Origin of the sequence: Brevibacillus brevis, assembly GCF_022026395.1 — a bacterium.
In the GTDB taxonomy this organism is placed as follows: domain Bacteria; phylum Bacillota; class Bacilli; order Brevibacillales; family Brevibacillaceae; genus Brevibacillus.
Window position 1 is genome coordinate 2,105,358 of record NZ_CP041767.1, and the last position, 57,671, is coordinate 2,163,028.

The window sequence follows — 57,671 nt, forward strand, 5'->3', positions numbered from 1 at the left end:
TACGATATCGGTGTCGTACCAACCAAGGAACCATTCCAAAAGCTGTTTAACCAAGGGATGATCTTGGGTGAAAACAACGAGAAAATGAGTAAATCCAAAGGCAACGTCGTAAATCCTGACGATATCATCAACAGCCATGGTGCCGACACACTGCGCATGTACGAAATGTTCATGGGACCATTGGATGCTTCGATCGCTTGGTCGACAAAAGGCTTGGATGGCGCACGCCGCTTCTTGGATCGCGTATATCGTCTGTTTGTGGGCGACAACGGTGAACTGAACGAAAAAATCGTGGAAACCTCCAACGTGGCTGGCATGGAGCGCGTGTACCACCAAACTGTGAAAAAAGTAACAGAAGACTACGAGGGCCTGCGATTCAATACAGGTATCTCTCAGTTGATGGTATTCGTCAACGAAGCATACAAAGCGGAAGTTCTGCCGAAGAAATTCATGGAGGACTTTGTGAAAATGCTGTCTCCTATCGCTCCGCACTTGGGTGAAGAGCTGTGGGAAAAACTCGGTCACAGCGAGAGTCTGGCTTACGCAGCATGGCCTACGTATGACGAAGCGAAGCTGGTTGAAGACGAGGTAGAAATCGTCCTGCAAATTAACGGCAAAAACAAAGAGAAGCTACTCATCGCTTCTGATTCGACCAAAGAACAGATGGAAGAGATGGCGAAAAACAACGAGATGATTAAAGAGCTGATTGAAGGAAAAACGATCGTCAAAGTCATCGCTGTTCCAGGCAAACTGGTGAATATCGTCGTTCGTTAAGAAAAGGACGGCACGGAAATAAGAAGAGGAGTGGGGCCTGCGAGTGACAGGTATCCACTCCTTTTTTGTAAATATCGCTTCTTCGTTTTGCGCTAATGCGGCTGATTGTTTAAATTTCGTGCAACCAGTTCCTGATCCTCGGCAAACTTCGCTTGTGTGCGGCGAAACACTTGGGCGAAAAGCCCGGGAATCCCGTCTTGCAAAGGAATCAGACCTTCCCCCGTAATTCCACCGGGCACGCAGACCCTCTTTTGCAAAGTAGGGAGGGTGAATGCTTCTTCGCGTAAAAGATCTGCCATTCCAATTAGCATTTGCGTGGTCATGTAAGTAGCAGCTTCTGCGGAAATGCCAGTTTCTTCAACAGCTTCTTGAATCATTTGCTGCAAAATATAGCTGATAAACGCAGGACCACAACTGACAATGTCAGAAGTAATTCGTAAAAATGGCTCCGAAATCTCTACAGGGGAGCTAATGTGGGCAAACAGACTTCGTATAAAATGACGTTGTTCCTCTTGGATACGTGATCCAAATTCACATAAGCTGACTCCGCTCATTACAGCATTTGTTATTGAAGGAACAACTCTGGCAACGGCACAAGGAACTTGAGACTCCAAATCGGCCAGCTTGATCGGACTGGTGATTGTAATCAACAGGTGTTCCGGCGTTAGTGCGGGAGCAATTTGTTCGAGCATCACGCTATATTCCAGTGGCTTGACGCACAGAACGATTGTAGCAGCTTCTTTGACCAAATCGGCATTACTGTGCGCGACAATGAGCCCGGGATGTTTTTCTGCCAGTTGCTGCGCCTTCGCAGGGGTTCTGTTGCTGATAATGATATGACCAGGACTAAGCGCCTTGGCCGACAGCAATGATTCAATCAAGATACTGCCCATGCTGCCCGTACCAATGAACCCAATTCTATTCATGGGCATACCTCCCTCCAATATTCTTTTCCCATTCTATGTAGGAGTGTCTATGATCATGACCAGATCTCATTGTACCACCAGCCGATCCTTTATCCGTGTAAACATCTTGTCGCCAATTCCTTCAATCTGTTTCAGGTCATCCGCCGAACGAAATGGACCTTGTTTTGACCGGTAATCCACGATTGCCTTGGCACGCGCTTCTCCAATGCCGGGAAGGCTCATGAGCTCTTCTGCAGTTGCCGTGTTGAGATTAATGGCTGAGGAGGCACCAGTGGTGGATACGCTGGCAGCAGATTGTACAAGGCCAATGGATGTAGAGACTGGCTCGCTTGCCCCTTTAGCCGGGATGACAAGAGCTGCTCCATCTGTGAGCGGCGCTGCCAAATTGATCTGGACAAGGTCAGCGTCAGGTAGTGCTCCTCCTGCTTTTTCGATGGCATTTGCGACACGTGTACCTGGTTCAAATTGGTACAAACCGGGATTTTTTACTCGCCCTTTCACATCGACAAAGAGAGGAGGGGAGAGTTGTTTCTTATCCTTATCTATTTCCGGTGTCGTTTTTACAGGCTTGGCAGGTTGAGCAGTTGCTGAATCATCCGTCCCTTCTTTTGTTTCAACATCCGATGCTGCATAAGCAGGAGAATGCAACGGTAGTTCGCCAGTCTTATGCGATTGGTCGCGTTGATATAACCAAAAGCTACAACCGACAAACAGAACAGCCGAAGTCAACAAGATGAAACGACGATAACGCTCCCACCACTCCAGCACCATAACAAAAAACCCTCCCGTCCTTCACATAGCAATACGTGCATAGAGAGAACTTGTTCTCTATTAACGATGCTACGAAAAGTAAGAGAGGGTCTGCAAATTTATTTATTGTGTTTGCGCTGTTTAGCCGATATGCTGCAGCGAATTTTTCTTGCGACGAAGGTCTACATTCGGGCTGACATAAGGCTCAAAATTGTGCTTTTGCTCAATGAAGATTTGATGCCACAGCATGAAGACCAGGATCGTCCAGATTTTGCGGCTGTAATCCGCATTGCCTTCGCGGTGTTCATCGAGCATGTACAGCACATAGGCCTTATTGATCAAATTATCCACCTTGGATTCGAAAATGATCTCTTTTGCCCATTTGTAAAATTCGTTTTTGAGCCAATGACGAGTCGGAACAGGGAAGCCCAGTTTCTTTCTCGTTTGGATCTCAGGTGGCAAGAAGTCTTTCATCGCTTCACGAAGCACGTGCTTGGTCGTGCCGTTGGCAATTTTGTACTTCGTTGGAATGGTAGCGGCGAATTCAAACACCTTCAGATCAATGAAAGGCACTCGCAACTCCAAAGAATTGGCCATGGTCATCTTGTCGGCCTTCATCAAAATGTTGCCTCTGAGCCATGTATGAATGTCCAAGTATTGCATCTTGGTCACATCGTCGTATTCAGAAGCGCGTTTGTAAATCTCTTCAGTAATGGTGAAAGGAGATACATACGATTCCGAACGGGTAATATCTTCCATGACGACACGCTTTTTCATCTCTTCGCTGAAAATCAGTGCGTTTCCGAAGAAGCGTTGTTCAACCGTTTTCGATCCGCGAATGAGGAAGTTTTTCCCTTTTACCTGATCGGGGAGGCGTTCTGCCATGTATCCGATGGATTGACGCATCCAGCCCGGCATCCCGGAAAACATTTTGAGAGAATGAGGCTCTCTGTAAATATTGTATCCGCCAAAAAATTCATCTGCACCTTCACCGGACAATACGACGGTTACGTGTTCACTCGCCATCTGTGCTACGAAATAGAGCAGGATGGCAGATGGGTCCGCTACCGGTTCGTCTTGATGCCAGATCAGTCGTGGCAATTCATCCATGTACTGCTTGGCGTTTATCACGCGCTCGAAATGCTCCGATCCCAAATATGCTGCGGTTCGCTTCGCATAATCGAGCTCGCTATAGCCAGGAATATCTGAGCCGACAGAAAAAGATTTGACTGGCTCGAATGTACGCAGCATCCCAACGATACTGCTAGAGTCAACACCACTAGACAAGAAGGCACCACGAGAAACTTCGCTAATCCGGTGTTTGTCGACAGATTCGAGCATGACACTGCGCGTACCCTCAACAAAATAAGAGAACGGCTTGCTTTCATCAGGCTTGAATTCTACATCCCAGTACCTTTCCAGCTTGATCTGGTCGTTTTCAATTACGAACGAGTGTGCAGGCGGTATACGGTAAATGCCAGCAAACATCGTTTCAGGATCAGGTACATATTGGAACGTCAAATAGTGATAAAAAGCGGTTGGATTCACTTCACGCTTGAATCCTGGCAGCTCCAGCAAACTCTTAATCTCGCTGGCAACCCCGATCGAATCATTCGTCTCGACATAGTAGAGAGGCTTGATTCCAAAATGGTCACGTGCCCCAAACAGACGTTTTTTACGGGAGTCGTAGATTGTAAAGCCAAACATCCCGCGTAAATGCTTAGGTGCATCTGTTCCTACCTCTTCATAAAGGTGGAGGATGGTTTCAATATCAGAATCGGTATGGAAAACGTGACCGATGTCCTTTAACCATTGTTGTAACTCTTTGTAATTGTAGATTTCGCCGTTACCAATAATCCAGATGTCACGTGTTTCGTTAAACAGCGGTTGATGTCCGCCTTCCACGTCAATGATGCTTAAACGACGAAAGCCCAGGGCGATGTTGTCTTCAAGGTGAAAACCATCGTCATCTGGACCACGGTGCAGGATGACACCCGTCATTGCACTAATCGCTTCTTGTTGAACAGGCTTTTGCCGCTTGTTATAGAGTGATACGATTCCGCACATAAGAAATGACTCTTCCTCTCACTGGATTGCTCCTGCTAACTCTATCATGTATCGACCATCAGCGCAATCTCTTATGAGTGCCAGTGATTGACCTCGAAAACGCTGATTCTACAAGGGAATTAGCCTTTCTTCTTTTCTATTTTTGTCCCCATTCGGTTAGATATACTCCCTGAGGAGACCATGAATCGTTCGACAAAACGGTTCATGAAAGAACAGGACGGGGGGATTGCAGTGTCAGTATGGATAGCAAGCCTAGCGATGATGATCGGTCTTATTCTGTCCGCCTATTTGCATCCTGCTTGGCTGCTGTTGGCTGCGGGCGTATCATGGGCACTCGTTGCATGTATCCCGTTACCATACCGCAAATACGTCGCATACTACTCACTGATTTCTATTCTAGCAGGTCTCTTTTTTTATGGGTACGAGAATCTCCACAGCTCTGAAGTGAAACCATTGGCAGAAAGGGAGCAGAGCATCTGGATAGAAGGAGTCATTGATTCGCCTGTGAGACGGGACGGGGATGTAGCACGTTTTTTTGTCACGATAACATCTTGGGGTGAAAACGAGCGTGATCAAAATGAGCATCGGTCTTTCGAAAAAATCGCGCTTCGTGTTAAACTTGCTTCTTTCCAGGAAGCTGTACAAATAGAGCAGTGGAGACGTGGCAGTGTTGTCGTGGCACCGATTCGACTATCCTTACCGGCTCCCGCGCGCAATCCTTATGCGTTCGACTACGCTAGCTACTTGTATTGGCAAGGTGTCCATGTCACAGGGGAAACAAGCTTTCAATCGGTAGCGATGACACCTGCTTTTTCCGTGTGGGCGAGCTTCCAAGAATGGCAGGACTCGGGTGCCAAGCGAATTGAATCATTATTTACAGATACAGAAACGGCGGGATACATGAAGTCGCTCCTGCTTGGTCTTGGACAAGAGGTGAACCCTGAGCTTGCGGCGATGTATTCGAATTTGGGCTTAAGTCATATCCTCGCGATTTCCGGTTTGCATGTGACATTGGTCAGTTCCATGTTTATGTGGTGTTTGGAGCGGATTGGAATCAGACGCAGACTGGCATTTGTCGTAACGATTTTGTTCTTGATCGGGTATGTTCTCCTGGTGGGAGCAAGCGCGTCCGCGATTCGATCTGGATTGATGGGAAGTGTAGGTCTTCTCTGTCAAGTAATTGGAAAGAGGTTGGATGGCAAGGACGTTTGGGCTGGGGCACTTATTCTGATGCTGGTGGTAAATCCGTATCAGCTGTGGCATGTCGGTTTTCAGCTTTCTTTTGCGGTGACACTTGGTCTGATTATTTTTGTTCCATATAGCTTGCATGTGTTTATCCGGGTACCCGTCTGGATTCGTACACTTGTGGCGGTTACTTTGTCAGCCCAGCTCGTTTCTTTTCCGTTTCTCATCTACCATTTTCATCTGTTTTCACCTGTGTCATGGCTGGTCAATTTGGTGGTGACACCGATTCTTTCGGCCATAGCGCTACCATTCGGGTATATCGCGGTTGTCCTCGATTTCGTCCACCCGTTTTTGGCGGTGCTCCCTGTTTGGATATCGACGGCAATGTTGAAATGGATTCATCTCCCGTTGTTTGCTATTGAAAAAATAAGGCTCCCCTTCACTTATTGGCCGCATCCTTCGTGGTGGTGGCTTGCTTTGTATACCTGTTTTTTGGGGGTACTGCCCATTGCATGGAGGTTGGGCTATCATCGAAAGCGTGATATAATGCTTACTTTCGTTATATTTCTCTCGTTCATAGTAGTGGCCAGACAGCCGTTTTCAGGAGTCGAAGAAGTGCGAATTACCTTCCTTGATGTCGGACAAGGGGATTCCATCGTTGTCGAAATTGGTGATAAGAAGGTATACTTAATGGATGCGGGTGGGACAATGCGGTTCCCAGCGGCTGAACCATGGATGGAAAAGCGTGACCCATTTGAGGTGGGGAAAGACGTCGTTCTGCCGTTTTTGATGGCCAGAGGAATCGAGAAAATCGATCGTGTCATCATGACGCATGGCGATCTGGATCACATCGGGGGATTCAAATCGCTTGTTCCTCATTTTTCTTTTGGAGAGGTATTGGTGAATGGAACAGTACCTTCGAAATTGGAGGGCGAGATTGTCCGGCTTTTCCAACAGGAAGGAGTTCCGATACTAACCGGGCTTCCGGGTCAATCATGGTCAGATGGACCGGGAATCGAGTGGAAGTGGCTGCACCCAGGCGAATCGACCTTCTCAGGAAATGATGCATCCGTAGTACTCCAGCTGACTGCTTTCAACAAGTCTGTATTGTTTACGGGTGACATTGAAAAGGATGGAGAAAGTCAGCTTGTTCAAAACGGTTTGACTTCTGTGGATGTTTTGAAAGTAGCTCATCATGGAAGCAATACATCGAGTACCGAAGAGCTCCTTGCAGTCATAGCACCAAAAGCTGCTGTCATCTCTGCCGGGGTGAAAAATCGATACGGGCATCCTTCGTCCGAAGTGCTGCTTCGCTTAAAAAAATCGGGTTCTGCTGTGTACAGAACGGATGCTCATGGAGCGATTACGCTGGTTATTACACCTGCGGGATTGTATTGGCAGACCCAAATAATGGATACATAATCTGTTTGCAACTTTTTCAATGAGCGAACCGTCTGTAGGGGGGAGAAGCGAATATGCATGAGGCAGAGTTGATCAGGATGGCGCAATCCGGGGATCATGACGCGCTAGTCGAACTGCTTCGATCTATTGAGACCTCCGTTTACCGAAGCGCTTATTATATTCTAGGGAACGAACAAGACGCGCTTGATGCCTCCCAGGAAGTCCTCATTCGAATTTATCGAAAGTTGGACACCTATCAGGAAAAAGCAAAGTTCTCTACCTGGGTACAACGCATTGTCAGCAACGTCTGTATGGATAAATTTCGCGCGAAGAAGGAAACGGTCTCAATTGACGAGCACGAGTTGATCATTCCTGATCGTAACAACGTAGAAGAAGAAATCCTTCTCACCGGGCTGTCGAATGACATTCAGGAAGCCATCGGAAGATTGCCAAAGCAATATCGGATGGTTGTAGTACTCCGCTATCTGGAGGATTTGTCCTATCAAGAAATAGCGGAGGCGCTAGATTTGCCGCTTAACACGGTAAAGTCGTACTTATTTCGGGCTAGGCAACAGTTACAGGAGCTGTTGTACGACTACCAGAAAGGGGGGATCGGTTGATGACCAACGAAGAGATTTTTGAACTCATGCAGCGGGATCTGGATGGAGATCTGTCGGAGTCCGAGCAAGAACTGCTCCTACGTTTGATCCAGAAAGATGCTGATCTGCAGCTTATGTACAACCGTTTGAAAGATGTGTCACAACAATTAGAACATCTGCCCCCTGTCGTACCTCCGATCAGCATCGTAGATTCTATCCTGCCCAAGCTGGAGTTAGCCGCTGCAAAGCCTGTTGCGGTGAAATCTACGGTGAACGAGGAAATCCTGCCCACTCTGGAAGTTAAGCGCGAGTCGTCTTCGCTGCCGGAATCAAAAAAGTGGAAGCGGATGAAAGTGTGGATGGCCAGTCTTGGTAGTACGGCCGTCGCTGCTAGCTTATTGGTTGGCGTGCTGTTTTCGGGCGGTGATGGTAAGAAGCATGAAGTCGATTCGTTCCAGAACGGAACGGACATGACGCCAGCGGTCGTGGAACAACCCAAAGTTCCAGTCGATCCTACTCCTCAAAGCAATAATCCAATACCTTCAAATCCAAAAGAGGAAGAGGGCAAGGCCAAAAAGTCTACTGGAGCGGCTACTCAGACAAAGAGTAAAAAGCCACCGGCAAAGAACGTTCAAAAGCAAACACAGCCACCGAAGAAAACGAATCCGACACCACCACCAAAGAAAGCTGTACCTCCAACTCCAGTAGTTACAGAGGATCAACCAACGGGATGGCCGATCGGACTGGACGAGAATCCGGACAGAGAAGACAAAGAACCTGCTAATGACGATAAGGACGACGGCGGGGACAAGCAAGAGGAGAAAGACAAGGGAAAAAATAAAGAGAAGAAAAAAAATAAAGATAATGACTAACTTTTTTCCGCGTATGGACCGGCACCGCTTGCGGGGATTTTGCGTATAGTACATTATCAAGCACCCCCTGCTTACCGTTTGGGGAGGAGGAATCCCGGGGCTTTTCCCTAAACGTTTACATAGAGGTGCCAACGGATGAAAAAACCGCTACTGATTCACTGGTGGCGGTTTTTTTTCGCTTTGCCCTGATCAACATGTGCTATAATAACGCAGGTAAGAAGGAAGGAAAGGGGAGAAAACGTATGCCACTCCTATCGGCTATTCGCGAAATACGGCAAAAACAATTCTCGCCGATCTACGTCTTATACGGTCCAGAGTCTTTTATGGCCGAAGATTTATTGGCGTTGGCTCGCAAAGAAATGATTGATCCAGAATTTACGGATTTGAATTTGAGTGTGTACGATTGTACGGAAACAGGATTGAGTGAAATTTTGCAGGATGCGGAGACCTTGCCGTTTATGGGTGAGCATCGATTGGTGATTGCCAGACAAGCCTACTTTTTAACAGGAAGTAAGCCTTCGACCAAGGTAGAAAGCGATCCGGATGCTCTGCTCGATTATTTGCAAAATCCACCTCCGTATACCACACTTATTCTACATACAGAAGCTGACAAGCTCGATGAAAGAAAAAAGCTGGTCAAAACACTGCAACAAAAGGCGAAAGTGATCCCATTTCCGTTGCTAAAAGACGGAGATTTGTACGGCTGGGTGGAGAGGCAAGCAGGTAAATACCAGGCGAAAATCGATCGTCAGCAAGCCATGAAGCTTGTGGAGCGAGTGGGAGCCGAGCTGCGTCTTCTGGACAAGGAAATCGAAAAGATGGCTCTGTTTGTCGGGGTGGGTGAAAGCATCACGGACGACGTCATCGAGCTGCTCGGGGCACGTACGCTGGAGCAGGATGTATTCGCCCTGATTGAACAGGTCGCTTCGGGGAGATTGGACAAGGCACTCCGGATGATGTACGACTGCATGAAAACAGGAGAGGAGCCGATCAAGCTGCTGGCACTCTTGGCGAGACAGTTCCGCATGCTGTTGCATGTTAAGCAATTGGCTCCACGAGGTTATTCGCAGCAACAAATGGCAGGCATGATTAAAATGCATCCTTACGCGGTGAAAAAAGCAATGGAGCAAGCGCGTCATTTTTCCGAGGAGTCGTTGAAAAAGCTGTTGGGCATTCTGGCAGAAGAAGATTTTCGGATGAAGTCGGGGCAAGTGGACAAGCGTCTCGCCCTCGAATTATTCGTTGCACGTGCACACGACGAACGAACAAAACGGTCGTGATATTTTTACAGTAAAAAACCCCTAGAACTAGATGTTCGCGGGGTTTTTTGCGCTTGGTCTCTTACGCTACAGGAGCGCTCAGAACGTTAAGCTTTTTCATCAAACGAGACTTTTGACGGTTTGCTGCGTTTTTATGAATGAGACCTTTCGAAGCGGCCTTGTCCAGCTTTTTCACAGCCACCAGAAGAGTAGATTTCGCTAATGCTACATCGGAAGCAGCGACAGCTTTCTCAAAGCTCTTGATGGAAGTACGCAGATCAGACTTTTGAGAAGCACGGTGTGCGCGACGCTTTTCGATTGTTTTGGTGCGTTTAATCGCGGATTTAATGTTTGGCATGTGTGTCACCTCCTTAATACGACCATAGACATACAGTCATACAACAAAGTAATTCTAGCATGGGGCGAACCCATTTGCAAGAAAGGATTCGGAATAAAAATGAAGGATTCAAGCAAGCTAGTAGCAGGAACAAAATGGTCAGTACTTTTTTCACTTCGGATCAAAGGAGCTGAAGAACATGGCACATAACATTGACTTGTCTAGTTATTCCATTCGAACGGATCTGGCTTTGGAGGCCCACGAGCTTGCCCAGCAGCAAAACCAGAGTGATATTGAGGGGATTTGGCTGCAAGCTGACGACAGCGAGCCGAATGTGAAAGTAACGAGATTGCATGTGGAAACAGAGGAAGCGGGGAAGGAAATCGGCAAGCTCCCGGGGCATTACCTTACGATTGAAGTGCCCAAGCTGCGGGATAACGATACATCGATCGAGGAGCAGGTGGCCAAACGATTCTCCGTCGAATTTGCAATGTTCCTCAAGCAACTGGGAATCACCCCAGACAAAAAGGCTCTCGTCGTTGGTCTGGGTAACTGGAATGTGACTCCCGATGCGCTTGGACCAATGGTTGTAGAAAATTTGTTGATTACACGCCATCTGTACACGCTGGCGCCTGAAACCGTTGGAGAAGGGTATCGGGAAGTCAGTGCGCTATCACCGGGTGTCCTTGGGATAACAGGTATAGAAACGAGTGAGATTATTTTTGGTGTCGTGGAAAAAAGCAAACCCGATTTTGTCATCTGTATCGATGCTCTTGCGTCCCGCGCCTTGCACCGGGTCAACACGACAGTTCAAATATCGGATACAGGGATTCATCCCGGATCAGGGGTCGGAAACAAGCGCAAAGCGATTGATCAGAAGACACTTGGTGTGCCTGTGATTGCGATAGGAGTCCCTACGGTCGTTTTTGCCTCCACGATTGTAAATGATGCGATTACATATTTGCTGGGGCATTTTGGACAATCGATGGTGGAGAGCAAGCGGGCGTTTAACAAACTGGCATTGAGTACGCTGCCCGAGCGGAAGGAACCGTATACGGAAGAGGATTTGCCTGACTTGGAATCCCGCAAGACATTCATGGGATTGGTAGGTTCACTGCCGGAAGAAGAGAAACGGCAACTGATTCATGAGGTCCTCCGACCGCTGGGACAGGATCTGGTCGTCACCCCAAAAGAAATTGATGATTTTATTGAAGGCGTGGCGAATGTGATCGCAACAGGTCTGAATCGCGCCTTGCACAGTGCTGTAAATGCAGAAAATAGCGGCTCGTATACCCACTAAGCCGTGAAAAGCTAGAGTGAGAGAGAAAAGCTAGAAAAGGGTTCTATCGTCTCTATGAGCCTCATAAGCTAAAGCATAGACAAGCGCGAGGGAAAGTTCTCCCGACGTGCAACCATGCTACAGCTAGAGGAGTGAGACAGATGGCGACTCTCATTCAACGCCAATTCGTTGTTCTTTCATTTATAACCGCCTTCCTGTTTGTCATGACAGGAGTGCTTTCGCTCGGCGGTAACCGAATCGCAATTTCGTCCTCAGCCATTCAACAGGCCGCTTCTCATATTTCCAGTCTGGCGATTTTGGGATGGATGGGGCAGGAGATTCCGGTTTTGTCCGAAACCGTGCAAGCACAGGCCGATGATCGCACGAATAGCGTAACCGGTTTTCTCTTTCGCTTGGCAACCAATATACAGCCGGGAGACTTGCGTAGCCTGTTAGGCAGGGAATTGCCTGGGATGGTGACGACAGAGGATGCCAGATTTGTCGTACAGGGAAAGGGAGCTTCTCTCGCAGATTTTTACTTGGAGTATCCCGCCCATCCGGGACAGGTAGCAGATCAATCGCAAGTAGTTCCAATCGTAGAGCCAAAGCCGGAGGATACCACAAAGTCAGGCGAAGCAAAGCCAGCACCTGTTCCCAATTCAATTACGGATGGCAAGAAAATCGTGTACATCTACAACTCGCACAACCGGGAATCGTGGTTTAGTGAGACAAAGTCAGTGGGAACCTCGGTCGATCATCCTACGAGAAATATATCGTTAATCAGCAAGCATTTATCAGAAGCGTTGAATGACAGAGGAATTGGTTCCGATGTGAGCACCGACGACATCTATCAGCAGCTGTTGAACAAAAAAATGCATTACTCTTTCTCCTACGCGGAATCTTTGCAAGTGGTCAAAGCCGCAACGGAGAAAAACAAGGAACTGTATTACTTCTTTGATTTGCATCGAGACACAGCGCCACGAGAGCGTACGACGGTCACAATCAAAGGAAAAACGTATGGAAGAGTATTGTTTGTCATCGGAAAAAGGAACAAAAGCTACGAGAAAAATGAGGCATTTGCGACTGAACTACATGAGTTGATGGAAAAAATGTACCCAGAGCTTTCGCGTGGCGTAATGGAAAAAGGCGCAAAAACGGATCATGGCGAGTATAATCAGTCCCTCTCCCCGGGAAGCCTGTTAATAGAAATAGGTGGTACGGAAAACAGCGTGCAAGAAAGCAAGAATACGGCAGAGGCACTGGCTGACGTTTTCGCAGCCTATTATCAGCAAGCTGAAAAAGTAGGCAAAACAGTTTCTGACGAGCCTGCAAAGAGGTGACGGGCATGAACGTGACGATGAAGCTGACTGGACTGTTAATCATCTTGCTGGTCGGGGTAGTTTTGGGATTGCAAACGGCTGAGCGCGGAATATCCAAGGTGAGTGGAGTGCCTGAGGGGCAAGCGCAAACCTTTTCCATCAAAAAAGTGGACCAAGGTCAAGTGGAGATTGCGGTAATGGGAAAGCAGGTTCAGACTGCTAATCCGAAGGAAATGGTCAACTACGTCAGTCGGATCGGTTTGACTTTGGGCGGAAGCATTAAAAGTGGGGCGCAGAGTTTTGTCGATTGGGTCGGGAGTTTTTTTGAACCGTGAAAATGGTTTATGCGCAAAAAGAAGGGGTGCAGAAAGCCCCAGTGACAAAAGACCCGTACAGGCGGGTCTTTTGCATGTGACCACAGATACATCATACGATCTGCTAAAACAGTGCAAGTGAGGCTACATCAACAATGAAAGGGCTATCATAAAATTCCCCTAGATCATTTTTTAGTGCAAGCAAAATATTCTTTTTAGTCAGTAAAGAGCTAATAGTTTGAATTTATTGTGTTGCGAAAAAATTGAATAAATGTCATAATGTCTATTGATAGGGCTATTTTGGAAGTATATATCGGTGAGAGAGGTGAGCCACGTGTCACATCCTGTCCTGCAAATCGAAAACCTGCAAACGCACTTTTTCACGGACCGCGGCCAAATCCCTGCCGTTGATGGCGTGACGATCACGGTACAAAAAGGAGAAGTAGTCGGTATCGTAGGCGAATCCGGCTGCGGAAAGAGCGTTACCTCCCTTTCCGTTATGAAGCTAGTACCCAACCCCCCAGGGAGAATCGTGGGAGGCTCGATTAAATTCAAGGGGGAGGACCTCGTATCTGTTGACGAAAAGCGAATGAGAGACATCCGCGGAAATGAAATTGCGATGATCTTCCAGGAGCCGATGACGTCTTTAAATCCGGTGTTTACGATTGGAGACCAGATAGGAGAATCAGTCCGATTACATACGAAGGCGAGCAAAAAGGACGCAAGAGCACGTGCTATTGAGATGTTGAAAAAAGTCGGAATTCCTCGAGCGGAAGCGATTGTCGATGAATACCCGCACCAGCTTTCCGGAGGCATGCGGCAGCGTGTCATGATTGCGATGGCAATGGCCTGCAATCCAGCGCTTCTGATTGCAGACGAGCCTACTACTGCGCTCGACGTGACGATTCAAGCGCAGATTTTGGACCTGATGCGCCAACTCAACCGAGAAGCTGACACAGCCATTCTCCTCATCACCCACGATCTTGGGGTCGTCGCGGAAATGTGTCACCGCGTCGTGGTGATGTACGCAGGGAACGTGATTGAACAAGGAGATGTTCGTACGATTTTAAAAAATCCGAAGCATCCTTATACGATCGGCTTGTTGAATTCGTTGCCGAAGCTGGAAGGATCACAGGAGCGTCTCTATTCGATTCCAGGCAACGTCCCGATTCCGGGTTCTCTTACTGTCGGATGCCGTTTTGCACCAAGATGCGATAAAGTATCAGACCGATGCCGCAGTGAGATGCCAGAATTAAAAGTGGTAGGGGACAATCACCTTTCCCGTTGCTGGCTGACCGAATAACCCGAGAGGAGCATGCAGGTGGCTGAAGATCTTCTGATTGTAAAAAATTTAAAAAAATACTATCCAATCACAGGCGGTGTTCTTGGAGGGGAAATAGGTGTAGTAAAGGCGGTAGATGACGTATCGTTTACCGTTAAGAGTGGCGAAACTTTGGGGCTGGTAGGGGAGAGCGGCTGTGGAAAGTCCACGACGGGGCGTTCCTTGCTGCGACTGATAGAACCGACCTCAGGTGAAATCAACTTTGACGGGACAGATGTCATGTCACTTTCCACAGATGCAATGAGAAAGATGAGACGTGACATGCAAATTGTCTTTCAGGATCCGTTTGCTTCACTTAATCCTAGACATAATATTGAGAAGATATTGGAAGAGCCTCTGATTGTACATGGTTTGGGTTCTTCGGCAGAGCGAAAAAAGCGCGTGCAGGAAATGCTGGAGATCGTTGGTCTGAGCAGCTATCACGCGAGCCGCTATCCGCATCAATTCAGTGGAGGACAGAGGCAGCGGATCGGCATTGCGAGAGCACTGATGCTCAAACCCAAATTGATCGTTGCGGATGAGCCTGTGTCTGCACTGGACGTGTCGATTCAGTCGCAGGTGCTCAATCTCATGCAGGATTTGCAACGCGAATTCGGCCTTACATACTTGTTCATTGCCCACGATTTGAGTGTAGTGCGTCATATCAGTGATCGGGTAGGCGTGATGTACCTCGGCAGAATTGTCGAGCTGACGACGAGCAGCCAATTGTACGCCAATCCGCTCCATCCGTACACGAAAGCATTACTGTCGGCGGTACCTTCGCCAGACCCTGATGCAGTACGTGAAAGAGTTATCCTCCAGGGAGATGTGCCGAGCCCTGCAAAGCCTCCGAGTGGCTGTACATTCCATACGAGGTGTCCCCATGTGACAGAGGAGTGTCGTACTGTCCGACCAGAATTTGCGGATACAGGCGACGGTCACTTTGTTGCTTGTCACTTATACAAGTCCTAATCGACAAAAGGGAGTTTGCCTGCCGAATAGGAAGTCTTGTAAAGGGGGGATGCAAAGCAGGAGGTATTGTATCGACCATCTACCAAAAAGGAACATGCGACCATTCATTAGAAAAAGGGGGATGTTTTCATGAAGAAGAGGGTTCTCTCCGCAACCATGACTAGCCTGGTGGCGCTGGCCATGTTGATTGCTGGATGCTCTAGCACTTCTACGACACAAGCGCCGGCAGAACAACCAAAGACAGAAACTCCGGCACCTGCAACTGAGCCTGCAAAAACTGGACCGAAGCAATTAATCGTCGGTCGCGGTGCAGACACAAAAGGGCTTGACCCAATCACGCAAACAGATGGTGAGACATTTAAGGTAACCGAGAACGTTATGGATACATTGATTGGCTTTGCGGATGGCTCAACAGAGCTCGCTCCATCGTTGGCTGAGAAATGGGAAGTAACTCCTGATGGTCTCGTTTATACGCTGAAACTGAGATCAGGCGTGAAATTCCACGATGGAACTGATTTCAATGCAGAGGCGGTCAAATACAACTTTGAACGCTGGAGCGACAAGAGCCATCCACAGCATTCACCAGAGGGCTTCGAGTACTACGTAAGCCAATTTGGTGGTTACAAGGGTGACGCGACTCATATCATCAAATCCGTGGAAGCAGTCGATCCGACCACTGTAAAATTCACGTTGAATCGTCCACTGGCTCCATTCCTTGCCAACCTGGCAATGTCTCCTTTCGCGATTGGCTCGCCTGAGGCATTGAAAAAGGATGTTAAGAAATTTAATGAGCATCCAATCGGTACAGGACCTTTCAAATTCGTAGAGTGGAAGCGCAACGACACCATCACACTCGAGAAAAACCCTGATTACTGGAACCCAGGATATCCGAAGCTGGATAAATTGGTGTTCAAGGTCATCCCAGAAAACACTGCACGTCTGACTGCATTGGCATCTGGTGAAATTGACTTGATGGATGGTCTAAACACAGACGATATCCCGGCAGTAAAAGACAATAAAGACTTGCAACTCTTCCTTCGTCCTACTAATAACATTGGATACATCGGCTTTAACGTAGAGAAGAAGCCACTCGACAATCCAAAAGTTCGTGAAGCTATTGCTTATGCGATTAACAAACCTGAAATCGTAACTGCCTTCTTCGATGGGGTTGGAGAACCAGCAGTCAACCCAATGCCAAAAACAATGTGGGGACATAACAACGATATTAAAGATCGTGAGTTCAACCTCGATAAAGCAAAACAATTGCTGGCCGAAGCAGGACATCCAAACGGTTTTAAAATCAAGTTTTGGGCAATGCCAGTTCCACGTCCGTACATGCCAGAGGGTGTGAAGATTGCAGAAGCAATCCAGCAAGACCTGAAGAAAATCGGGGTTGATGCTGAGATCGTGACGATGGAATGGGCAACGTATTTGGAAAAGACTCGTTTGGGTGAGCAAGAAATGTTCATGCTTGGTTGGACAGGTGACAATGGCGACCCTGACAACTTCCTGGCTGTCTTGCTCGACAAAAATAACATCGGAAGCAACAACTATACACGCTGGGCAAACGAAGAAGCACATCAATTGATGATGAAAGCACAGTCCACTCCAGACCAAGCAGAGCGCGAAAAAATGTACAAACAAGTACAAGAGATCATCTTCAAAGATGTGCCAATGGTTCCGCTGGCACATTCTACACCAGCATTGGCAGGAAAAGCGAATATCATAGATTACAACCCGCATCCAAAAGGGTCTGAAAGTTTGGAAAAGGTAGATTTCAAGTAAGCTGATTCATCGTAAAAGGGTAAGAGGAGTGCATACCTCTTCTTACCCTTCTTTCATTATTTGGCGATTATTTTATGCAGGAAGGCGAGGAGATGGCATTGCTAGCTTACAGCATTCGAAGAATTTTAATGCTCATTCCTGTCTTAGTGGGCATGTCAATCATCGTTTTTTCCATTATTCGTGCCATCCCTGGTGATCCGGCTTTGACGATTTTGGGAGAAAAGGCAACACCACAAGCGATTGCAGACATACGAGAAGCGTTGGGATTGAATAATCCGTGGTACATACAGTATTTCGATTATATGAAAGATATTTTGAGCGGAAATCTTGGGGAATCGTTACAAACGAATGCGCCGATTTCAGATGAAATCATGCCTTATTTGGCGGCGACGACTGAACTTACGATTGTGAGTATGCTGATTGCGGTGTTTATCGGTGTAAATGCAGGGATTCTTTCTGCGTGGAAGCAAAACTCCTGGTTTGACTACTGTGCGATGTTGATCGCCTTGGTTGGTGTATCCATGCCAATTTTTTGGCTAGGTTTGATGGAGCAGTGGGTGTTTGCCCAAGAGCTGAAATGGCTGCCATCAGTTGGTCGCGACGATTCGCGTAATCCCGTAGAGGCCATTACGCACTTTTATATACTGGATACGATGATGGCTGGTCGCTGGGATCAGCTATGGGAAGTTATCAAGCATTTGATCCTGCCAGGCATTGCATTAGGTACGATCCCGATGGCGATCATTGCACGTATCACTCGTTCGAGCATGCTGGAAGTCATGCGTGCCGACTACGTCAGAACCGCTCGTGCAAAAGGGCTGACACAGTTTTGGGTCGTGTACAAGCATGCGCTGAAAAATGCAATGATCCCTGTTTTGACGGTAATTGGTTTGCAAACAGGGTTGCTGCTGGGTGGAGCTGTTTTGACAGAGACGATCTTCGGATGGCCAGGTGTCGGTCGTTATATTGTGACCGCCATTGGAAACCGTGACTATCCGGTTATCCAATCCGGTATCCTTGTGATCGCGACGATTTTCGTCCTGATCAATCTCTTGGTCGACCTTCTGTATGCCTATATCGATCCTCGCATCAAATATCGCTAAGGAGGGACGAAGAGACATGGCACAACCACAATTACAACCACAAGATCAGGTAGTACCTTTAAAAGTGAAGCAAGAAGAAGTAGTCTCTCCTTGGAAGGATGCATGGAGGACACTACGAAAAAACAAGCTGGCGTTGGTGGGCTTCGGGATTATTTTGTTTTTCATTGTTGTGGCGGTATTAGCTCCATGGATTGCTCCGTATCCGTACGACGAAGGTCAGCTCGTAATGAAAAACAAGCCCCCTTCCGAAGAGCATTGGTTTGGAACAGATTACAATGGTCGTGATGTGTTTAGTCGCGTTATTTATGGGGCACAAATCTCCCTGTGGGTAGGGACGTTCTCTGTCATTGGCTCCGTTCTCGCAGGGACCTTGCTCGGTCTTTTGGCAGGATATTATGGCAGATGGATTGATACGATCATTTCGCGTCTCTTTGATATTATGCTTGCATTTCCAAGTATTCTTTTGGCAATCGCTGTCGTTGCCATCTTGGGGCCTTCTTTGCAAAACGCCTTGATTGCCATTGCGATTATTAACATTCCGACATTTGGACGGCTAGTACGTGCCCGTGTATTGAGTTTGAAGGAAGAAGAATTCGTCATGGCGGCACGGGCAATCGGAATGAAAAATTCCCGGATTATCATGCAGCATATTTTGCCGAACAGTCTCGCACCAATCATTGTGACCGGGACAATGGGGATCGCAACAGCGATTATCGAAGCAGCTGCACTTGGCTTTCTTGGACTGGGAGCACAAGCGCCAGAACCAGAATGGGGAAAAATGCTCGCTGATTCACGTCAGTACATTCAGAAAGCACCATGGACCGTTATTTTTCCGGGGCTCTCTATCATGCTGACCGTTCTCGGCTTTAACTTGATTGGGGACGGCCTGCGCGATGCACTTGACCCGCGGATGAAAAGCTAGTCCAATCGCAAAAAAGACAGAAGGGAATGTGATGCCGTCCTTCTGTCTTTTCTTGTTTATTCTTCTTCCATGAAGGTGCGGCACAACTGATTGAAAGCAGGAGCAGCTTTCGTGATGACTTGATGCTTTACGTTCGGGATCATTTCGAGTCTTGCTTTTGGCAATTTCATGCTAAGCGTCTGCGCATAATGGTGCATCCGTTGATCACGTTCGCCATAGGCAAGTAAAATCGGAAGCTGGATGTTGCTCAGGCGCTCTGTACATTGATATCGATGTCCGGCAGCGTAAAGGTATTTCACGCTAGTAGGATCTGTTTTGGAGGCGTGTGCCGTCCATTTTTCGCGCATTTCTGGGTTATCGACATGTGAGGAAGCAATGGAACGGGCAAGAAGAGGAACTCCGTGAAGCATCGACAACGCCTGGGCCATCCAAAATCGTCCATGTAAATACAGGTCATTCACTTCGGAAAATCCGCTCACGAGTATACCGCCTTGTGCATGATCAGGATAGCGAAGACAATATTCAAGGGCGATAGAGGCACCTTGAGAGTAGCCCAAAATAAAGGGACGCTCAATGCCGAGTGCCGGGATCAGCTTATGGAGCCGTTCTGCCAACTCCCCAATGGAAAAGGGCTTCTCCATCGGAGAACTGTCGCCATGTCCGGGTAAATCAGGGACAATGAGCTGATATGTATCTGCGAGTGTTTGCTGATAAACAAAATTGATAGAGCCGATACATGGCGCATGGATACACAATAACGGCTGGCCTTTTCCTGATATGTGAAAAGCAAACTGTTTGCCATCCTGATGGACGAGTATTTGTTCCATTTTCATTTTCACCCCACTTATAGGTTGTCCGATCCAAGGGAGATTTTTCAATTGAACTCTTCTTTTTTTGATGGGGAAGTGGTATTCTCGCAATAGAATAATTGGTGAAAGCAGGGTGAAGAAGTTGTTTCAAGAGCGCATTTCGAAGCTCCACACGTTTTTGACAGAGCAAGAGCTGAACGCGGTGTTGATTACCTCTCCCAAGCACGTCTACTATTTGACCGGATTTTTTACTGACCCGCATGAACGTTTTATGGGTCTTGTTATTCCTGCTGAGGGAAAGCCTTCCTTGATTGTACCTGCTCTTGATCGTGAAGCAGCGGCAGAAGCTTCGTTCGTTCAAGATATCCATACACATACGGATATCCAAAACCCGTATGAAATTCTCAAGCAAGTGTTGCCAGCGAACTTGGCGAAGCTCGGCATTGAGAAAAGTCATATGACTGTCGAGCGCTATGAAGCACTTGGACAAGTTGTTCTGGCGTCAAGCTATGTGGACGTGGAAGAGCCTCTCCGTGAAATGCGTTTGATCAAATCCGCGGATGAAGTGGATCGTCTGAAACACGCTGTTCAGTTGGTCGAGGATTCCTTGCGGGAGACCCTGAAGAAAGTTCAGAAAGGCATGACCGAGACAGAAATCGTAGCTGAGCTGGAATTCCAGATGAAGCGCTTGGGCGCAGAAGGCCCATCCTTTACGTCCATGGTATTGGCAGGGGAGAAGTCGGCACTTCCACACGGAAAGCCAGGAACCCGCCAGGTGCAAGAAGGCGACTTGCTTTTGTTTGATATCGGAGTAGCTGCAAACGGATATGTATCCGATATTACTCGTACCTTTGCTGTAGGCGAGATCAGTGCCCAGCTGCAAGAGATTTACGAGACGGTATTGGCGGCCAACGAAGCGGCAATTGCTGAGATTCGTCCGGGTGTGACCTTTGCGCATTTGGATAAAACCGCTCGCGATGTCATCACTGCAAAAGGCTACGGTGAATACTTCATGCACCGTCTTGGGCACGGACTTGGGATGGACGTACATGAATATCCATCTGTTCACAGCCAGAACCAAGAAGTGCTTCGACCAGGGATGGTTTTTACGATCGAGCCGGGCATCTATTTGCCAGGTGTAGGCGGCGTGCGGATTGAAGACGATGTATTGGTTACGGAAACGGGCGTTGAAATACTCACGCAGTTCCCGAAAAAACTGACTTCCATCAACTAATGAAGAAATCATAAAAATTGAATACGTATCGAATGGTGCTGGATGGCATATGCCGTCAGCTTAAAAGGGAAGTCCGGTGAGAAACCGGCGCGGTCCCGCCACTGTAACGAGGAGTGCCTAGCAAATAGCCACTGTTTTTTGGAAGACAAAAAATGGGAAGGTAGCTGGGTGTGTTGATCCGTAAGCCAGGAGACCTGCCATGCGATCCTATACAATCGACCCACGAGGATGGGGCAGATGTGGAAGCAGTCTATGAAAGGGCGCCTTTATGCCTGCTTATAGTTATATCTACGTTTGTCATGCACCTCCCGATTGAAATGGGGGGTGCTTTTTTGTGGAGGATTTGGTTCAAGCCATCATTTCCAAACAGAAAAGAGGATTACAGATGATGAAGGCAAACAAAACGCATACAGTAATAAAAGGACTAGCTTTCGGTATTATGACAGCTGCCATGCTTTTGGTTTCGGCATGCGGCTCCACTACGACAACACAGGCTCCAGCCAAAACAGAACAAACAGCTGCTCCAGCAGCAGAAGGCAAGCCAGTAACACTAACCAATAATGGTATCGAAATGACTTATCCAACAGCACCTGAGCGTGCAGTGACTTTGAACCAGCACGTCACCGAAATCATGCTGGCATTGGGCCTTGCTGATAAAATGGTCGGAACTGCTTACCTGGATGATGAAATCCTTCCTGAGTTAAAAGCAGATTACGACAAGATTCCGGTACTGTCTGACAAGTATCCTACGAAAGAAGTGCTGCTGGCAGCGAACCCAGACTTTGTCTACGCCGGATGGAAAAGTGGATTCGGCGAGAAGGGCGTAGGATCGATGCAAGATTTGGAAAAGGTTGGCATCAAATCGTATCTGCAAGCGTCATCTAGCATGCCTGGTCCGACTATCGACGATGTGTTTGCGGACATTACGAACATTGGACGCATTTTCCGTGTGGAGGACAAAGCCAATGATTTGATCCATAAAATGAAGAGTGAAATGGATCAAACCATGAGCAAAATTGGCAAGATTGACGAGCCACTAAAAGTGTTCGTGTACGACAACGGGGAAGATAAACCATTCACAGCAGCCAACAACTACATGACATCCTTAATCAAGAATGCAGGCGGTAAGAACATTTTTGACGATATTCAAAAGGGTTGGGCAGAGGTAAGTTGGGAACAAGTAGTAAGTCGCAATCCAGACGTGATTATTATCGTAGATTACGGGGATAGAACCGTCGAGCAAAAACGCAATTTCCTTTTGAGTAAAAAAGAATTGGCGGATATCCCTGCGATTAAAAATCAACGACTAATGGTATTGCCTTTGTCCGCAGCTTCTGAAGGTGTTCGAGCACCGATTGCGCTGAAAATTTTGGCGGAAGGACTCTACCCGGATAAATTCAAATAGAGTACGCCCCTTTTAAGGGAGGGAATAGCACTGCAACAGATCAAGTTACCTTATATCATCATTACTTTACTGGTCGGACTTTTCCTCTCGATTACGTTCGCAGTTACCCTGGGATCAGTAGAGATTAAGCCGACTACGGTATGGAAAATCGCCTTATCAAAAATTCCGATGTTGACCCAATGGATCGAAGTGGATTGGTCCAAAGGTGAGCAAACGATTATTTGGGATATTCGCTTTCCTCGTGTACTCTTGGGGGCAATCGTCGGCGCAGGTCTGTCTGTCGTGGGAGTAGCGATTCAATCGTTGGTTCGCAACTCCCTGGCTGACCCGTATGTGTTAGGCGTATCTTCAGGTGCTTCGGTTGGCGCTACCTCGGTAATTATTTTTGGAGCATTCAGCATGTACGGGCAGTATGCGCTATCCTTTGGCGCTTTTACAGGCTCCCTTGTGTCCATCATTCTTATTTTTACGCTATCCCGTATTGGTGGACAAAACTCGACGGTACGCCTGCTCATGGCTGGAATTGCGATATCTGCGATCTTGTCGGCCATTACCAGTCTGCTTGTTTTTTCAGCGCCAAATGAGCATGGAATTGGGACGGTTCTGTTTTGGTTAAGTGGCAGTCTGGCTGGCGGGAAATGGGAATACCTGACGATCCCTACAATGATTGTCGTCATCTGTCTCATCGTCTTAATGGCCCAATACCGCTCGCTCAATGCGATGCTGATGGGCGAAGAGTCAGCGGGGACATTGGGGGTGAATACGGTACAATTCCGCAAGCTTCTCCTGGTGATCACGGCACTGCTCACGGGGGTGATCGTGTCCATCGCGGGATCAATCGGTTTTGTCGGATTAATGATGCCCCACATCGTCCGTGTAATGGTTGGATCAGATCACAGACGTGTTCTGCCTGTCAGCGCTTTGTTTGGCGCGATCTTTCTCATCTGGGTTGATGTAGTTGCCAGGCTTGCCTTTGCACCGGAAGAGCTGCCGATTGGTATTTTGACAGCACTGTGTGGAGGTCCATTCTTTATCTGGTTGATGCTGCGGAGTTCTTATTCCTTTGGAGGTAGCGGACGATGAATTTGCAGGTTGAGAATATATCGGTCGAACTGGAGAAAAAGGGAATCCTGCACAACGTCAGTCTGGAGGTGCGCTCTGGAGAGTTTGTGGGGCTGATCGGGCCGAATGGCAGTGGGAAGTCCACGTTGCTAAAAAGCATTTATCGCGTACTGAAGCCGCGTTCGGGATGGATCTCACTCGATGGCGACGACGTATACAAGCTAACCTCACGCCAAAACGCTCAGCGAATGGCGGCAGTACGGCAGGAGACCTCTGTCGAATTCGATTTTTCGGTGACCGAAATCGTGAATATGGGACGTGCCCCGCATAAGCGACTATTTCAGTCCGATGACGCGGAAGACGTTCGGATTTGTGAAGATGCACTACAGCGGGTAGGGATGCATACATACGCTGATCGCAGCTTTTTCAGTTTATCCGGTGGGGAGAAGCAGCGAGTGCTGATTGCCAGAGCTTTGGTGCAGCAAGCGCAGTTTCTTGTTCTTGATGAGCCGACGAATCATTTGGATGTTCGATACCAGTTGCAGGTCATGGATCTCGTCAAAACGTTGGGGATTACGGTCTTGTCTTCGCTGCATGATCTCAATATCGCAGCGATGTACTGTGATCGGCTGTACGTAATCTGTGAGGGGGAAATCGTTACATCGGGAACGCCAGAGGAGGTCTTGACACCTAATCTGATCCGGGATGTTTTCGGAGTAGAAACAGAAGTGATGACCCATCCTATTACAGGAAAAAAGCATGTGTATTTCTACTCGGAAGCGATCCGTGTAAAGCCACCTATCCAGAAGGTAATGAGTGGAGCCAATTAATAGGGTGCAAGTTGAGTTTCTTTGATTTTCATAAGAGGGGGATGCCTAGTCGGCGTCCTTTTTTGTTAAGCCGACGGCAGAAAATTCAATCTTTCCACCAGTTAGATGAAAGGGTCTCTTATTGATCAGAGGAGCCGTGCAATACGTCGCGAATTTGTTGGATATAGCCAAATTTATTTCGATCAGAAAATTCATAGAACAAGATGGGAGATGACCCGTATGACGGAAGTAACGAGAGAACAGGCGCGCAAATTTCACGACGGTGTTCACGTTTTCGATGGGCATTTTGATCTGCTGATGGATGTGGAGATTCAGCGTGGATATGGTCGAACCAAAATGATCGAGACGGAGTACTTGCCACGGTTCCAGCAGGGTGGCGTGCATTCCATTGTGGCAGCCGTGTTCGTCGAGGATGCTTTTGTACCAGAGATGAGTCTTCGCAAGGCGCTCAACCAGATCAGTGCTTTGCATGCAGAGGCGGCAGAGTCTCCCGAGCACATCGTCATCGCCAAAAATCTGGGTGATTTGCAACGGGCAAGAGCGGAGCAAAAAGTATCGTTCATTCTGTCGTTGGAAGGGGCAGAGCCACTGCATAACGATTTGAGTCTCTTGCGTGTCTTTTATGAGCTCGGAGTACGGATGATGGGGCTGGTTTGGAGTCGGCGCAACTTTGCTGGGGACGGCAGCTTTTTTGCACCGGTTCGGGAAGGGAAAAAAGGAGGCATCACCGATTTCGGTGTTCGTCTTATCGAGGAAGCGGAAAAACTGGGTATCGTCATCGATGTGAGCCATTTGAATGACGAAGGGTTCTGGGACGTGATGGAGATCGCAGAAAAACCGGTGATCGCTTCTCACTCCAACAGTCGAACAATCGTGCCGACAATGCGCAATCTGACAGATGAACAGATCAAAGCAATTGCGGAAAAGGACGGACTCGTCGGGTTGAATGCGTGTAGCATGTTTACAGCGACTAACAGTGCCGACTCAACTATCGAGAGACTGATTGATCATGTTGACTATATGAAAAAGCTTGTCGGAGCAAGGTACATCGGTATTGGCTTAGACCTGTGCGATGATTTGACGAAATATTTGCCCTTGGACAAGATTTCCAAAACGAAAGAGATGCCATTTGACGTAGTAAAAGGCCATGCGTCACTGCCGGAAATTACGCGTGAGCTATTGAAGCGCAGATACACCGATGCAGAGATCGAAGGAATCTTGGGTGGCAATTTCCTCAGAGTGTATCAGCAAGTGTGGAAGTAGATCAGGTAACAGGAGGAATGACGGGTGGCACAGACTGGGCACAAACAAGCTTTTTTTGGCTATTATCAATCTGGCATCAAGGTAGCTGATATACGCTTTGAGGATGGGGAAGTTTGGCATCGGAGCACAGGTTGGGATACGGGTGGTGCGGTTGACGGTCCGTTTTTACTACTGGCTAAAGGGGAAGCAACCTACGAGTTGCCACTCCTTACCCTGGCACAGAAGCTTCCGGAATGGGAGCGAATTGACTGGGAGAGCGAATCAGTCGTGTTTCCGGGAAGTGGAGGGCACTACCAACGCCATCTATCCATCGAAGGAACAGGTCCCACAGGGCAAAAGCAAGCTTGGGTCTGGGCGGTGCGCGAAGCAGCGCAGCCAATTGACTTGATCATTTGTGAGAACGAAGTCATCGCGTTGGTGCTGACAGGTCGTGGTGATAGTGTCGTATTGGTGAAAACAGGGTGGGAAGATTTGACTCCGCTTACGATGTGGCAAGACCCTACGCTGTCTGAAGTTAACTACGGCGTACATCATTTGGGTAGGCATGATCTAGCGATGAGAGATGGCGTTCGGCTGGCTACCGAGGTATGGCTACCCGCAGGCTTGGGGGAAGGACAGCGGGTTCCAACAATTTTCATGCGCACTCCCTATGGACGGATGGATGGCATTTTTCGCCGGTTGCCCTTTGTAGCTCGTGGATATGCGCTGGTTGTTCAGGATACGCGCGGACGGGAAGATTCCGAAGGAGAGTGGATTCCACTCGTTCATGAGCGTAATGATGGAGATGACAGCCTCAACTGGATCGCGAGTCAGGAGTGGTCGGATGGCAACGTAGGGATGCTCGGCGGCTCCTATGTGGGGTACGTGCAATGGGCTGCGGCCGCAAGCGGAAATCCGCATCTGAAGGCGATTTTCAGCTACGTGACAGTAGGAACACCTTATGTGGACATCCCGCGCAAAGGGGGGACGATTCTTGGTGGCCTGTCATGGATTTTCATGATGGCTGAGAAGCGTCGAAATGTCGCGGCTCTTTCCCGAGATGACTGGAGTGAGGTCATCAAAGTGCGTCCGATCAAGGACATCCCGCAAAAAGTGCTGGGGAAAGAAATCCCGTTTTGGACAAAATGGATGGAACACCCGAATGGAGACGAGTTCTGGACCATGTCGGACTGGAAGCGGCATGCGGATCAGGTAAAGGTGCCTGCTACCCTGGTATCTGGCTGGTATGACGACAACGGGATGGGGACGAGCGAATCATGGGAGGTTGTCTCCCGAAATGTGCCAGAGCACGCCAGACTCATCTTGGGGCCATGGTATCACAAGGCGAATACGACACGAGAAATCCATCATGTGCCCTTTGGAAACAACGCCATCCGCTACGATCTGGATATAACGCAGCTACGGTGGTTTGACCGCTATCTAAAAGGAGTGGAAAATGGCGTCGATCAAGAGCCGCGGGTTGAGTACTACATGGTGGGAGAAAACGAATGGAAGACCTCGCAGACTTGGCCGCCAGCGGAGACGACGCTGACGAATCTGTATCTGAGCAGTGGGGGAAACGCCAATACGAGCGGCGGAGATGGAACACTGACCCTGTCTATCCCGGATGAACAAGCGGTGGATACATACAGTTATAATCCGCTAGACGCAGCACCGTATCTGTTGGATTTGTCCGAAAATGAAAATAGTGTTCCGGAAAACTATCGTGATGTGGAAGAACGAGCAGATGTACTTGTCTACACATCAGAGCCATTGGAAGAGGAAGTCGTCATCGCGGGAGAAATCTCGGCTATTATCTACGCATCCAGCTCGGCGCGGGATACTGATTGGCTGGTCCGGCTATGTGATGTAGACGAGGAAGGCAATTCGATTCGTCTATCGGACGGGATTATTTGTGCACGCTACCGACACTCATTCGCGGAGCCAGAGCTACTTGTTCCAGAACACATCGAACGCTATGAGATTCGCATGACCAAGATCGCCAATGTCTTCCGAAAAGGTCACCGTATTCGCGTCTCCGTTACTTCTGGTGCCGAGAACTTCTCGTTCCCCAATCCGAATACAGGCAACGATCTGGCAACGGAAACCGAGACGGTCATTGCCTCGCAACGTATATATCATGACAGCCAGTATCCGAGTCATATCAAACTCCCTCTCTTGCATTCTGGGGGAAGCAAGCAATTTTCAGGAGGTATCTAAATCATAATGACTGTTTATAGTTGCAGAATATGCAAGTTCCGTTACGACGAGTGGCTAGGTGATACGAAAAATGGCGTCCCGCCCGGGGTGCCTTTTCCTCATTTAGCAGGTTCTGTGTGTACTGATTGTGGGATGAATGAGGAAGGACGGCACTTGCCGCTTCCTGAAACGAAGTACACGAACGTAGAAGCAACGTATTACGATCAGTTTGCCGGGAAGGCTAGCATCGCTTTTTATCGAAACTGGTTGCTGCAGGAAGCGGAGCAATCTTCAGTCTCGGTGCTGGAGCTGGGTGTTGGAACAGGGAGAATTGCCATTGAGCTGGCACGGAATGGCTTGTCCGTCTGCGGGATTGATTGGAGCCCGGATATGCTTGCGATGGCCGCCAAAAAGAAACGGCGCATGTTAAAAGGGAAAGAAGAACTGTTGGAGCTGGTAGAACAAAATATGTGGGAGCTGGAACTTGATCGGCAATTTACACATGCGCTACTTCCGGAAGGGATTTTTCAGCAGGCCACCTGTAGAGACAAGCAACGTCAATTGCTTTCGGTCATCCACGATTACATAATGGAGGACGGAACAGTGGCAATTGATCTACTCTTGCCGCCAGTAAAAAATCAATGGACAACGATGCAACGCAAATTCGTTTTCCCAGACCGAATGGTATATCAAAAGGTAGAAGGTGAAACCTCGCTCTTGGATCAAAAGTTCCGCTACACGCTTACTTATGAGACTTTTCTTGATCAGATCGAGCAGCCGAGGTATCGCGTAGAGCGAGAGATGGCGTTGCTTTTGCCTACAGAGCTTGAGCTGTTACTGGAAGGATCAGGCTTTCGCGTCACCTATAGCAAAGAGAATGTCTTCCACAAGCAAGACTTCGAGTCGAGTCAAGCGGACGAGGGCTATGATATGGATCGTTGGCAGCATGGGGGATATCCATTCGCTGAACCTGTCGGGAAACCGGGTGGAGCTACCCGCTGGACGATTTTGGCGAAAAAAATTTCTTCCTCCTCTTTGTAACAAAAAGTTTGTAGCTGCATCTAACCAGTATGATAGCGAGTGAAGGAGGTCGCGCCCTTGGAAAAATTGCAGCAGACGACTGATGCTGCGTTTGAACAAATCATGAGGGAATATGGGACCCGTGTGCTTCGACTCGTCACCTTTCTGGTCAAGGATCGCAGCTTGGCGGAGGACATTACCCAAGATGTATTCGTTAAGGTGTACCGGCATCTTCCTCGCTTTCGGCAGGAGAGCAGTGTGCACACGTGGTTATATCGAATCGCGGTTAATGAGTGCAAAGGTTATTTGCGTTCTTGGTCGTTCCGTCATATCCTTCCCCGCTCGTGGATGAGACAGAATGGGGAGCTTTCTACAGAAAGTCTTGTTCTCGATCGAGCCGAGAGGGACCAACTCGTAGCAGAAGTGTTGCAGCTCCCTCCGCTCTATCGCCAAGTGATTGCCCTTCATTACTATGCGGATTTATCCATCGGAGAGGTGGCTGAGGTGCTAGGAGTAACGGAAGGAACAGTCAGAACCCGGTTGCATAGGGCCAGGCAGCAACTACGGCAGAGTATGGGAGAGGGGAGGGACTGGGAATGGACGAAAACCGATGGCTCACGGGCTTAAAGGAACGGGCAGATCAGACCATTTTTCGTGATGTACAGTTCACTGCATCGATGAAAGAGCATGTACAGCAGAGGGTGAGATCTGGGACTAGGTGGATGACTGGCCGGAGGAAGCTAGCCTTGCCGGGCGTTGTACTGACGGTGGGCTTGCTATTGTGGCTGGGGCTCCCCATTCAGGAGGAGAGACAATCTGCACAGCATGAGATGATACCTCCACAACAAGAGGCACGTATACCCTCCCTGTTGCCAGGGGGACAAATCGTTGAAGCGGATTTGTGGAAGCTGTCGCCTTCTTTGTCCTCCACTTACGACAATCAGTCCTTTTCTTATTTGGGAGAAAAACCTGTCCGGATCATGACAGATCAGGACGGTTTCTATGAAGGACAGACGCTGCGGGTGATATGGCTGTTGAATGGGGATTACGCACAAAAAGTAGAGATCGCTGCTTACAACACCGATGGGACCCGTTTGTCATTGGGCAGCTACGAGGTCATGGACCCGTTATACGATGCAGATGGTCATTTTCCTTCAGGGATCGTGTTGCCTGAACCGGGAAAGTGGAAGCTGGAAGTAAGATCAGGAGGCAAACATCTCGGACAAGTTTTTGTCGAGGTGAAAAAAGGGATAGCACCTGCGAATCGTCAGCTCGTCGGGTCTATCATTCAGCGGTATTTGGAGACGGAAAGCGATAAGTTGGGGTGGCTGGGAAAATATCGAGAGATGAACGTTGAGCTACTCGGAGTGGAAGCGCCAGACGCTGCAAAACGAACCGTATACGCTTGGGTGAAAATAACGGGTAGCAATTCTTCCGCACTCAGTGTACCGATGGTCTTTCAAATCGTCTACAATGGGAATGATTATCGGGTAACGGACTTCCAAATGCCCGAGGAAGGCAGCAACTACCAGAGCAGCCTGCAAAAACTGTTTCCATCTAAAGTGCTCGAGCAAGTTCACAATCGATCAAAAACAAAGTAAGGATGACAAAACGGACCTTAGCCTAAAAAAGGTCCGTTTTTCGCTTTTCATATCTATCCGTATATTTGAGCACCTATCGCCCAGTACGTCCCATTGCGGCGGGGCAGGTTACTAGCATTTGCAACCATCACTGGGGGATGAGAAACTTGAGTGAAGCCGTTTTGCTCCAAATAAGCGTGAAACGCTGCTTGTTCATCCGGTACGTCTATCCGTACGCGTCCGGTATGATATTGTGTCAGCTTGTACAGGATGTGTTCAGCTATGACGGCATTTTCTGCGACGATCGGTCCAGCGATAAGGTTGACGGGGCCTTGAACGGCAAAGCCATATCCAATGACCTTACCAGAGCGATTTTTGGCTACCAGACAGGTACTAGCTTGTTTCATGCGTTTCTCGAGAAAATGCGAGCGTTTACTACCCAGTGCTGCTTTGTCCAATTCAACCATACTCGAGAAATCGTCCAACTCCATTGACACAATTGCAAACTCATCATTGGCTTCGTTTTGCGGAGGAGCTTTAGGTACAAAGCGTTCAGCTATAAACTTTCGAATACGATCGACTGTCTGGAACCCGAGATTTTTGTACATTGGTTCTCCTTCTGGAGTTGCAATGAGCATGATGGTTGTATCGGTCGAAACAGACGCCATGCACGCCTTCATGAGCTGGCGACCATAGCCTTTGCCTTGTGACAAGGGATGGACAATCACCATGCCAATGCTCGCAAGCTTGTCATCGTACGGGATGATCGCCGCACATGAAAGTAGGGTGCCGCTCGCGTCTTTGTGACCAAAAACGGTTCCGATAGACAGAATTGTGTGAATTTCCGCTTCGTCGTAATCCCAGCCTACGGAATCAGATAAGGCAATGAGTCCGGGAATATCCGATATCGTTAAGGAATGCAAGCCAGAGTCAACGCTGTTCACTTTGATCATTCTCCGTTTCTTTCTTTGTGTTCGCGGCTGTGTTGCCAAAGAAATCGTTTCATGCTTCCGCCACCTTTTACCACTTTATCACAGAGAAAGTTTGGATTCGAGAAAAAGGAGGCAAATGCCTGATTCTCTTTGGTTGCTCTTTATATCATCGGTTTGTTATAATTACCGTTAGTGTATTTTTTGCGAGGCGCAATCTGAACGTTTGAATGGATTCGCGTGGGAGGGAACGAACAACACATGGATCGTCGTGAAAGACAAAAAAGGATACGAAATTTTTCCATCATCGCCCACATTGACCATGGAAAGTCGACGCTGGCAGACCGCATTTTGGAGCTGACCGGTGCTTTGACTGCACGTGAGATGGAAGCCCAGTTTCTTGACACGATGGAGCTGGAAAAAGAGCGCGGGATTACAATTAAGCTGAATGCCGTGCGTTTGAACTATAAAGCAGATGACGGTGAGGAATACATTCTCCACCTGATTGACACTCCTGGGCACGTCGACTTTACGTATGAAGTATCCCGCAGTTTGGCTGCCTGTGAAGGGGCTATTCTCGTCGTGGATGCGGCACAAGGGATCGAAGCCCAGACATTGGCTAACGTGTATTTAGCGTTGGACAGCAATCTGGAGATCATTCCAGTTATTAACAAGATCGACCTGCCGAGCGCAGAGCCTGAGCGCGTGAAGCAAGAGGTTGAGGACGTGATCGGTCTGGATGCCAGCGATGCGGTTTTGACTTCTGCCAAAGCGGGTATCGGGATTAAGGAAGTACTGGAAGCTGTTGTGCAAAAAGTACCTGCTCCAGAGGGAGATCCGGATGCACCTCTCCAAGCTTTGATTTTCGACTCCTATTTTGATGCGTATCGCGGCGTTATTGCCTCCATTCGTGTCATTAACGGAACCTTGAAAAAAGGTATGAAGATCAAGATGATGGCGACAGGCAAGTCGTTCGAGGTAACCGAAATCGGTACATCGACTCCACGCCAAACACAAGTAGAAGAATTAACGGTTGGAGATGTAGGCTACGTAGCTGCTTCCATTAAAACAGTGGGAGACACCAGTGTGGGGGATACCATTACAGATGCAAATCGCCCTGCACCTGAACCGCTACCAGGTTATCGCAAAATCAACCCGATGGTTTTCTGCGGTTTGTACCCAATTGAAACGAACGAGTACAATGATTTGCGCGATGCATTGGAAAAGCTTCAGCTAAACGATGCGTCCTTGCAGTTTGAACCGGAGACTTCCCAAGCACTTGGCTTTGGTTTCCGTTGCGGTTTCTTGGGTCTTCTGCATATGGAGATCATTCAAGAGCGCATCGAACGGGAATTCAACATTAACTTGATTACGACCGCGCCGAGCGTTATTTACCGCATTACCAAAACGAACGGCGAAGTATTCGAAATCGACAACCCGTCCAAAATGCCGGAAGCGCAAAAGATCGAAATGGTCGAGGAGCCTTACGTTACGGCGACTGTTATGGTACCGAAAGAATACGTCGGTGATGTTATGCAGTTGTGCCAAGGTAAACGCGGTGAGTTTCTTGACATGCAGTATATGGGTGAGAACCGTGTGCAGCTGAAGTACGACATGCCTTTGTCGGAGATCGTTTACGATTTCTTTGACATGCTGAAGTCGGGTACAAAAGGCTACGCATCCTTTGACTACGAGCTAGGTGGGTACAAAGCATCCAAGCTGGTGAAAATGGATATTCTCCTCAACGGCGAAGTGGTGGATGCTCTGTCGTTTATCGTTCACAAAGACACGGCTTATCCTCGTGGAAAAGTCATCTGCGAAAAGCTGAAGGAATTGATTCCGCGTCAGCAATTCGAGGTGCCGATTCAAGCGACTATCGGACACAAGGTTGTTGCTCGTGAAACGATCAGTGCGTTGCGTAAAAACGTTCTTGCTAAATGTTACGGCGGGGACATTTCGCGTAAACGTAAGCTGCTCGAAAAGCAAAAAGAAGGAAAGAAGCGCATGAAGTCTGTTGGTTCCGTAGAGGTACCGCAAGAAGCATTTATGGCTGTATTGCGCATGGATGATAAGAAGTAGGCCTGACCTTGTGTCAGGTCTTTTCCATTAAAAGCGGTGGTCAAAAAGTCGGCTTTTGATCACGAAGTAGAAAAGAAAGTTGATTCGGCGTCGAAACTGGCGTTCACCTTCGAAGTCCGGTGCTCATGTAGGTCCCCTACACTCCGCTCCTCCTTCTTCAGGTTCTCGCCACTTTCTCGGTGCTGAAAAGCCGATTTTTTGACTTTTATTGAAAAAGGTTGTCAAAAAGTCGGCTTTTGATCACGAAGTCATTTATGAAAGTTGATTCGGCATCGAAACTGGCGTTCACCTTCGAAGTCCGGTGCTCATGTAGGCCCCCTACACTCCGCTCCTCCTTCTTCAGGTTCTCGCCATTTTCTCGGTGCTGAAAAGCCGATTTTTTGACTTTTATTGAAATAGGCATTCCAAAAGTCGTTATTATTAGGAGGGAAAGGGACATGATGCCACAATCGGTTTACATTCACATTCCCTTTTGTACGAATAAATGTTACTACTGTGACTTCAACTCATTTGTAACGAACAATCCGCAGCTCATTTGGGATTACTTAGACGCATTGAAAAGCGAAATGGAGATCACCTTCAGTCAGCAGCCGATCGAGCAGGTGAAAACGATTTTTGTCGGCGGAGGGACACCTACGTTTCTCGATCATGCCCAAATGCGCGCGTTTTTGGAAATGGTACAAAAGCAATTGGGCAAGTACTTGGCGGATGATATCGAGTTTTCGATGGAAGCGAATCCGGGAACGACAGACGTGGAAAAGCTGCGGATCATGCGTGAGCTGGGTGTCAATCGGCTGAGCTTTGGTGTGCAGTCCTTTGACGACGCGCTCCTAAAACGACTGGGACGAATCCATGACCAGGAAGCAGTGTATCGCAGTATCGACAATGCGAAAAAAGTAGGCTTCGACAACTTCAGCATCGACCTGATGTTTGGATTGCCGGATCAGACACTCGACATTTTCCGCCAAACATTGGACAAGGCATTTGGGCTAGGCACCACCCATTTTTCTGCGTACAGTCTCAAGGTGGAAGAGAACACGCTGTTCCACACCCTTTACCAAAAGGATCAGCTGCCACTGCCATCTGAAGAGACGGAGCTCGAGATGTACATGGTATTAATAGAAGAGATGGAGCGGCATGGGTACAAGCAGTATGAAATCAGCAATTTTGCAAAACCGGGCTTTGAGAGCAAACATAATAAAACCTATTGGCTCAATCGTGAATACTATGGGTTGGGTGCAGGTGCCCACGGCTATGTGTGCGGCCACCGACACGTGAATGCAGGCCCGCTTGCGATTTACTTGCAGAAGTGCAAGGAAGGGCTGCCGCGTGTAGAACAATTCGAGGTACCGCGCGAGGATGCCATGGAGGAACAGATGATTTTGGGACTGCGGTTGAGAGAAGGAGTTGATCTTTCGGCGTTTGCTTCCCGTTTTGGCGCAACTGTTCATGATGTTTTTGGGACAATAATAGAAGAAGAGGTAGCCAAAGGAATGCTGGAAGAACAGGACGGGTTTTTGAAGCTGACGAAGCAGGGGCTTCCGCTCGGAAATGAGGTATTTGCGCGCTTTCTCCGTTGAGGATAAAGCGAAACTCGCGAAAAATGAGATTTTTTGTCTCTGGAACTAGCTCAAGTTCGTTGACAAATCCTTCTACTATTGATACCTTAGTATATAGATTTAGCACTCGATAAGCATGAGTGCTAACAATCCAACAGGAGGCGAGCGACATCCATGTTATCAGACCGTCAACAAATGATTTTAAATGCGATTGTCGATAATTACATTCATTCTGCCGAACCTGTTGGCTCCCGAACCATTTCCAAACGGGACGACATCGGATTCTCTTCGGCAACGATCCGCAACGAGATGTCTGACTTGGAGGAGCTGGGATACTTAGAACAGCCCCACACATCGGCCGGACGTGTTCCTTCTACAAAAGGATATCGCTTCTACGTCGATAACCTGATTCAGCCTCATCTTTTGGAGGAAGCTGAGTTGGGTAAACTAAAACAGTTGTTTGCCGAACGTATTCTCCACGCAGAACAAGTGGTAGAGTACACCGCCCAAATTCTCTCTCAGTTGACAAACTACACGGCGATTGTCTTGGGTCCAGAGATTTTTGAGCATCGGTTAAAACATATTCAAATCGTTCCTCTCAATGCTGAACAGGCTGTCGCGATTGTGGTGACACATACCGGACGAGTGGAGAACAAGCTGATCGATCTTCCAGAAGGCATAGGAGCCGGGGAAATCGAGAGACTCGTCAATCTGTTGAATGCAAAGCTGACCGACGTGCCGCTATGGCAGCTTCGGCAACGTCTTTATCAAGAGATCTCCGGTGAAATGCAACGTCATACCGAGCAGTATGAAGAAATCCTTCAGCTCCTCAACAACTCGCTGACACAAGAAGAAGAACGGGTATACTTACGCGGTGCGACCAAGATCATGAACCAGCCGGAATTCCGAGACGTGGATAAGGTCAAGGATATTCTCGAGCTATTAGAGCAGCACGATCAATTGATGAATGTGATCGGCATGCAAGGTGATGGTCTCACGGTACGCATCGGCCAGGAAAACCAGCTGGACGCGATTAAGCAATGCAGTATTATTACCACTTCTTATTCGCTTGGAGGCAAGCCGGTAGGAATGGTGGGGATACTTGGTCCGACGCGGATGGAATACGGCAAGGTCATTACTGTGCTCAACCATTTGGCGGAAGGACTATCGCGCATGCTGACTTCGCAGTTTGAGAAATAAATGGAGTGAATGGCTAAACAGTCTTTTGACTGGGGAAAGCCGCCAGGAGGTAGTGACGTTGAGCGAGGAAAAAGTAACGCAAGACCCGACTCTCGAGGAAGAACAAGTAGCAAAGGATGCAGACCAAGCGGAAGCAACCGAGATGAACTGGGAGCAAGAGGCTGCTCACTGGAAGGCTCAGGCTGAGGATCACCAAAACCGCATGCTGCGCGCCATGGCTGATATGGATAACCTCCGTCGCCGTGTTCGCAAAGAGCAGGAAGATCTGGCGAAGTACGCTTCACTTAAAATCGTGGAAGAGCTTCTGCCAGTTCTCGATAACTTCGAGCGAGCACTTGCCGCTGACAAGGAATCCATGACAGTAGACTCTCTTTTAGAGGGGGTAAACATGGTATATCGTCAGATGGTCCAAGTTTTCGATAAAGAAGGCTTGGCTGCAATCGAAGCACAAGGAAAACCATTTGACCCACACATCCACCAGGCGGTTATGCAAACACAAAACCCTGAGTTTGAATCAGGCGTTGTGGTAGCCGAGCTGCAAAAAGGATATATGTTCAAAGACCGCGTCGTTCGTCCGGCGATGGTTCAAGTGAACGAGTAATTTCAAAAAACGTAAATTCACTAGACGTAAAGTGTTAGGAGGACATTTTGTATGAGTCGCGTAATCGGAATTGACTTGGGAACAACCAACTCTTGTGTAGCAGTAATGGAAGGCGGCGAGCCAGTCGTTATTGCCAATGCGGAAGGTAACCGCACCACACCATCCGTGGTAGCATTCAAAAACGGCGAGCGCATCGTTGGGGAAGCGGCAAAACGCCAAGCGATCACCAATCCAGACAATACCGTAATCTCCATCAAGCGCCACATGGGTAGCACCTATAAAGAAACGCTGGAAGGCAACCAGTACACACCTGAACAAATCTCTGCTATGATCCTGCAAAAGCTGAAAGCAGACGCTGAAGCCTACCTTGGTCAATCTGTGACGCAGGCAGTGATTACGGTTCCAGCTTACTTCAATGACAGCCAACGCCAAGCAACAAAAGATGCTGGTAAAATTGCTGGCTTGGAAGTACTGCGTATCGTGAACGAACCAACCGCGGCGGCACTTGCATACGGTATGGAGAAAACAGAAGATCAAACCGTTCTCGTATTCGACTTGGGCGGCGGAACCTTTGACGTATCCATTCTCGAATTGTCCGATGGCTTCTTCGAAGTAAAAGCGACTTCCGGAGATAACAAGCTGGGCGGAGACGACTTCGACGATGTCATCATGAACTACCTGGTGAGCGAATTCAAAAAAGAGCATGGCATCGACCTGTCCAAGGATCGCATGGCTCAACAACGTTTGAAAGATGCTGCGGAAAAAGCGAAGAAAGACCTCTCTGGTGTATTGACTACGACCATTTCCCTGCCGTTCATTACAGCAGATGCAACAGGTCCAAAGCACTTGGAGATGAACCTGACTCGTGCGAAATTCGAAGAGTTGTCTGCTGAGCTGGTTGAGCGTACAATGGGCCCAACTCGTCAAGCACTGAAAGACGCTGGTCTGACTCCAAGCGAACTGGATCGCGTTATCCTGGTGGGTGGTTCTACTCGTATCCCAGCGGTACAAGAAGCAATCAAGAAATTTACAGGAAAAGAACCACATAAAGGTGTAAACCCGGACGAAGTAGTAGCACTGGGAGCAGCTGTTCAAGCGGGCGTACTGACTGGTGACGTAAAAGACGTCGTTCTTCTCGACGTAACGCCACTGTCCCTCGGTATCGAGACATTGGGTGGCGTATTCACCAAGCTGATCGATCGTAACACGACGATCCCAACAAGCAAATCCCAAGTGTTCTCTACAGCTGCGGACAACCAAACATCTGTAGAAATTCACGTTCTCCAAGGGGAGCGTCAAATGGCAGCCGACAACAAATCGCTCGGGCGCTTCAACTTGTCCGATATCCCGCCAGCGCCACGCGGCATCCCGCAAATCGAAGTATCCTTCGATATTGACGCGAACGGTATCGTAAACGTACGTGCAAAAGACCTGGGTACAGGTAAAGAACAACGTATCACGATCACTTCTAACTCCGGTCTGTCCGACGACGAGATCGATCGCATGGTAAAAGATGCTGAGTTGAATGCAGAAGCGGACAAACAACGCAAAGAGCAAGTAGAAGTTCGCAACGAAGCAGACCAACTCGTGTTCACTACCGAGAAAACATTGAAAGAAGTAGAAGGCAAGATCGATCAGGCTGAAATCGATCGCGCTAACGCTGCGAAAGATAAAGTGAAAGCTGCTCTGGAGGGTGGCAACATCGAAGAGATCAAGACAGCGAAAGATGAACTGTCCGAGATCATCCAACAAATTTCGGTGAAGCTCTATGAGCAGGCTGCTCAAGCGCAAGCAGCACAAGGCGGCGGCGCTGAAGGTCAAGAGCCGAAGAAAGACAATGTCGTTGATGCTGACTACGAAGTGGTAGACGATAAAAAGTAACACGCTGGAATTGTGAGGGGAGAGATTTCTTCCCTCACTTCCCACGATGTGACCCATGAAAGTCAAAGTCACGGAATGCTGACTTTGACTTTTTTTCAAGTCTGTCACATGCTATGATAACAGTTGACTGTCATGGGAGTGATGTAGGAGATGAAACGTGATTTATACGAGGTTCTGGGCGTAGCAAAGGATGCGGACGCTGATGAAATCAAAAAAGCGTATCGCAAACTGGCACGTCAGTACCATCCCGATGTAAATAAAGAGGCTGACGCGGAAGAAAAGTTCAAAGAAGTTAAGGATGCGTACGACATCCTGTCCGAGCCACAAAAACGTGCGCAATATGACCGTTTTGGTCATCAAGATCCGAATCAGGGCTTCGGTGGCGGAGGTTTTGATGGATCAGGCATGGGCGGCTTCGGAGATATTTTTGATATGTTCTTCGGTGGTGGCGGCAGACGTTCGAATCCAAATGCACCTCGCAAAGGATCTGATCTGCAATTTGGCCTTAGCATTGACTTTATCGACGCGATTTTTGGAAAAGAAACGGACGTGGAAATTCCAAAAGAAGCAGAATGTGATACATGCCTTGGTTCCGGTGCAAAGCCTGGTTCCGGTGTCGATACTTGTAAGACTTGTAATGGTACAGGACAACAAGAAGTGGTGGCGAACACGCCATTCGGTCGAATCGTCAATCGCCGTGTTTGCTCGACTTGCGAAGGCAAAGGGAAAGTTGTCAAAGAAAAATGTTCAACTTGCCGTGGAAGTGGACGTGTCAAGGTACGCCGCAAAATTCATCTCAACATCCCAGCAGGTGTGGATGATGGAGCACAATTGCGCGTAACAGGCGAAGGTGAACCGGGAGCAAACGGTGGACCTCCTGGAGATTTGTACGTCGTTTTGCGCGTGAAGAGTCATGAGTTTTTTGAGCGAGAAGGAAATGATATTTACTGCGAGGTTCCGCTTACTTACGCACAGGCAGCACTTGGAGATGAGATCGAAGTGCCGACTGTCGATGGTCGCGTGAAGTTGAAGATCCCGGCGGGTACCCAAACAGAAACATTCTTCCGCTTGCGTGGAAAAGGTGTTCCGCATTTGCGTGGAAACGGCCGCGGTGATCAGCATGTGAAAGTGCGCGTCATTACGCCGACCAAGCTGAGCGATAAACAAAAGGAATTGTTGCGTGAGCTCGCCGAACTGTCTGGAGAAAAGCCAGGACAGCATGGAGGAGAAGACGAAAGCTTTTTCGAAAAAATGAAACGGGCATTCCGCGGCGAGTAATCCGTCGCGGTTTTGTCCGCTTTTTGCCTAAAGTTTCATGTAGCGAAGTCGATTAAATGAAAAGCCCGAATGGGAGCTTATGTGGGGAGTGGTAGATTCGTGAAATGGTCAGAAATCAGTATCCATACTACAGCGGAGGCTACGGAGGCGGTGTCAAGCCTCTTGTATGAATTGGGTGCAAATGGTGTCGTAATTGAAGACCCGGAGGTGCTCTATCGTGAGTGGGATACCCCTTTTGGCGAAATCTACCAGCTTTCTCCTGATGATTTTCCGGCCGAGGGCGTATTCGTTAAAGCATACCTGCCGGTTGACAGCAGCGAACTGCTAGACGTTGTAGAAGAGCTAAAAGAGCAATTGGCGCAGTTGATCGAGTACGGTTTGGACATCGGCAAGGCATCGATTGCTGTAAACGATGTCCATGAAGATGAATGGGCCCACGCCTGGAAAAAATACTACAAACCGGTTCATGTGTCTGAACGCATGACCATCAAACCAGTATGGGAAGAATACGTGCCAAAGCATCCAGATGAGATCATTATTGAGATGGACCCAGGCATGGCTTTTGGAACAGGTACACATCCGACGACCATTCTTTGTCTGCGTGCACTTGAGAAGTATCTTACCAAAGGCGATCAGGTGTATGATGTTGGGACAGGCACAGCTATTTTGAGTATTGCTGCCATCAAGCTCGGAGCAAAAGATGTGCTGGCGATGGATTTGGATGAAGTAGCCGTTCGTTCTGCGCAGGCCAATACCGAACTGAATGGTGTGCACGAGCATATTAATGTGAGACAAAACAACTTGCTTGACGGCATCGAGGAGCAGGTAGAAGTGGTCGTGGCCAACATTTTGGCAGAGGTCATCGTGCGTTTCACCGACGATGTATTTCGCGTGTTGAAGCCAGGTGGAACCTTCATCTCGTCGGGTATTATTGCTGCACGCGAAGCGGATGTGAAAGCGGCGTTGGCGGCTTCAGGCCTTGAGGTCGTGGAAACCATTTTCATCGATGACTGGGTAGCAATTGTAGCAAAAAAACGATAGAATAGTGGGGTTGGCGAGATGCAACGATATTTTGTCGAGCCACATTCCTTTACTGAGAATGAGCTAACGATTGTCGGAGACGATGTACACCATATCGTAAATGTAATGCGTGCTCGGGAAGGCGAAGAAATCATTGTTTCTGATGGAGCGGGCAGGTCTGCAAGAGCCAAGCTGGTCTATCTTTCTGCCAAGGAAGTACGGGCAGAAGTAGTGGAAATGCTTCAAGAAGAACGAGAATTGCCGATCCGGGTCACAATTGGTCAGGGGCTTCCAAAAGGCGAGAAGCTGGAGTGGATTTTGCAAAAGGGGACGGAACTTGGGGCGTACTCCTTTTTCCCGTTTTCTTCTGAGCGAACCATTGTAAAGCTAGACGCCAAAAAAGAAGCGAAAAAACTGGAGCGTTGGCGCAAAATTGTCAAGGAGGCTGCTGAACAGTCTCATCGTGCTGTTTTGCCAGAACTTTTATCTCCTGTTTCATTTCGTGAGATACTTGAAGCTGGCCAATCGTATACGCATTGCGCAATTGCCTATGAAAAAGAAGGCAGTACCACGATTCATCACGTGCTAGAAGAGATGACTGCGGGAGATTCACTTCTCGTCCTCGTTGGACCGGAGGGAGGCTTCTCTCCAGAGGAAGTGGCTCAGGCAGAGAGCAAAGGGTTCCTGACGGTTTCCCTCGGCCCGCGTATTTTGCGCACGGAAACAGCAAGCCAGTACGTCTTGGCCTGCGCTTCCTATCAATTTGAACGAAAGGCTTCATCACTTCGCTAAGGATGAGCAGGAACGAAACGGTTATGATCGTTTCGTTGACCGCAAGCGGTCGCATCCACTTTTATGAAAAACGTTGAGACGTTTTTCACGGAAAAGGAGGAATGGCAATGTCTACCGTTGCTTTTCATACATTAGGCTGCAAAGTAAACAGCTATGAGACAGAGGCCATCTGGCAATTGTTCAAGGCAGACGGCTATGAGAGAGTCGACTTTGAACAAGATGATGCAGATGTTTATGTGATTAATACTTGTACGGTTACGAACACCGGAGATAAGAAGAGCCGCCAAGTGATTCGTCGTGCGATTCGCCGGAATCCTGAGGCGATCGTAGCCGTAACTGGCTGCTATGCGCAAACCTCTCCAAGTGAGATTGCGCAAATTCCCGGTGTAGATATCGTAGTTGGTACACAAGGACGCGAGAAGCTGATCGAGTACGTGGATCAAATTCGTGCAGAACGCAAGCCGATCAACGCAGTGGGCAACATTATGAAAGCTCGCGAATTCGAAGAGCTGGATGTTCCTAACTTCACGGATCGCACACGTGCTTCCCTTAAGATTCAAGAAGGCTGCAACAACTTTTGTACGTTTTGTATTATTCCGTGGGCACGCGGTCTGATGCGTTCCCGCAAACCGGAAAGCGTCGTCGAACAGGCCCAAAAGCTGGTGGAAGCGGGCTATCTGGAAATCGTTTTAACTGGGATTCATACAGGTGGTTACGGCGAGGATCTGGAAGACTACAATTTGGCCAAGCTGTTGCTTGACCTTCACCAAGTGGAGGGACTCAAGCGCATCCGCATCAGTTCAATCGAAGCGAGCCAAATCACCGATGAAGTGATCGAGGTCATCAACAACTCCGATCGAGTCGTGCGCCATCTGCATGTACCGCTGCAAGCGGGCGATGATGAAGTGTTGAAGCGCATGCGCCGCAAGTATACCACTGCTGAGTTTTACGAAAGAATGGTCAAAGTACGCGAAGCATTGCCAGGAGCAGCGATTACAACAGACGTTATCGTAGGCTTCCCGGGTGAGACCGAAGAGCAATTCTGGAACGGATACGAGTTTATGAAGAAAATCGGTTTTGCCGAGATGCACGTATTCCCGTATTCTATGCGTACAGGTACACCAGCAGCGCGTATGACGGATCAAATTCCGGAAGAGGAAAAGAACGAGCGCGTAGCGAAGCTTCTGGAGCTCAATCAGGAATTGACCTTGGCATACTCCAAAAAATTCGTAGGAGATGTACTGGAAGTCATTCCGGAGCGTCCGTTTAAAGAAGCACCAGATAGCGGTCTTCTGATGGGCTATTCGGACAACTACCTGAACGTCGTCTTCCCTGGCGATGAGAGCATGATCGGCAAGATTTGCAAGGTCAGACTGGATGAACCAGGCTCGGAATACTGCAAAGGAACTTTTGTTCGTGTAGTGGAAACAGAGGCGCTGCCTTACCTGAAGGAGCGAGCTATATGAGGGAGATATCGGCAGGAGGCGTTGTATATCAGAAGCAAGACACAGAGTACATGCTCCTATTGATTGAAGACCGCTATGGCAAAGTAACACTCGCAAAAGGGAAGCAGGAGATGGGCGAGACCATCGAAGAAACGGCTCTGCGCGAGGTTTTGGAAGAAACAGGCGTAGCAGGACGCTTGGGGTCCAAGCTCGATATGATCACCTACGTGTATACGCATCCGGTAACGGGCGAATCCATCGACAAAGAAGTCCATTATTATTTGGTGGAAGCCTACAACACAGAGATCACCGTCCAGCTAGAAGAAATCAATGATGTTCATTGGCATTCTGCAAAGGAAGCATGGGATTTGCAGCTGCAACGAGGATACCGTAACAATGACAGCATTTTTCGCCTTGCATTCGAACAATTAGGGATAGAGGTGTAGTTCTATGAACATGAACAAATATATCGACCACACGCTGTTGAAGCCTGATGCTACACAAGAGATGATTGACAAGCTGTGCGCTGAAGCAAGAGAGCACGACTTCATGTCTGTTTGCGTAAACCCTTATTGGGTAAAACGCTCTGCTGAACTCTTGGCAGGCTCCGATGTGAAAGTGTGCACAGTTATCGGATTCCCTCTGGGAGCGAGCACGATTGAGTCCAAAGCAGCCGAAACCCGCGATGCGATTGCAAACGGAGCGACTGAGGTAGATATGGTACTGAACGTAGGTGCCTTGAAATCCGGCGACCTGGAAACTGTCAAAAAAGACATCGTTGCTGTGAAGCAAGCTGCTGGCGATATTCTCTTGAAAGTGATTCTGGAAACTTGCCTCTTGACCGAAGAAGAAAAAGTAGTTGCGTGCAAGCTCTCCGTAGAGGCTGGTGCTGATTACGTAAAAACCTCCACAGGATTCTCAACAGGTGGAGCAACGGTTGAAGATATCGCCCTGATGCGTAAAACCGTAGGACCAAATGTAGGCGTAAAAGCGTCTGGTGGCGTTCGTGACGGCGAGACAGCAGTTGCGATGATCGAAGCAGGCGCGAGCCGTATCGGTACGAGCTCCGGTGTTTCCATTGTAACTGGAGCAAAAACAACAGGCAGCGGATACTAATACGAAAGAAAGCCTGGCCGAGGTAAGGCCGGGCTTTTTCCGTCCTGCATGCTGATGTTCCTATAGAGAGAGGATAGGGAGCGGGGAGGAGATTAGCAAAATGAAATTTGTTAAAGGAATCGTCATCCTGTTGGCTTTTTATGGGGTAGGCGTAGCTGCGAGCAAATGGCTGCATATTCCCCTGCCCGGTAACCTGGTGGGAATGCTGCTGTTAACACTGGGACTGTGTATGGGATGGATACGAATGGACTGGGTAGAACAAGCGGGTACTTTTTTAATTAGACATATGTTGCTCTTTTTCGTACCGATCATCGTCGGAGTTGCTTCCTATTTAAACGTATTCACGCAAAACCCATTGCCAATCATACTATCGATGGTTCTCGGTCCTTTGCTCGTCATGCTTGTAACTGGCGTGGTTGTGCAATGGTATTTGAAGCATCATAAACAAAAATCAGAATCGTCCTTGCCGCAAGAGGGGAGGACTCTGGATGCTTAGTCAATTTTTCGCCATTTTGGTATCGATAGCAGGGTACAAAGGCGCAACCATGATCAACGCTCGATTCCAACGGTTGCAGCCTCTTTTGGTGGCTGTGATCTTGGTCTGGACCATGTGGTGGGCGTTTAGCGGCGATTGGGAGGCGTTTGCTGCAGGAGGATCGTGGATTTCCTTTTGGCTCGGTCCTGCCACGGTGGCACTCGCTATTCCGCTGGCTAAACAGATCAAGGAGTTTGCCCATATTTGGCGCGGTGTTTTGCTTGGTGTATGTGCAGGCTGTGCAGTTGCGATCTTTGTCGTTATGGGGGTTCATTGGTGTTTGGGTTCAGATGAGCTCGTATACAAAAGCATGCTCAGTAAATCCGTGACGACCCCGATTGCGTTGGAGCTAAGTCGTTCCATAGGTGGGGAACCTGCACTTGCAGCCTTTTTTACCGCATTAACGGGGATGGTCGGTGTCATGCTTGCCCGTCCTGTTCTCAAATGGGGAAAAATTACCGATGATTGGGCAATCGGGATCGCCATCGGTACGAGTGCACATGCCATTGGTACGGCCAGCTTAAACCGCGTTTCTCCTGTTCAAACGGCAGCGTCCAGTGTCGCAATGATCGTGGCGGGTGTTATTACTTCCATCTACTTGATACCATTTTCTTTCTAATAGTGAGGTCAGTAGGACGACGCTTATCGGGGATCAGCCATTGAATAAACCGGGCTATTTGCGGGACGAATGGCAGCGCGACCAGGGAGCAGACGAGATTGAAGATCGTCTGCGAATGGGCGATCTGCATAGAAGGACTATCCGTTAAAAATGCACTAACGAGGGCAAGCTGGGAAAGAAACGGTAAAAAAACAATCGCGCCTGCGACGTTGAAGAGCGTATGGCACCATGCGACCTGCTTGGATGCCGTATTCGTCCCAATAGCAGCAATGACAGCGGTAAAGCAAGTTCCGACATTCGCGCCCAATACGATGGCAAGTGCCGTTTCCATCGAAAGAATTTGATGACTGAGCAGGCCCATCGTGATCACGGTCGTAGCGGAACCGCTATGAATGAGAGCGGTGAAAATAATCCCGGTAATCAAACCGATCCAGATGGAATGGCTGCTCTCCAGAAAAAGCGATCGAAACGTCTCAGACTGCTCCAGAGGCTTCGCCATGACTTTTAATGTATCGATTCCAAGGAAGATCAGTCCGAAGCCGGCGACGACGAGACCAATGCAACGAATATTGCGGCGCGGCATCAGCCAAAGAGCGACTCCGATGAGAAGCATGGGGATGGCAAAAGACTCAAGCTTGAGCGCAACCAGCTCCGTTGTCACAGTCGTGCCCAGATTGGTTCCCAATATGATGCCGACGGTTTGTGTGAACTGAATGATGCCTGCATTCGTCAACCCAATCGTCAGGACGGTTACCGCACTGGAGCTTTGCAAGACAAAAGTAGCGAGTAGACCAACCCAGAAGCTATGGAGTGGGGTACGAGTAAAGCGCCCCATCCATTCTTCCATTTTTTTGCCGGCAAGGTTTTGAAAGCCGGAGCGCATGGCATACATACCGAAAAGAAAAAACGTGAGCCCAAAGGTAAAAGGGGCGAGGATGGAGACTATCACAAGATACGTTCCTCCCTGTCCATTTTTAGCAAGTTACTATACGCTATGCCTGTACAAGGGCAAGCATGACAAGAGGAGGAATAGCTGCATGGCACGTGTGCTATTGAATCAACATCGGAAAAAGCGGCTAGAAGTTGGACATCCGTGGATTTTTCAATCAGAGGTATTAGAAATTCAAGGGGATGTAGAGCCAGGTGAAATCGTCGAGGTCACGAATCACAAAGGACATTTTTTGGCAAAGGGCTACATCAATCCAGCTTCACAAATGATCGTGCGCATTTTGAGCTACGACCAAAAGGAAGAGATCAACTACGACTTTTTCTTGCGCAAAATCAAGGAAGCGGCAGAATTCCGGACGAGATTTGTGGACAATCCGCGGGCTTGCCGTGTCATTTACGGGGAAGCTGACTTTTTGCCAGGATTGATCGTTGATCGCTACGAAGATACATTGGTTGTCCAAGTCCTCTCATTGGGGATAGAGAAGCGCATCGATTGGATTCGGGATGCATTGGTAGAGGTATTTGCACCGACCGGTATTTATTTGCGCAATGATGTGCCTGTCCGTGAACTGGAAGGGCTGACACAGGGCAAAGAAGTCCTGTACGGAGAGTGTCCGCGTGAGGTTTTGATCGAAGAAAACGGATTGAAATACTATGTGGATATCGTAGAGGGGCAAAAGACAGGCTTTTTCTATGATCAGCGGGAAAACCGTGCCTCCATCGCGCCTTTGATGAAGGGCTGGGGCGAAAAGCACGGCATTTCCCTGACGAGCATGGAAGTAGACGGCGAGACAAAGCAGATGCCTGTAGACAAGCGCGGTAAAGTCGTCAAAAATCCGTTTTGGGATGGCGCTGAGGTATTGGAATGCTTTACTCATACCGGTTCCTTTACGCTGAATGCTTGCAAGCACGGTGCGAAAAAAGTGACGGCCCTCGATATTTCCGATCACGCCATCGAAACAGCGAAGCGTAACATTACACTCAATGGCTTTTTGCATCGAGTTGATTTTGTGGTGGCCAATGCATTTGATTACTTGCGTGAAAATGTAGAGGCAGGCAAAAGCTGGGATGTGGTGATTCTTGACCCGCCAGCGTTCGCGAAATCGCGTGGAGCAGTGAAAGGCGCTTGCCGCGGTTACAAGGACATTAACTTAAACGGAATGAAGCTCGTTCGTCCGGGCGGATTTCTCGTTACCGCGTCTTGCTCGTACCATATGTCACCTGAGCTGTTCTTGCAAACGATCCAAGAAGCAGCGGTCGATGCGAAAAAGATATTGCGTCTGATTGAATGGCGAGGCGCGGGCAAGGATCATCCGCAAATCAGTGGGGCTGATGAGGCTCATTACTTGAAATTTGCCATCTTTGAAGTGAGAGATCGTCGATAGAGAAAAAGAAAAACAGCGTCCGCTTAAGAACGGCGCTGTTTTTCTTTTTGGCTTTCAGTCTGATTTAGGACTTTGGTTTTTCGAAAATCAATTCGAAGTATTTGGCCATACCGTCGCCCCCGATGCTTGGCGCAAAAATTTGCACCAAACGCCAGCCTTCCTTGGCGTGCTCGTGGACAACGGTCTGATAATCTTCTTTTGGTTGGCGTCGAAAAGAGGACAGCTCAACTCGGACGAATTTGTATTCAAACATGTTCTTTCCCCCCGCTTGTATCGTCTCTCTTTTTATACGCGCGACGTGCGGAAAGAGTTGCACAAAGAATGTGAATCATTTCGAATAAAGAAATAAGTGCTCATGACAATTGCTTGTCATTTTTTACACGCCTGACGAGATCGAGAGCCTGCTTGAACCCCAGTTCTTTGCCTAAAAAGACTTGTCCTTCGGCGGGGGTAGAAGCGCGGGCCTGGCTTAAGTTTTGAAGCTCGTGGGTCAAGAGATGCTCGACCAGATATAGCTGTACCTGACCAATTTCCCGTTCGCTTTTCCGATCACGCTCCTTGAACTTTGCCCGCTGCTGACTTTCCTCCACATACTTGTCGATATCATCCTCTAAAAAATGTGAGGCATTGGAGATGATATGGCGGTAGTCATCCGTCTTAGAGGGAATGGTACGGATGGTGTGACCGAGATGGGCGAGGAGAAATTTGTTCAAGACGATTGGGTCACGGGTGTAGTTGTTATGCAGCAGGGAGTATTCCCCCAAGAATGAACCGCTGTCCTTATCATAGCTGTGCAATAACGTGTAAGAAGCGCAGTACGTGCAGTACAGTAAATAATCTCTCATGGAAATCCCTCCAAAAAATAGCTCCATGACAGGAATTTTATTTATATGGTATGAGAAAAAACGTGAGCAGGTGATACTTGCTTCTCTTGTTTTTGGCGTTTGGTTTGTGTATGCTAAATGACGGGCTCGGCCCGGTAAATAGAGCAGATGTTGGGCTTTTGCATAGCATAGGAGAGAGTAGAAACTGGGTAGACTCTCCGGGTATCGTACGGAGGGGAAAGGAGCATGACACAGATGGGAAATCAAAAGATTCGACTGGGCATTATTTATGGAGGAAAATCCTCAGAGCATGAAGTTTCATTGCGTACGGCCATGTCCATTATGCAGGCTGTAGATGCAAATAAATATGAGGTAACCCCTGTGTACGTTCAATTGGATGGCTCTTGGGTGACTGGAGAAACACTGGCAGGTCAACTGCCGGATAAGATCGAAGCGTTGCGCTTATCAGCAAAAACACCAGCGATTACCGAGGCAGCAGAGACAGGGCAAGAGCTGGCAGTAACAAGCAAGTCGGGGTCGCTGTTTGCCATGAATGAGCAAATGGATGTTGTTTTCCCTGTGGTTCACGGACCATTTGGGGAAGATGGGACGATTCAGGGGCTGCTGGAATTGGCGAATATCCCGTACGTGGGAACCGGAGTAATGGCTTCCGCTGTCGGAATGGATAAATGGATGATGAAGACCGTCTTTGCACAGGCTGGACTTCCGCAAGTGAAATATGTAGGCTTGCTGCGCTCGCAATGGGAAAAAGGCCAGGACGATGTCATGGATCGGATCGAGCGTGAACTCGGCTATCCGTGTTTCGTCAAACCGGCGAATATGGGCTCCAGCGTAGGGATTAACAAAGCGAAAAATCGTGAGGAGCTCAAGCACGCATTAGATGTCGCTGCCAAATTCGACCGCAGATTGATTGTGGAAGAGTTCGTTCAAGTCCGTGAGTTGGAGATTGGCGTTTTGGGGAATGAAGAGCTGATGACTTCTGTCGTTGGGGAAGTCATTGCCGCTAAAGAATTTTACGATTACGAAGCCAAGTACAAGGGGGCGGGAACAGAGCTCTCCATTCCTGCCATCGTTCCCGAGCATGTATCCGAACAAATTGCGGATATTGCCAAGCAGGCATTCCAAGCACTCGATGGCTCTGGCCTTTCTCGCGTAGACTTTTTCTGGGATGAGAAAAACGACAAGCTCTATATCAACGAAGTGAATACGATGCCAGGCTTTACGCCGTTTAGCATGTATCCAATGCTTTTCCAAGCAGCGGGTGTGAGCTACAGCGAGCTGATCGATCGTCTGGTGCAACTCGCTATCGATCGACATGCAGATAAAGGTCGCAACGTCGTAGATGCGGAAGAGTTGGATTAATCATGAGAAAAAAGATGCTGATAAATCGGCATCTTTTTTCTTTTTATGTAGGAGGGAGGAACTAATTTCGGTCAGCGCATCTCTTTGAATTGTATAAGACGAATTTTATTGCTTGAAATGAGAATGATAATCGTTTACATTATACATGGGACGTTTTACCAGTTATGTAAGTTGCAATGCTTGAAATAAAAAATTGGATCAAGCAAGAGGAGAGGTAACATGTTCGTAGTCAAGCATATCGCAGAGCATGCAACGATGCAGAGCTTTCTCAATTGTTATCTCCGAGAAACAGGTAGGGGCGAGTGGATCAATCGGAAAGACGAGATTACGAAGCAGCTAACGAAAATCATACAGCCGAGTACAACAGGTACGTACCTTCATTGCGAACTCCCGCATCAGGGGATTTCCCTCTATGTCGGTGTCAAATATCATTCGGTGACAGGCAGGCATCTGTTTCATTATCCAGCTTGCTATCGAAGTGGTGACTGTACTCGATTCGTCAAAGCGGACTATTTGACATTAGCGGTTCTTTTGATTAAAGAGCTAACGCTTCAGCATGGGGAAAATGCAGTTCCAGATGAATTGGTCTTGCGTATGATTCAAAGCTGCCAAAGCATTGAGAAGTTTGTTCGGACTCGCCAAAGTAATGCGGAGATTTTATATGGCGTAGAACAAAGCTTCATCGAAGCAGAACAGGCACTTTTGTTCGGTCACTTGTTTCATCCAACCCCGAAGAGTCAGCAAGGAATTCCTGATGCCAAGCAAGCGTTGTATGCACCGGAGTGTTGCGGGAAGTTTCAACTCCACCTGTTTGCTGCCCATCCGTCGATTGTTCACGAAAAATCTGGACTAACAAAATCCGCTACGCAATTACTGAAGGATGAGTTTCCTTCGATATCTGATGTCGATCCGTCATTTTCAATCGTCCCGATTCATCCGCTTCAAGCAGAATGGTTGCTCGAACAGGTAGCCGTACAATCCTTGATCGGGAAAGGGTTGCTTCTATACCTGGGGCCAACGGGTGAGGAGTATATGGCGACATCTTCTCTTCGAACGGTTTATCATCCTGAGAAGAAATACATGCTCAAGCTGTCCGTCCCAATCAAAGTTACGAATTCATTACGGATCAACAAGTTAAGTGAGATGGAGATCGGTTTAGAGGCGAAGCAACTTTTTGAAACAGGGATCGGTGAAGTGAGTCACAAGTATCCAGGCTTTGGCTTTATCTCTGATCCGGCTTACATCACGATCACGTTGGATCAGGCGAAAGAATCCGGATTTGAAGTGATCCTGCGTGATAATCCCTTTATGGGGAGGAATGCAGAGCAAGTCACGCAAATCGCGGCACTCGTTCAAGATCCACTTCCCGGTTACAAGAGTAGGTTGGCAACGATCATTCACCATCTGGCACAAAAAGAAGGGAAGTCACAGGAAGTAGTTAGTTTGGAATGGTTTAAGCGGTATGTAGATATTTCTTTGAAGCCAATGGTATGGCTTTATCTAAAATACGGAATCGGCTTGGAAGCCCATCAACAGAATAGTGTTGTCATGCTTAAAGACGGATACCCCGATCAGTTCTTTTATCGTGATAATCAAGGCTACTATTTCTCAGAATCGATGCAAGAAGTATTAGAGGCAGAATTGCCTGGGGTTGGCAAGGCGAGCAGGAACATTTACAAAGACAATCTAGTAGATGAGCGAATCACTTATTACATGATTTTTAACCATATGTTTGGACTCATTAATGGATTTGGAACGGAAGGATTAATTGACGAACAAATCTTATTGGCAGAGATGCATGAGGTTTTGACGGAGTTTTTACCGATGAATCGAGAGGCGTCGAAGTTTCTGGAGAATCTACTCACGCGCGAACAGCTTCCGTGTAAGGCGAATTTGCTCACGCGCTTCTATGATTTGGATGAATTAACCCAACCGGAAGAGAGATCATCTGTTTTTGTTTACATAGATAATCCTTTAGCAAAAGTAAAACAGACGGAAAAGGCAGGGCTGCATGCTTTTGGATAGCTTACTAGCATCTAGCTTGAAGAGACTTGGAGGATAACGTATGGAGTTAACAATACAAGATTTCTCGATTGAAGAGGCACTTCACTCGCCCCAGTACGTGCAGGTGAGAAGACGGGTGTTTCGACAATGCATCGAGTCTTTATTATATGAGGGAATTTTGATCCCTGAGACCCTTCAAGAGGGGGACGAAACGATTTACACCCTGCATGGGTTTGATGAGGGTGAACTGCCTGTTCGCTATCTTTGCCGAGGGCGGAAAAGTGCCAGTTTTGGGCTTGTTCGTTTAGGGAAGGACCCCGTTACCCGTGTTGTTTACGATCAAAACGGGGTTGAAAAGCAAGAATCTGAAGCGGTATCCCTCACTCGTTTTTTAGTGGAAGTCTTTCGAACGAACACGGTAGATGAACAAAGACTGAAGCTATTTGCCAATGACTTGGAACAAACGCTGTTAAAGGATACATTGTCCCAATACTATCGGATACAAAATGATATTCGGATGCAGGGCAAATCGTACGATGAGCTGGAAGGTGATCTGATGGATGGTCACCCTTACCATCCTAGCTATAAATCACGTGTTGGCTTTACCTATGTAGATCATTTTGCCTATGGTCCTGAATTTAAGCAGGAAGTTCATTTTCTTTGGTTAGCAATACATAAGCAATATTCTCAAGTATCCATTGATCAAGGAAGGAATTTCGATGACCTTCTTTTGGATGAAATAGGGCGAGAGCAAAAAGAAGCCTTTCAACAAATCATCGTCAATCATGGATGCGATCCTGATCAGTATGCCTTCGTGCCTGTCCACCCGTGGCAGTGGCGCAATCATATCGTGCCTGGGTTCCAAGACGATATCCATCGCAAACAGATCATTGTGCTAGGTGCAGGCTCTGATGGTCATCGTCCACAACAATCCATCCGCACATTTGCTAACAAAAGTAATCCGCATAAACCGTATCTGAAACTCTCGATGAACGTAGTGAATACTTCAGCTCCACGTCATCTCACGCCGCACTCACTGGCTAGTGCCCCCATTGTTTCGAGGTGGCTCAAGGGGATTACGGACGCAGATGCCTATTTGCGAGATGTGCAAAAGGTGATCATGCTCCAGGAGTTTGCGGCAGTGGCATACGATCCTCCACCTGCTTCTGAACTAGTGGAAATGGTTACATTCGGGGTAATTGGGTGCATGTGGAGAGAAAGTCTCATCCCTCATCTCGAAGCCGGAGAAGAGGCGGTTCCTTATAACGCATTAGCGGCAGTAGAGGTGGATGGGATGCCATTCATTGACCCTTGGGTTCGTAAGCAAGGGCTAGAAAATTGGCTTGTGCGATTATTGGAAAGCAGTGTATTGCCAGTCGTTCATATTCTTGTGAAACACGGAATTGCAATGGAAACCCACGCGCAGAATATGGTCTTGGTGCATCGGGATGGTGTCCCTACTCGGGTGGCATTGAAGGATTTTCATGAAGATTTGATTTTTTGCCAACCGTTCTTGAGTGAGCCAGACAAATGCCCGAACTTCGCGGAAGTGCACGAATATTACGCAACAAAACCCGATGATGTGATGTTTCACATGAATCAAACATCAACAGTCAGGGATTTGACATTGGAGACTTTATTTATGATCAATCTGGGGCAACTTGCACGGCTATTAGAGGAGCATTACAGCTATGCCGAAGAGAACTTCTGGGAGATGGCCGTTCAGGTATTGGAGGGTCACCAACAACGATTCCCGGAATTGGCGGAGCGATTTAAGCGATTTGATCTGTTTGTTCCAATCGTGCAAGTAGAGAAATTGACCAAGAAAAAGCTATATACAACAAACGAGAACTATCATTTACATGAAGTTCCCAATCCTTTGTTCGAGGCAAGGAAAAGGCTTCATTCCATGGCTGTGGGAGGTTACTAGCATGTTCATTGTAAATCAAAACGAGATTTCTGTGCATGAATTGGAGAGACATAAGCAAGGGTTCGAAAGCATGGATCATTTTCGGCAGCCAGAAGGAAAGAGGTATGCAGTCTGCTTGGCTGACCCACTTGACGTGATTAGTCTTGTTCAATATTTACGTGAGCATAATGGCTCGGTGTTGTTAATCCATGGGGAAACCCCGATGGAAACAGCCTATCAAATGGCAGTCAAGGCAAGATGTTATGGACTTGTCTATCAGGAGACGAAGCACTTCATGTCCATCACGGATAAACAACAGAGCGAAAAACCATCGCTCTACCAATATAGCTCAGGTACGACGGGAGACGCGAAGCTAATCGGAAGAAGCTGGGATGATATCCAAACAGAAATTCATGCTTACAACCAGTTATTCCAAGGTGAGGAAGCGTTAACCCCGATCGTGCTGGCATCTGTGACACATTCGTATGGATTGATATGTGGAGTATTGGCAGCCCTGGAACGGGGAAGTAAGCCTTCGATTGTGACGCACAAAAATCCGAAGTTTGCTTTGCAAGTGATTCAAGATACTCCCCAGCATATTGTTTATGGTCTGCCAGTCTTTTATCACATCTTATCCAGCTTTACGCGAGAGCAGGTACGCTTTCACCGGTTAATGACATCAGGAGCCCCCATGCCAGAAGGCTTGTTTCTAAAGCTGCAAGGCATGAGCGACATCTTGATGCAACAATATGGTTGCTCTGAGGCGGGGTGCGTCAGTATGAGCAAACAGATGCGGTCGCATACAGATCTGGGGGTTCCCCTTTCCCATGTAACCATGACAACAGGCGAAAAGGAAGACCAACCTGATGAAATTAAGATTTGGAATGGACAGAACGAAATAGCGACGCAGGATTTAGGTTTTTGGACAGGAGAAGGACACATTCAATTTGTATCAAGGATGGATGATGTAATAAACGTCTCTGGCTTAAAGGTATTTCCTTTAGAGGTCGAGGATGTCATTTTGAAAATGAATGGGACAAAAGAAGTGGTCGTGTATCGTGGACGTCATCCAGTCATGGGAGAGATTGTGAAGGCGCAGGTTATTACAGAGGGAGGAACGACTCCTGAACAAATCAGGGAATGGTGCCAAGATCGTTTGCCAGGCTATAAAGTCCCATTTGACATCCAATGTGTGACGAGCATTCCTAAGACAGCCACCGGAAAAATCAGCCGTCGATTAGTAGAAATGGAGACGATCAGCAAATGACACGAACAGAAAGAATCGAGCAAATTCATACGATCATGACCGAAAAATTAAAATTATCGCATATCGTCACGCTAGAGGAGTCCATGCGATTGAATGAGGATCTACATATTGATTCGATCATGCTATTGCAACTGATTGTGTATATCGAGGAAGATTTGAAATTGGTCGTACCTGCTCATGAGTTGGATCCACGAATCTTCCAAACGGTCGGATCACTGCTTACTTTTGTTGAACAGCTGGAACCGCAGCATGTAGCGAATTAGCGTCTATACAAACATCGAGTGGGGGATACAGAATGGTTAAGGTTCATTGCATTATTTCATGCCTATGCGAAGTGATAAAGCGCCGCACAAAAATTGATTATCGTCCCTATTATTTTGGCATATGGGATGCCGAGTACTCCATTACGGATCAAGGTGTGGTCACCTATTACATTGATAACCATGAGGAGATCATCAAGGGATATGAGCGACTTTTCCGAGCGAAAGTAACGGAATGGTATGATCATTCCCGAGATAAAGCCTCCAATTTGGACATGTTCTTAGAGTTAATTGATAAGCGTACCGAGGATCAGTTTGTCCTTGTTCAGATAGACATGTCGCTGGTTCCAGAACGAGATAATAAATTTGCATTGAAGCCATTCCCGCATTTTTTGATGATTTCAAAGACGGAGAATGAAGATGAGTGGTTTATGTTTGACCCGGATTTTCGTTGGGAGGGCAATGTGAGGAAGGAGACGGTGATCAAAGCCTTCTTGGAAAATCCGTTTGGTGGCGGGTTTATGGTGGATGCGAGTGAAATTAAGGAACCAACCTATGAAATGATCCATGACTATTTCTACGACACACTCAAGCGTGATCATAACCCATTTACCCTTGAGTTGAAGCAATTGATTACAGACATGGCAGAAGGGCGCAATGGATACAACTTGGACATGTTGCTTGCGGCAGTGACTCAGGTAAAAGTGATTGCGATCCGTAAATACAGCTACGAGTATGCATTTCTCTATCTGCAAGATTACCTGCAATACCATCGTGATGAGTTTTTGCGTATCGCCTATAAAGTGGAGGACATCTACCAAGGGTTTACAACAGCTCAGTACTTGTCTGTCAAAATGGCGATGACCAAGAATCTGGCGTTGTTTCCTCCGATTATCGAGGCGTTAGAAGAGATTGATCTGATTGAACTTGAAGTGAAAAAAGAGCTGGAACGTCAGTTTGTACTGTGGACCCAAATGGATAAAAGTCTCGTCACTGTAGACGAAAAAGGGTGGAGGTAAAGATCAAATGAAACTCTCATTGTGCACAATTACTTTTCGCCACCATTTGATTTCGTTTGAACAGATTGTTCGGTTTGCTCATCGTCATCATTTTGATGGAATCGAGTTATGGGGAACCCACGCTCAACATCTGTACGATCATGATCGATTAGAGATGGAGGAGCAGGTAAGGTCGGTCAGGGATCAGGGCATGAGTATCTCCATGCTTAGCGATTATCTGGATATTGCTACTTCGTCAGGATTTCAGCGTACGCTGGAAAAAGCAAAAAGACTCATTTCACTGGCAAATTGGCTACATGTGAAGCAAATCAGGACGTTTGCCGGACAGAAGGCAAGTCAAGAAGTTGGGCCAGAAGAGCGTGCAGGCTATGTGCATCATTTGCAAATCTTATGTAAGATGTGTCAAGAGCACGGGATTCAGCTTTTGGTCGAAACACATCCGAACACGCTTACAGATTCGCTGAGTTCTACACTTGCTTTGTTGCGGGAAGTCAATCATCCTGCACTAAAAGTGAATCTTGATTTTCTTCATGTCTGGGAATCCGGTGCTGATCCGATCGATGCGTACGAGCAATTGAAACCGTGGGTAGCCCATTATCATTTGAAAAATATTTCTTCATCGAATCATCTGCCGGTATTCGCTCCGCATAATGTATATGCCCCTAACGGTGATCGTGAGGGAATGGTACTGCTTGGTGAAGGTGTTGTAGACTATGGGCCAATTTTAGAAAAGATTGCGGATACGGATTATTTTGCATCTATTGAATGGTTTGGTCAGAGTCCGCAGCGTGTATTAGTGGAAGAGATAAAATGGTTGCGAAAGGCAATGATGGTTAGTGCGTAAGTGAGAAAAGGTCGGAGGCGCAGGGGTGCTTCCGATTTTTTTTATGTAAAAGGAAACCAAGTGCTCCCAGCGAGCGTCTACGTATTGATTACTTATTCGGGAGGACCCTTGATGAAAAAACACCTATTGCTCTCATGTTTGCTGATTTCCTTGCTAGGTATCCTTGTTCCTGGACAAATCAATGCTTCTGCTCCTGCAAAGGCAGACC

The 57,671-nt window shown here is 47.9% G+C and carries 53 protein-coding genes and 1 riboswitch (2 of these 54 cut by a window edge); of the genes, 44 read left to right on the forward strand and 9 right to left on the reverse strand.

The features are described 5' to 3' along the window. A protein-coding gene (leuS, locus tag FO446_RS10410; protein ID WP_173611504.1) for a leucine--tRNA ligase crosses the window boundary here: on the forward strand, nt 1-774 show its final stretch. Its footprint begins 1,644 nt before the window's first position; only the last 774 of its 2,418 coding nucleotides appear in the window; the start codon falls outside the window, past its left edge; the stop codon is at nt 772-774. A gap of 92 nt (nt 775-866) precedes the next feature. Here the strand turns inward: leuS and comER are convergent, their stop codons facing one another. The 3 genes from comER to asnB all read right to left on the reverse strand — a co-directional run bounded on the left by comER (nt 867) and on the right by asnB (nt 4,517). Further along, nucleotides 867-1,700, reverse strand: coding sequence for a late competence protein ComER (gene comER / locus FO446_RS10415; protein WP_173611503.1), 834 nt, complete (start codon nt 1,698-1,700; stop codon nt 867-869). A 66-nt stretch (nt 1,701-1,766) separates the two neighbouring features. Further along, the gene (locus tag FO446_RS10420; RefSeq protein ID WP_237900583.1) at nt 1,767-2,471 is read right to left on the reverse strand and encodes a ComEA family DNA-binding protein; all 705 of its coding nucleotides are present in this window, start codon (nt 2,469-2,471) and stop codon (nt 1,767-1,769) included. A 120-nt stretch (nt 2,472-2,591) separates the two neighbouring features. Beyond that, nucleotides 2,592-4,517 carry an asparagine synthase (glutamine-hydrolyzing) gene (gene asnB / locus FO446_RS10425; protein ID WP_237900585.1) on the reverse strand — a complete coding sequence of 642 codons (1,926 nt, stop codon included), beginning with the start codon at nt 4,515-4,517 and terminating at the stop codon, nt 2,592-2,594. Between the two features lie 204 nt (nt 4,518-4,721). On the opposite strand from asnB, the gene FO446_RS10430 reads away from it, so the two are divergent. From FO446_RS10430 to holA, 4 genes are all read left to right on the forward strand, one after another. Continuing rightward, complete coding sequence (locus FO446_RS10430; protein ID WP_330873254.1) at nt 4,722-7,124, forward strand: DNA internalization-related competence protein ComEC/Rec2; 2,403 nt, start codon at nt 4,722-4,724, stop codon at nt 7,122-7,124. 53 nt (nt 7,125-7,177) lie between these two features. Next, nucleotides 7,178-7,723 (forward strand): RNA polymerase sigma factor, encoded by a 546-nt coding sequence (locus tag FO446_RS10435; RefSeq protein WP_012685711.1) that lies wholly within the window; start codon nt 7,178-7,180, stop codon nt 7,721-7,723. Then, nucleotides 7,723-8,574, forward strand: coding sequence for an anti-sigma factor family protein (locus tag FO446_RS10440; RefSeq protein ID WP_173611500.1), 852 nt, complete (start codon nt 7,723-7,725; stop codon nt 8,572-8,574). Before FO446_RS10435 ends, FO446_RS10440 begins: the two co-directional genes overlap by 1 nt. Nucleotides 8,575-8,816: 242 nt before the next feature. Continuing rightward, nucleotides 8,817-9,854 carry a DNA polymerase III subunit delta gene (holA, locus tag FO446_RS10445; RefSeq protein WP_173611499.1) on the forward strand — a complete coding sequence of 346 codons (1,038 nt, stop codon included), beginning with the start codon at nt 8,817-8,819 and terminating at the stop codon, nt 9,852-9,854. A gap of 61 nt (nt 9,855-9,915) precedes the next feature. Here holA and rpsT read toward each other — a convergent pair whose 3' ends face one another. Continuing rightward, a complete protein-coding gene (gene rpsT, locus FO446_RS10450) occupies nt 9,916-10,191 on the reverse strand; it encodes a 30S ribosomal protein S20 (RefSeq protein ID WP_005833151.1) in 276 nt (91 codons plus the stop codon). Nucleotides 10,192-10,369: 178 nt separating this feature from the next. Between rpsT and gpr the strand changes: the two genes are divergently transcribed. The 8 genes from gpr (at nt 10,370) to FO446_RS10490 (ending at nt 19,185) form a co-directional block, all read left to right on the forward strand. After that, the gene (gene gpr / locus FO446_RS10455) at nt 10,370-11,470 is read left to right on the forward strand and encodes a GPR endopeptidase (RefSeq protein WP_237900589.1); all 1,101 of its coding nucleotides are present in this window, start codon (nt 10,370-10,372) and stop codon (nt 11,468-11,470) included. A gap of 140 nt (nt 11,471-11,610) precedes the next feature. After that, nucleotides 11,611-12,789 (forward strand): stage II sporulation protein P, encoded by a 1,179-nt coding sequence (spoIIP, locus tag FO446_RS10460; RefSeq protein ID WP_221868941.1) that lies wholly within the window; start codon nt 11,611-11,613, stop codon nt 12,787-12,789. 5 nt (nt 12,790-12,794) lie between these two features. Next, complete coding sequence (locus tag FO446_RS10465; RefSeq protein WP_007727739.1) at nt 12,795-13,103, forward strand: YqxA family protein; 309 nt, start codon at nt 12,795-12,797, stop codon at nt 13,101-13,103. A 313-nt stretch (nt 13,104-13,416) separates the two neighbouring features. Next, nucleotides 13,417-14,385: an ABC transporter ATP-binding protein gene (locus FO446_RS10470; RefSeq protein WP_088906854.1), complete on the forward strand. Its 969-nt coding sequence runs from the start codon at nt 13,417-13,419 to the stop codon at nt 14,383-14,385. 18 nt (nt 14,386-14,403) lie between these two features. Next, nucleotides 14,404-15,375: an ABC transporter ATP-binding protein gene (locus FO446_RS10475; RefSeq protein ID WP_330873248.1), complete on the forward strand. Its 972-nt coding sequence runs from the start codon at nt 14,404-14,406 to the stop codon at nt 15,373-15,375. Between the two features lie 129 nt (nt 15,376-15,504). After that, nucleotides 15,505-17,160, forward strand: a complete 1,656-nt coding sequence (locus FO446_RS10480) for an ABC transporter substrate-binding protein (protein ID WP_173611495.1) — start codon at nt 15,505-15,507, stop codon at nt 17,158-17,160. Between the two features lie 92 nt (nt 17,161-17,252). Next, the gene (locus FO446_RS10485) at nt 17,253-18,263 is read left to right on the forward strand and encodes an ABC transporter permease (RefSeq protein ID WP_370646706.1); all 1,011 of its coding nucleotides are present in this window, start codon (nt 17,253-17,255) and stop codon (nt 18,261-18,263) included. A gap of 16 nt (nt 18,264-18,279) precedes the next feature. After that, nucleotides 18,280-19,185 (forward strand): ABC transporter permease, encoded by a 906-nt coding sequence (locus tag FO446_RS10490; RefSeq protein ID WP_173611494.1) that lies wholly within the window; start codon nt 18,280-18,282, stop codon nt 19,183-19,185. Nucleotides 19,186-19,241: 56 nt separating this feature from the next. Here FO446_RS10490 and FO446_RS10495 read toward each other — a convergent pair whose 3' ends face one another. Then, complete coding sequence (locus tag FO446_RS10495) at nt 19,242-20,012, reverse strand: alpha/beta fold hydrolase (protein WP_173611642.1); 771 nt, start codon at nt 20,010-20,012, stop codon at nt 19,242-19,244. A 124-nt stretch (nt 20,013-20,136) separates the two neighbouring features. Here FO446_RS10495 and FO446_RS10500 point away from each other — a divergent pair, with 124 nt between their 5' ends. From FO446_RS10500 to FO446_RS10540, 9 genes are all read left to right on the forward strand, one after another. Beyond that, nucleotides 20,137-21,228: a M24 family metallopeptidase gene (locus FO446_RS10500; RefSeq protein ID WP_232774235.1), complete on the forward strand. Its 1,092-nt coding sequence runs from the start codon at nt 20,137-20,139 to the stop codon at nt 21,226-21,228. 16 nt (nt 21,229-21,244) lie between these two features. After that, a riboswitch (cobalamin riboswitch) is annotated at nt 21,245-21,445 on the forward strand. A gap of 168 nt (nt 21,446-21,613) precedes the next feature. After that, nucleotides 21,614-22,633: an ABC transporter substrate-binding protein gene (locus tag FO446_RS10505; RefSeq protein WP_173611640.1), complete on the forward strand. Its 1,020-nt coding sequence runs from the start codon at nt 21,614-21,616 to the stop codon at nt 22,631-22,633. 69 nt (nt 22,634-22,702) lie between these two features. Further along, a complete protein-coding gene (locus FO446_RS10510; protein WP_173611639.1) occupies nt 22,703-23,716 on the forward strand; it encodes a FecCD family ABC transporter permease in 1,014 nt (337 codons plus the stop codon). Continuing rightward, entirely contained in the window at nt 23,713-24,525 is an 813-nt protein-coding gene (locus tag FO446_RS10515; RefSeq protein ID WP_237900591.1) for a heme ABC transporter ATP-binding protein, read from the forward strand. The genes FO446_RS10510 and FO446_RS10515 overlap by 4 nt, the downstream gene beginning before the upstream one ends. 219 nt (nt 24,526-24,744) lie before the next feature. Then, nucleotides 24,745-25,788, forward strand: a complete 1,044-nt coding sequence (locus FO446_RS10520; RefSeq protein ID WP_237900593.1) for a dipeptidase — start codon at nt 24,745-24,747, stop codon at nt 25,786-25,788. A gap of 24 nt (nt 25,789-25,812) precedes the next feature. Beyond that, nucleotides 25,813-27,987: a CocE/NonD family hydrolase gene (locus tag FO446_RS10525; protein WP_237900595.1), complete on the forward strand. Its 2,175-nt coding sequence runs from the start codon at nt 25,813-25,815 to the stop codon at nt 27,985-27,987. A gap of 6 nt (nt 27,988-27,993) precedes the next feature. Further along, a complete protein-coding gene (locus FO446_RS10530; protein WP_173611490.1) occupies nt 27,994-29,007 on the forward strand; it encodes a methyltransferase domain-containing protein in 1,014 nt (337 codons plus the stop codon). Between the two features lie 57 nt (nt 29,008-29,064). After that, nucleotides 29,065-29,613, forward strand: a complete 549-nt coding sequence (locus FO446_RS10535; RefSeq protein WP_173611489.1) for a sigma-70 family RNA polymerase sigma factor — start codon at nt 29,065-29,067, stop codon at nt 29,611-29,613. Continuing rightward, nucleotides 29,583-30,587 (forward strand): hypothetical protein, encoded by a 1,005-nt coding sequence (locus FO446_RS10540; protein ID WP_237900597.1) that lies wholly within the window; start codon nt 29,583-29,585, stop codon nt 30,585-30,587. The genes FO446_RS10535 and FO446_RS10540 overlap by 31 nt, the downstream gene beginning before the upstream one ends. 53 nt (nt 30,588-30,640) lie before the next feature. Here FO446_RS10540 and FO446_RS10545 read toward each other — a convergent pair whose 3' ends face one another. Continuing rightward, the gene (locus FO446_RS10545) at nt 30,641-31,519 is read right to left on the reverse strand and encodes a GNAT family N-acetyltransferase (protein WP_237900599.1); all 879 of its coding nucleotides are present in this window, start codon (nt 31,517-31,519) and stop codon (nt 30,641-30,643) included. Between the two features lie 237 nt (nt 31,520-31,756). On the opposite strand from FO446_RS10545, the gene lepA reads away from it, so the two are divergent. The 13 genes from lepA (at nt 31,757) to FO446_RS10610 (ending at nt 45,620) form a co-directional block, all read left to right on the forward strand. Continuing rightward, nucleotides 31,757-33,574 (forward strand): translation elongation factor 4, encoded by a 1,818-nt coding sequence (lepA, locus tag FO446_RS10550; protein ID WP_173611486.1) that lies wholly within the window; start codon nt 31,757-31,759, stop codon nt 33,572-33,574. A gap of 437 nt (nt 33,575-34,011) precedes the next feature. Next, nucleotides 34,012-35,154, forward strand: a complete 1,143-nt coding sequence (gene hemW / locus FO446_RS10555) for a radical SAM family heme chaperone HemW (RefSeq protein WP_173611482.1) — start codon at nt 34,012-34,014, stop codon at nt 35,152-35,154. Nucleotides 35,155-35,307: 153 nt separating this feature from the next. Then, nucleotides 35,308-36,333 (forward strand): heat-inducible transcriptional repressor HrcA, encoded by a 1,026-nt coding sequence (gene hrcA / locus FO446_RS10560; RefSeq protein ID WP_088906868.1) that lies wholly within the window; start codon nt 35,308-35,310, stop codon nt 36,331-36,333. A 58-nt stretch (nt 36,334-36,391) separates the two neighbouring features. Next, nucleotides 36,392-36,934 carry a nucleotide exchange factor GrpE gene (gene grpE, locus FO446_RS10565; protein ID WP_173611481.1) on the forward strand — a complete coding sequence of 181 codons (543 nt, stop codon included), beginning with the start codon at nt 36,392-36,394 and terminating at the stop codon, nt 36,932-36,934. Between the two features lie 51 nt (nt 36,935-36,985). Continuing rightward, nucleotides 36,986-38,815: a molecular chaperone DnaK gene (gene dnaK, locus FO446_RS10570; protein WP_173611480.1), complete on the forward strand. Its 1,830-nt coding sequence runs from the start codon at nt 36,986-36,988 to the stop codon at nt 38,813-38,815. Nucleotides 38,816-38,965: 150 nt separating this feature from the next. Beyond that, the gene (dnaJ, locus tag FO446_RS10575; protein ID WP_173611479.1) at nt 38,966-40,093 is read left to right on the forward strand and encodes a molecular chaperone DnaJ; all 1,128 of its coding nucleotides are present in this window, start codon (nt 38,966-38,968) and stop codon (nt 40,091-40,093) included. Nucleotides 40,094-40,192: 99 nt separating this feature from the next. Then, entirely contained in the window at nt 40,193-41,134 is a 942-nt protein-coding gene (gene prmA / locus FO446_RS10580; protein ID WP_221868949.1) for a 50S ribosomal protein L11 methyltransferase, read from the forward strand. A gap of 18 nt (nt 41,135-41,152) precedes the next feature. Next, nucleotides 41,153-41,905, forward strand: a complete 753-nt coding sequence (locus tag FO446_RS10585) for a 16S rRNA (uracil(1498)-N(3))-methyltransferase (RefSeq protein ID WP_221868950.1) — start codon at nt 41,153-41,155, stop codon at nt 41,903-41,905. Nucleotides 41,906-42,012: 107 nt separating this feature from the next. Next, nucleotides 42,013-43,371, forward strand: coding sequence for a tRNA (N(6)-L-threonylcarbamoyladenosine(37)-C(2))-methylthiotransferase MtaB (gene mtaB, locus FO446_RS10590; RefSeq protein WP_173611476.1), 1,359 nt, complete (start codon nt 42,013-42,015; stop codon nt 43,369-43,371). After that, the gene (locus FO446_RS10595; RefSeq protein WP_017247721.1) at nt 43,368-43,796 is read left to right on the forward strand and encodes an NUDIX hydrolase; all 429 of its coding nucleotides are present in this window, start codon (nt 43,368-43,370) and stop codon (nt 43,794-43,796) included. Before mtaB ends, FO446_RS10595 begins: the two co-directional genes overlap by 4 nt. A 4-nt stretch (nt 43,797-43,800) precedes the next feature. After that, nucleotides 43,801-44,466, forward strand: a complete 666-nt coding sequence (gene deoC, locus FO446_RS10600; protein WP_237900601.1) for a deoxyribose-phosphate aldolase — start codon at nt 43,801-43,803, stop codon at nt 44,464-44,466. Nucleotides 44,467-44,566: 100 nt separating this feature from the next. Beyond that, entirely contained in the window at nt 44,567-44,962 is a 396-nt protein-coding gene (locus FO446_RS10605) for a CidA/LrgA family protein (protein WP_047072553.1), read from the forward strand. Continuing rightward, nucleotides 44,955-45,620, forward strand: a complete 666-nt coding sequence (locus tag FO446_RS10610; RefSeq protein WP_237900603.1) for an LrgB family protein — start codon at nt 44,955-44,957, stop codon at nt 45,618-45,620. Before FO446_RS10605 ends, FO446_RS10610 begins: the two co-directional genes overlap by 8 nt. Here FO446_RS10610 and FO446_RS10615 read toward each other — a convergent pair. Beyond that, nucleotides 45,586-46,569, reverse strand: coding sequence for a Na/Pi cotransporter family protein (locus tag FO446_RS10615; RefSeq protein ID WP_221868953.1), 984 nt, complete (start codon nt 46,567-46,569; stop codon nt 45,586-45,588). The two genes, FO446_RS10610 and FO446_RS10615, sit on opposite strands and share 35 nt — an antisense overlap. Nucleotides 46,570-46,657: 88 nt before the next feature. Here FO446_RS10615 and FO446_RS10620 point away from each other — a divergent pair, with 88 nt between their 5' ends. Then, nucleotides 46,658-47,953 carry a class I SAM-dependent rRNA methyltransferase gene (locus FO446_RS10620; RefSeq protein WP_173611472.1) on the forward strand — a complete coding sequence of 432 codons (1,296 nt, stop codon included), beginning with the start codon at nt 46,658-46,660 and terminating at the stop codon, nt 47,951-47,953. Between the two features lie 64 nt (nt 47,954-48,017). Here FO446_RS10620 and FO446_RS10625 read toward each other — a convergent pair whose 3' ends face one another. Continuing rightward, complete coding sequence (locus FO446_RS10625; RefSeq protein ID WP_007727654.1) at nt 48,018-48,206, reverse strand: DUF4177 domain-containing protein; 189 nt, start codon at nt 48,204-48,206, stop codon at nt 48,018-48,020. A 100-nt stretch (nt 48,207-48,306) separates the two neighbouring features. Then, entirely contained in the window at nt 48,307-48,798 is a 492-nt protein-coding gene (locus tag FO446_RS10630; protein ID WP_173611471.1) for a hypothetical protein, read from the reverse strand. A 234-nt stretch (nt 48,799-49,032) separates the two neighbouring features. Between FO446_RS10630 and FO446_RS10635 the strand changes: the two genes are divergently transcribed. The 8 genes from FO446_RS10635 to FO446_RS10670 all read left to right on the forward strand — a co-directional run. Next, a complete protein-coding gene (locus tag FO446_RS10635) occupies nt 49,033-50,160 on the forward strand; it encodes a D-alanine--D-alanine ligase (protein WP_173611638.1) in 1,128 nt (375 codons plus the stop codon). A 219-nt stretch (nt 50,161-50,379) separates the two neighbouring features. After that, nucleotides 50,380-52,185, forward strand: a complete 1,806-nt coding sequence (locus tag FO446_RS10640) for an IucA/IucC family protein (protein WP_237900605.1) — start codon at nt 50,380-50,382, stop codon at nt 52,183-52,185. Between the two features lie 40 nt (nt 52,186-52,225). After that, a complete protein-coding gene (locus FO446_RS10645) occupies nt 52,226-54,094 on the forward strand; it encodes an IucA/IucC family protein (RefSeq protein ID WP_237900607.1) in 1,869 nt (622 codons plus the stop codon). 1 nt (nt 54,095) lies between these two features. After that, nucleotides 54,096-55,340 carry an AMP-binding protein gene (locus FO446_RS10650; RefSeq protein ID WP_173611468.1) on the forward strand — a complete coding sequence of 415 codons (1,245 nt, stop codon included), beginning with the start codon at nt 54,096-54,098 and terminating at the stop codon, nt 55,338-55,340. Next, nucleotides 55,337-55,603 (forward strand): petrobactin biosynthesis protein AsbD, encoded by a 267-nt coding sequence (gene asbD / locus FO446_RS10655; protein ID WP_237900609.1) that lies wholly within the window; start codon nt 55,337-55,339, stop codon nt 55,601-55,603. The genes FO446_RS10650 and asbD overlap by 4 nt, the downstream gene beginning before the upstream one ends. Before the next feature lie 32 nt (nt 55,604-55,635). Continuing rightward, nucleotides 55,636-56,619, forward strand: coding sequence for a DUF6005 family protein (locus FO446_RS10660; protein WP_237900611.1), 984 nt, complete (start codon nt 55,636-55,638; stop codon nt 56,617-56,619). A 7-nt stretch (nt 56,620-56,626) separates the two neighbouring features. Then, the gene (locus tag FO446_RS10665) at nt 56,627-57,463 is read left to right on the forward strand and encodes a sugar phosphate isomerase/epimerase family protein (protein WP_237900614.1); all 837 of its coding nucleotides are present in this window, start codon (nt 56,627-56,629) and stop codon (nt 57,461-57,463) included. Between the two features lie 111 nt (nt 57,464-57,574). Continuing rightward, nucleotides 57,575-57,671, forward strand: partial view of a TolB-like translocation protein gene (locus FO446_RS10670; protein WP_237900615.1) — the start only. It continues 1,043 nt past the right edge of the window; 97 of the gene's 1,140 nt are visible here — the first part of the coding sequence; the start codon lies at nt 57,575-57,577; its stop codon lies beyond the right edge, outside the window.

Coding starts and splice junctions, on each gene's coding strand:
- comER (WP_173611503.1), bottom strand. CDS start 1,700: ATGAATAGAATTGGGTTCATTGGTACGGGCAGCATGGGCAGTATCTTG.
- FO446_RS10420 (WP_237900583.1), bottom strand. CDS start 2,471: ATGGTGCTGGAGTGGTGGGAGCGTTATCGTCGTTTCATCTTGTTGACT.
- asnB (WP_237900585.1), bottom strand. CDS start 4,517: ATGTGCGGAATCGTATCACTCTATAACAAGCGGCAAAAGCCTGTTCAA.
- FO446_RS10430 (WP_330873254.1), top strand. CDS start 4,722: ATGAAAGAACAGGACGGGGGGATTGCAGTGTCAGTATGGATAGCAAGC.
- FO446_RS10435 (WP_012685711.1), top strand. CDS start 7,178: ATGCATGAGGCAGAGTTGATCAGGATGGCGCAATCCGGGGATCATGAC.
- FO446_RS10440 (WP_173611500.1), top strand. CDS start 7,723: ATGACCAACGAAGAGATTTTTGAACTCATGCAGCGGGATCTGGATGGA.
- holA (WP_173611499.1), top strand. CDS start 8,817: ATGCCACTCCTATCGGCTATTCGCGAAATACGGCAAAAACAATTCTCG.
- rpsT (WP_005833151.1), bottom strand. CDS start 10,191: ATGCCAAACATTAAATCCGCGATTAAACGCACCAAAACAATCGAAAAG.
- gpr (WP_237900589.1), top strand. CDS start 10,370: ATGGCACATAACATTGACTTGTCTAGTTATTCCATTCGAACGGATCTG.
- spoIIP (WP_221868941.1), top strand. CDS start 11,611: ATGGCGACTCTCATTCAACGCCAATTCGTTGTTCTTTCATTTATAACC.
- FO446_RS10465 (WP_007727739.1), top strand. CDS start 12,795: ATGAACGTGACGATGAAGCTGACTGGACTGTTAATCATCTTGCTGGTC.
- FO446_RS10480 (WP_173611495.1), top strand. CDS start 15,505: ATGAAGAAGAGGGTTCTCTCCGCAACCATGACTAGCCTGGTGGCGCTG.
- FO446_RS10485 (WP_370646706.1), top strand. CDS start 17,253: ATGGCATTGCTAGCTTACAGCATTCGAAGAATTTTAATGCTCATTCCT.
- FO446_RS10490 (WP_173611494.1), top strand. CDS start 18,280: ATGGCACAACCACAATTACAACCACAAGATCAGGTAGTACCTTTAAAA.
- FO446_RS10495 (WP_173611642.1), bottom strand. CDS start 20,012: ATGGAACAAATACTCGTCCATCAGGATGGCAAACAGTTTGCTTTTCAC.
- FO446_RS10505 (WP_173611640.1), top strand. CDS start 21,614: ATGATGAAGGCAAACAAAACGCATACAGTAATAAAAGGACTAGCTTTC.
- FO446_RS10515 (WP_237900591.1), top strand. CDS start 23,713: ATGAATTTGCAGGTTGAGAATATATCGGTCGAACTGGAGAAAAAGGGA.
- FO446_RS10520 (WP_237900593.1), top strand. CDS start 24,745: ATGACGGAAGTAACGAGAGAACAGGCGCGCAAATTTCACGACGGTGTT.
- FO446_RS10530 (WP_173611490.1), top strand. CDS start 27,994: ATGACTGTTTATAGTTGCAGAATATGCAAGTTCCGTTACGACGAGTGG.
- FO446_RS10540 (WP_237900597.1), top strand. CDS start 29,583: ATGGACGAAAACCGATGGCTCACGGGCTTAAAGGAACGGGCAGATCAG.
- FO446_RS10545 (WP_237900599.1), bottom strand. CDS start 31,519: ATGATCAAAGTGAACAGCGTTGACTCTGGCTTGCATTCCTTAACGATA.
- lepA (WP_173611486.1), top strand. CDS start 31,757: ATGGATCGTCGTGAAAGACAAAAAAGGATACGAAATTTTTCCATCATC.
- hemW (WP_173611482.1), top strand. CDS start 34,012: ATGATGCCACAATCGGTTTACATTCACATTCCCTTTTGTACGAATAAA.
- hrcA (WP_088906868.1), top strand. CDS start 35,308: ATGTTATCAGACCGTCAACAAATGATTTTAAATGCGATTGTCGATAAT.
- dnaK (WP_173611480.1), top strand. CDS start 36,986: ATGAGTCGCGTAATCGGAATTGACTTGGGAACAACCAACTCTTGTGTA.
- dnaJ (WP_173611479.1), top strand. CDS start 38,966: ATGAAACGTGATTTATACGAGGTTCTGGGCGTAGCAAAGGATGCGGAC.
- FO446_RS10585 (WP_221868950.1), top strand. CDS start 41,153: ATGCAACGATATTTTGTCGAGCCACATTCCTTTACTGAGAATGAGCTA.
- mtaB (WP_173611476.1), top strand. CDS start 42,013: ATGTCTACCGTTGCTTTTCATACATTAGGCTGCAAAGTAAACAGCTAT.
- FO446_RS10595 (WP_017247721.1), top strand. CDS start 43,368: ATGAGGGAGATATCGGCAGGAGGCGTTGTATATCAGAAGCAAGACACA.
- deoC (WP_237900601.1), top strand. CDS start 43,801: ATGAACATGAACAAATATATCGACCACACGCTGTTGAAGCCTGATGCT.
- FO446_RS10605 (WP_047072553.1), top strand. CDS start 44,567: ATGAAATTTGTTAAAGGAATCGTCATCCTGTTGGCTTTTTATGGGGTA.
- FO446_RS10610 (WP_237900603.1), top strand. CDS start 44,955: ATGCTTAGTCAATTTTTCGCCATTTTGGTATCGATAGCAGGGTACAAA.
- FO446_RS10620 (WP_173611472.1), top strand. CDS start 46,658: ATGGCACGTGTGCTATTGAATCAACATCGGAAAAAGCGGCTAGAAGTT.
- FO446_RS10625 (WP_007727654.1), bottom strand. CDS start 48,206: ATGTTTGAATACAAATTCGTCCGAGTTGAGCTGTCCTCTTTTCGACGC.
- FO446_RS10630 (WP_173611471.1), bottom strand. CDS start 48,798: ATGAGAGATTATTTACTGTACTGCACGTACTGCGCTTCTTACACGTTA.
- FO446_RS10635 (WP_173611638.1), top strand. CDS start 49,033: ATGGGAAATCAAAAGATTCGACTGGGCATTATTTATGGAGGAAAATCC.
- FO446_RS10640 (WP_237900605.1), top strand. CDS start 50,380: ATGTTCGTAGTCAAGCATATCGCAGAGCATGCAACGATGCAGAGCTTT.
- FO446_RS10645 (WP_237900607.1), top strand. CDS start 52,226: ATGGAGTTAACAATACAAGATTTCTCGATTGAAGAGGCACTTCACTCG.
- FO446_RS10650 (WP_173611468.1), top strand. CDS start 54,096: ATGTTCATTGTAAATCAAAACGAGATTTCTGTGCATGAATTGGAGAGA.
- asbD (WP_237900609.1), top strand. CDS start 55,337: ATGACACGAACAGAAAGAATCGAGCAAATTCATACGATCATGACCGAA.
- FO446_RS10660 (WP_237900611.1), top strand. CDS start 55,636: ATGGTTAAGGTTCATTGCATTATTTCATGCCTATGCGAAGTGATAAAG.
- FO446_RS10665 (WP_237900614.1), top strand. CDS start 56,627: ATGAAACTCTCATTGTGCACAATTACTTTTCGCCACCATTTGATTTCG.